The organism is Nonomuraea muscovyensis, from assembly GCF_014207745.1.
Classification (GTDB): domain Bacteria; phylum Actinomycetota; class Actinomycetes; order Streptosporangiales; family Streptosporangiaceae; genus Nonomuraea; species Nonomuraea muscovyensis.
In genome coordinates this window covers 389899-443673 of the sequence record NZ_JACHJB010000003.1, presented here as the reverse complement: position 1 = coordinate 443673, position 53775 = coordinate 389899, and the positions used below count along the sequence as shown (strand labels likewise).

Below are 53775 nucleotides of genomic sequence, written 5' to 3'. Positions count from 1 at the left end.
CTGGTCGACGCCACCTCCGGCGCCGGCGGCCTGCCCGTCTCCATCGAGGAGACCGACGTCTACTACTTCGCCCCGCAGAAGAGCTTCGCCTCCGACGGCGGCCTGTGGATCGCGCTCATGTCGCCGCGCGCCCTGGCCCGGGTCGAGGAGATCGCGGCCACCGACCGCTACGTGCCCGAGTTCTTCAGCCTGCCGGTAGCGATCGACAACTCCAGCAAGGACCAGACCTACAACACCCCGGCCGTGGCCACGCTGTTCCTGCTGGCCGACCAGCTCGACTGGATGAACGGCAACGGCGGCCTGGCCTGGACCACCGCCCGCACGGCCGACTCGGCCCAGCGCCTCTACTCGTGGGCCGAGAAGTCGTCCTACGCGACGCCGTTCGCCGCTCCGGAGTACCGCTCCCAGGTGGTCGGCACGATCGACTTCTCCGACGAGGTCGACGCGGCGGCCGTGGCCAAGGTGCTGCGCGCCAACGGCATCGTCGACACCGAGCCCTACCGCAAGCTCGGCCGCAACCAGCTGCGCATCGCGATGTTCCCGGCGGTCGACCCGGCCGACGTCGAGGCGCTGACGGTCTGCGTCGACCACGTGGTCGAGCGCCTCTAGCCGCGACACACATACGACAGCCCCGGGGTCTGCCCGGGGCTGTCGTGTTTCCGGCGGGGCTACGGCTGGTCGACGCCGATCCAGTTGACGTACCAGCCGTAGGTCACGGCGTCCTCCACTGTGAGGGGCTCGCCGTTGCTCCATCGGATGTAGACGCGGAAGCCCGTCGCGGTGGGCTGATAGACGGTGTTGGTGCCGGTCAGCTCGAACTGGTGGGCCGCGCCGGCCACGGACGCCGTGTAGATCGGGTCGCCGGTGAAGTGCGCGGCACTGGTGTCGATGTCGATGTAGAGGCCGGGCGAGTTGTTGACGTAGAGCTGCCAGCCTTCGCCCGGCGCCGTCCGGCCGGAGGCGATCCGCTGGGTGGTCTTGCCCGACGCCGCCATCGTCACCGCGCTCATGGCGGCGGGACGATGCTCGGCGTTCGCCGTGCTCGCTCCTGTCACCAACGTGCCGGCGAAGGCCAGGGCGGCGGACAGGGCGACGGTCGTGGACCTCACGATGGACATGCATTCTCCTTGGGTCGCGACCCTCGGCCGTCATGACCTCGGAGAGGCGCGGGCCGCACGCGGCCGGCGCCTGTCATGGCGTCTGAGGCAGTGATCGTCACTGATCGTAACCACAGGATCGCCGGTTGTCGGTGAACGCCGTGTGCCGATTCCGAAGCGCCGGATCAGGCCGGATCAGACGGCCCGTACGGCGTGGCGGGACGCTTGCGGCGCAGCAGCCAGGCCGCGACCACCCCGGCGAGCAGCCCGAACAGGTGCCCCTGCCAGGAGATGCCCTGCTGGTTGGGCAGCAGCCCCCACAGGATCGAGTAGTAGGCGATCCCCACGCCGACGGCGATGGCGATGTCGAGCAGGCGCCGGTCGAAAACCCCGCGGCCGACCACGTAGCCGAAGTAGCCGAACACCAGCCCGCTGGCCCCCACGGTGATCGTGTCGGGGCTGGTGAACCAGGTGCCGAACCCGCCGAGGACGACGATCACCGCGGTGGCGCCCAGGAACTTGCCGATGCCGCGCAGCGCCGCCAGGAACCCGAGCACGAGCAGCGGCAGCGAGTTGGCCATGAGGTGCCCGAAGCCCACGTGCAGGAACGGCGCGAAGAAGATGCCGAGCAGCCCGTCGGGCTCCCATCCGACGATGCCGAACTGCCGGTCGAGCGTGCCGTTGAGCATGTAGTCGACGATCTCGACGCCCCACATCACGCCCAGCAGCACCACCATGACGAACAGCGCGCCGAGCGCACTGGTCAGGAGGACGCCCGCGCCGCGCTTGGCGGACTCGAACGCGGACCTCGTGCTGTCGTTCATACGCCCTCCCGCTGTACGCTCCTCTTCTTTACCGTACGCAGAAGCGATTATGCGCGCGTAAGGAAAACCGGCCCCTCCCGTGGGGAAGGGCCGGGTGCCGCCTGGCGCGGGTTACTCGCCCGTCCAGCGAGGGGCGCGCTTCTCGGCGAAGGCCGCGGCGCCCTCCATGGCGTCCTTGGACATGAACACCGGGTTGATGATCGCGCCCTGCCGCTCGAACATCTCCTCCAGCGGCCAGTCCTGCGACTCGACGATCACCTTCTTGGTCGCGGCCAGCGCGAGCGGGGCGTTGGCCGCGATCTTTCGGGCCAGCTCCAGTGCTCCCTCCAGCGCCGCGCCCGGCTCGGTGAGCCGGTTGACCAGGCCCAGCTCGTACAGGCGGGCGGCCGGGTAGTGGTCGCCGGTCAGGGCGATCTCCATGGCGACGTGGTAGGGGATGCGGCGCGGCAGGCGCATGATGCCGCCCGCGCCCGCCACCAGGCCGCGCTTCGGCTCCGGCAGGCCGAACTTCGCCTCCGCCGAGGCCACGATGACGTCGCAGGCCAGCGCCAGCTCGAAGCCGCCCGCCAGCGCGTACCCCTCGACGGCCGCCACCAGGGGCTTGGCGGGCGGCGCCTCGGTCACCCCGCCGAAGCCGCGGCCCTCGACCACGGGCAGGTCACCGGTCAGGAACCCCTTGAGGTCCATGCCGGCGCTGAACGTGCCGCCCGCGCCGGTCAGGACGTAGGCGGAGATGTCGGGACGGGACTCCAGCGAGTCGAGCGCCTCCGCGATGCCCCGCGCCACCGCGCCGTTGATCGCGTTGCGCGCCTTGGGGCGGTTGATGGTCAGGACGGCGACGCCGTCCGACTCCTCGACGAGCACGTCGTCAGACACGTGACCTCACTTGGGCTGGAAGCGGATGCCGCCGTCGAAGCGGATGACCTCGGCGTTCATGTAGTCGTTCTGGACGAGCGAGAGCACGAGCCGGGCGAACTCGTCGGGGCGGCCCATGCGCTTGGGGAAGACCACCGGCGCGACGAGCTTGGCCTTGAACTCGTCGGCGTTGGCCGAGAAGCCGTAGATCGGCGTGTCGATGATGCCGGGGCAGATGGTGTTCACCCGGACGCCGACGGCCGCCAGGTCGCGCGCGGCGGGGACGGTCATGCCGACGATGCCGCCCTTGGAGGCCGAGTAGGCGAGCTGGCCGGTCTGGCCCTCCAGGGCCGCCACCGAGGCGGTGTTGATCACCACGCCGCGCTGGCCGTCGGCGTCCAGCGGCTCGGTCCTGGCGATCGCGGCGGCGGCGACGCTCATGAGGTTGAACGTGCCGATGAGGTTGACCTCGATGACCTTGCGGTAGCTGTCCGGGTTGTGCGGGTCGCCGTTGCGGTTGACCGTGCGCTCGGCCCAGCCGATGCCCGCGCTGTTGACCACCACGCGCAGCGGCTTGCCGGTGGCGACGGCGGCGTCCACGGCCGCTCGTACCTGTTCCCGGTCCGACACGTCGGTCCGCGCGAAGACGCCGCCCAGCTCGTCGGCGACGGCCTTGCCGCGCTCCTCGTTGAGGTCGGCGACGACGACCGTCGCGCCCTGGCGCGCCAGCTCCCGGGCGGTGGCCTCGCCGAGGCCGCTGGCGCCGCCGGAGATGATTGCTGCAGATCCGTTCACGTCCATAGCGGGACCCTAACCCGCCGACCGAATGAAGTTCTAGGCAGGGTGGCTCAAATCTCGCCCACGGCGCTGTCGACGTCGGAGTAGACCTTGATGCGCCGGTCGAGCCCGGTGGTGCGCAGGATCCGCGCCACGGGCGCCTGGGGGGCCGCCAGCGAGACGCCGCCGCCCTCGCCCGTGGCCAGCCGCCACGCCTCGATCAGCACCGACAGCCCACTGGAGTCCATGAACGACAGTTGCTGAAGGTCGAGCACGAGCCGGGCGCTGTCCTGCTTGATCGCATCACGTACCTCGTCGCGGAGGAACGGCGCGGTGAACAGGTCCAGCTCTCCCTCAACGGCCACCACCACGGCATCGCCGAGAGCGTGTCGCGCCAGCCGCAGCTTCATTCGGCCCCTCCTCGATGAGCCACTGTACTTCGACATCCCCGGATACCGGGCCCGCACAAACTACGATCATCCGTATGGAGCAGGATGAGACGGAACTCGGGGTACGCCTGCCGTCCCCGGCCCGGAGCCCGCTTGTGGCGGTCCTGCGCCGGATGGTCATCGCGCTGCTCATCCTGTTGGCGATGTACGCGCTGGTCCTGCTGGATCTCGAAGGCTATCGTGACAACGTCGACGGGCCGGTGTCCCCGCTGGACGCCCTCTACTACGTCACGGTCTCGCTTTCCACGACGGGTTACGGCGACATCACCCCGGTGACCACGCAGGCGCGGATCGTCAACATCGTGGCGGTCACCCCGCTGCGCATCGCCTTCCTCGTGGTGCTGGTGGGCACCACGCTGGAGGTGCTCACCAGGCGCACGCGCGACGCCATCAGGATCCAGCGATGGAGGGACAGGTTGCGAGACCACACCGTGGTCGTGGGCTACGGCACCAAGGGCCGGGCCGCCATCCGCACGCTGCTGGAGAGCGAGCGGTCCAAGGAGTCGATCGTGGTGGTCGACCCCAGCAGGTCCGCGATCGAGGAGGCGGCCCACGACGGCTTCGCCGGGGTCGTGGGCGACGGCACGCGCAGCGAGGTGCTCAGGCGCGCCCACCTGGCCACCGCCCGGGAGGTCGTCATCGCCACCCAGCGTGACGACACCACCGCCCTGGTGACGCTCACCGCGCGCAGCCTCAACAAGACGGCGACGATCGTGGCGGCCGTGCGCGAGGCCGAGAACGACCCTCTGGTCCGACAGAGCGGCGCCGACGTGGTGATCACCTCGTCCGACGCGGCCGGCCGCATGCTGGGCGTGGCCACGCAGAGCCCCGCGGTCAGCGCGCTGATCGAGGACTTCCTGGTGTACGGCAAGGGCCTCGACCTGTACGAGCGCGACGTCAGCGCGGCCGAGGTCGGCTCGACCCCCCGGGCCTCCGGCGAGATCGTGGTGGCCGTGGTGCGCGATGGCGAGGTCCTCACCTATGCGGATCCGCGCGCCGGCACCCTGCGGGCGGGCGACAGGATGGTGGTCATCCGCGTTCAGCGGCCGCCCGCCTAGCCGCGGGCGGGATGGCGAAGCCGTACGGCAGCTCCAGCCGGTGGGCGGCGAGCAGGTCGGCGTCGGCGAGCAGCTCCGGCGTGGGCCCGTCCGCGGCGATCACGCCGCCGGACAGGATGAGCGAACGCTCGCACAGCTCCAGCGCGTACGGCAGGTCGTGGGTGACCATGAGCACGGTCACGTCCAGCGAGCGCAGGATCTCGGCCAGCTCCCGGCGGGCGGCCGGGTCGAGGTTGGACGACGGCTCGTCCAGCACCAGGATCTCCGGCTCCATCGCGAGCACGGTCGCGACGGCCACCCGGCGGCGCTGGCCGAACGACAGGTGGTGCGGCGGCCGGTCGATGGCCTCCAGCATGCCGACCCGGCGGAGGGCGCCCGTGACGGCGCGGTCGAGCGCCTGCCCCGTCAGGCCCATGTTGGCCGGGCCGAAGGCGACGTCGTCGCGGACGGTCGGCATGAAGAGCTGATCGTCGGGATCCTGGAACACCAGGCCGACGCGCCGCCGGATCTCCTTGAGCGTGTCGGGCCGCACCGGGGTGCCGGCCACGGCGACCGTGCCGTGGCCGGGGGTGAGGATGCCGTTGAGGTGCATGACGAGCGTGGTCTTGCCGGCGCCGTTCGGGCCGAGCAGCGCCACCCGCTCGCCCCGCCCGATCGTGAGGTCCACGCCGAACAGGGCCTGTGTGCCGTCGGGGTAGGCGTAGGCCAGGCGGCTGACTTCCAGAGAGTTCACAGTGACAGTCCCAACACCGACAGTCCCAACACCGCCAGGGCGACGAGCGGCAGCGCGAGCGCGGCACTCCACTGCCGGGCGGACGCCGAGAGGTCGCCGGTGATCGGCATCTGCCCGGTGTAGCCGCGGCTCAGCATCGCCAGGTGCACCCGCTCGCCCCGCTCGTACGACCGGATGAACAGGGCACCCGCCGATCGCGCGATCACCGGGACGTGTCGCAGGTTGCGTGCCTCGAACCCGCGCGACTCCCGCGCCACCCGCATCCGCCGCATCTCGTCCACGATCACGTCGAGGTAGCGCAGCATGAACATCGCGATCTGCACCAGCAGGGCGGGCAACCGCAGCCGCTGCGCCCCGAGCAGCACGGCGCGCGGCTCGGTGGTGGCCGCCAGCAGGATCGAAGCGACCACTCCGAGCGTCGCCTTGGCCAGGATGTTCCACGCCGCCCACAGACCCGGCACGCTCAGCGACAGGCCGAGCACCGTGGTCCGCTCCCCCAGCCCGATGATCGGGATGAGGAAGGCGAACAGCACGAACGGCACCTCGATCGCCATCCGCCGCACGATGTGCGACGCGGGCACGCGGGCGGTCCACGCGACCGCCGCCAGCATCACTCCGTACAGGGCGAACGCCCAGAGGCTCTCGCGCGGCGTGGCCACCACCACGACGGCGAAGGCCAGCACGGCGAGCAGCTTGCACTGCGGCGGCAACCGGTGCACGACGGAGTCGCCCGGCAGGTAGAGCCGATGGTGATGCCCCGCACCCACCGCCGTTCACCGCCCTTCGTTCGCTCAGACCCCGGCCCGCTCGCGGTCCCGGGCGCGGCCACGCGCCGCGTAGGCGACGCCCCCGGCCAGGAGCAGCACGATGCCCACGCCGACGGCACCGGCGACGCCCACCGGGATGCCGCCCACCTCACCGTAGTCGGCCAGCGCCCAGGCGCCGAACAGGTGGTCGGTCGCCTGACCGAGGAAGCCCTTGTCCTCGGCGACCGACTCCAGCCCGTCGGGGCTGGAGGAGGCGAAGAACGACACCAGCCCGGCGAGCACGAGCGTCACGCCGAGGCCGCCGAGCAGGAACGGCCGGAGCCCGCGGCTCCCGGCCGCCACCGGCCGCTGGGGCTCGACCGTCGTGGTGCCGTCGGCGCCCCGCAGGAGCAGCGACGAGGCGAGCCCGCGCGCGCCGTGCACGAGGTCGGGCCGCACGGCCAGCACCGCGCCCACGGTCAGCGCGGTGATCACGCCCTCGCCGACGCCGATGAGCACGTGCACGCCGCCCATCGCGGCGGCCACCGTGCCCACCTCGATCGGCGCGGTGCCGCCGATCCAGAACAGCAGCGTGAAGACCAGCGCCGAGACGGGCACCGAGATCAGCGCCGCGAGGAAGGCGGCCGCCGTGATGGCGCCCTTGCTCCGGGCGACCCGCGTGACCAGCCGGAAGACGCCCCAGCCGACCAGCACGCCGACGATGCCCATGATCGTGATGTTCACGCCGAGGGCGGTCAGCCCGCCGTCGGCGAAGAACACGCTCTGCACGATCAGCACCACGGCCAGGCACAACACCCCGGTGTAGGGGCCGACGAGTATCGCGGCCAGCGCCCCGCCCATGAGGTGGCCGCTGGTGCCGGCGGCGATCGGGAAGTTCAGCATCTGGACGGCGAAGATGAAGGCGGCGACCAGCCCCGCCATGGGGGCCGTCCGGTCGTCGAGCTCGCGCCGGGCGCCGCGCAGGCACACCGCGACGCCGGCGGCCGCGACGGCCCCGGCGGAGACGGACACGGCCGCGTCGAAGAAACCATCGGGTACGTGCACGACACATCCTCCAGCTGCGGGGTAACAGCCCCACTTTAGGACATAGCCTTGCACCTGCAAATAGTTGGCAACTAGCGCAGCATCCGCCGCAGCAGGCTTCTCGCCGTCAGCTTCCGCACCACGGTGCTCAGCCGCCCCTTCCCCGGCGTCGCGTACGGCCGCACACTCCTCAGCACGATCCCGCCCCACGGCCGACGCGGCCCGGCCACGGCGGCGGCGTCGGTCTCCACCCGGAACCGCGCGGGCGGCCCGCCCAGCTCCACCTCCAGGTAGGCGTCCCACGTGCCCGGGGCGAACCGGCCGACCGGCGGCCTGGCCGCGAAACCGCCGCCGGGCAGCGCCACCACCCGGTCCGCGCGCTCGTCTCCCGTGCGCCGTTCGCGCCAGACGAGCCGGCGAATGGCCGACGCCGCCGGGACGCCCCCGCCGACCAGGACCTCGCCGTCGATGGCCAGCCGCTGCCCAAGCGCCCACCGGGTGCGCGTGATGCGCACGGTCCCCGGCACCGCGAGCAGGTGCCCGCCGACGTCGATGCTGAGGTTGCCGTTGTCCTTGGTGAAGTAGGGGATGGCGACCACGTCGCGGATCAGCCGCGGCGCCGGCCTGGTGACCTCGTCGTCGCGGTCGGCGCCCAGCCGGGCATGCCGCACCACCCCCTCCACCTCGATCGCGACCCGCAGGTCCCACACCCCCGAGCCGAGCGCGCCCGCGTCCACCCGAGCGGCGAACTCCGTGCCGTCGCAGCCGCTGCGAGCCGGGCCGTGGGCGGCCGGCACCACCACCTCACGCGCGGGCTCGGCGCGCGAGCGCAGCACCAGGCTGATGCCGTCGACCGCGCGGATGCCCTCAAGAGCGGCCGTGCCGGTGACCACCAGCCGATCGGCCTCCCAGCGCAGCCCGGTCAGCCGGCGCCGGACGGCCGCGCCCTCGATGCCGGCCAGCCGCGCCAGCCGGTCGACGTCGTCCAGGCAGGCGAGCCGCTGCCGGTCGATGCCGCTCAGCCGGGCGCGGACGCCCGAGGTGAGCCACTCGTCGCACAGGGCGGCCACCTCCTGCGCGATGTCCTTGCGGCGCACCTCGCCGGCCTCCAGGAACGGCACGCCGAGCTGGGCCAGCACGTCGAGCTTGAAGTGCCGCACGAGCAGGTGGTCGCGCAGCGGCCCGGGCGGGACGTGCTCGGCCATGAGCGCGATCGGCCCCCTGATCATGGTGAGCCAGCCGAGCGGGTCGCGGCTGCCGGCCTGCTGCATGATGCTGCTGCCGTCGGGCCGGGCCACGAGGTGGTAGCAGTCGTGGTCGGCGACCACGGAGATCACCTCGGCGTGGCAGAAGGCGTGGACGGTGAAGTGGATGTCCTCGCCGATCAGCACCCGCTCGGCGAACCTGATGCGGTGCCGTTCGAGCATCTCCCGGCGGAACAGCTTGAAGCAGCACAGGCTGTTGTAGACGGCGCTCTCGCCCAGCGGCGCCCGGTCGGTGTCGTGGTGGAACATCGAGGCCGGAGCGCGCCGGCCGTGACCGACGATCTTGCCGAGCACGATGTCGGAGCCGTTGCGGTCGGCCATGGCGACCATCCGCTCCAGCGCCTCCGGGCCGAGGTAGTCGTCGGCGTCGCAGAAGAACACGTAGCGGCCGGTGGCGTGTTCGAGGCCGATGTTGCGCGGCCGGCCGGCGCCTCCGGACGAGCCCTCCAGGCGCACCACCTTGACGCTGGTCCGGTGGTAGGCCGCGTAGAGGTCGAGGAGCTCGGCGCTGCCGTCGGTCGAGCCGTCGTCGACGACGACGATCTCCTTCTTCACCCGTTGGACCAGCGCCGAGGTCAGGCAGCGGTCGAGGTAGGGACGGCAGTCGCGGGCGGGGACCACCACGCTGACGTCCACCGCGTCCCCGCCACCGCCGTCGCCGTCAATGCCCGATGTCGTCATGGCCACGCCGCGCCCCTCAGTAGCTACTGTCCGCGTCCATCCCGCTTCAGTATGTGACGGGGACGGACGGCCGCGGGGCCGTATCGCGCACTTCGGTGTACGCAGTCCCCGTCCTCGCCGATAACGGTCTGGCGGCGATAATCCCAGCCATCACCAGCAAGCGGTCACAATCCGTCACGCCCGAACTACGTTCAGGAACGGTGTTTTCCTCCGCGGAGGAGAGAAGTTCTACACCGGTAGGAGTGCCTTACTCCGGCCGTCCGGCGGTGATCCGCCGGAGGCGCCCGCGCGTCTACGCTTAGGCAACCTTGACCGGGGAGGTGGCGGGAATGGCATCTGATCTCCGCAGGCACGGGCCGACGGGCTCGGCCGTGCGTGCCGCCGAGCTCATCGTCTCCTCGGCGCGGCTGGCCGAGCTCCATGAGTGCTCCGCACTGCTGCGCCGGACGAGGATGCGGGCCGAGGAGATCGTGGACGAGGCGCGCACGCTGCTCGCCGAAGCGGAGCTGCAGGGCGACCCGGTGCGGATCCTCGCTCTCGGCGCCCAGCTCGACGAGGCGCGCCAGGCCTACAGCAAGGTGCTGACCGGCTACGTGGCCATCTGCCGGCGCATCAACGCCGAGCGGCAGGCCATCATGCAGGCCCAGATGCAGGACGAGCGGCCCGCCGGGCTGTCGGGGGTCGCCTGACGGTTTCGGGGATGGCGGCCCTGCGGGATGGCGGCCCGGTGGAGTGGCGGCTCTTGGAGTGGCGGCTCTTTGGGGTGGTGACTCTTTGGGGTGGCGGGCTCGCCGCGTACGGGTCGGACCGATATGTGCGCGCGCGGTGAACCGTCGCGACCTGTGAGACGTCCTTCTTCACAGGGAGGCCACCATGCGCGTCCTTGACGCTCTCGCGGCGCCGGACCTGGAGGAGCTCCGCCTGGAGCTGCTCCTGACCGCGGCGCTGCACGAAGAGGCAGAACGGCTAGCCGCCGAATGAACGGGCTCCAGCTCCCCGGGCCGCACCCGGGGAGCTGGAGCAGGGGGCTCTCACCGGGCCCGGCCCCTGGCGCGGAACGCGGCCGTCTTGACCCGGTTCTGGCAGGCGGTCGAGCAGAAGCGGCGGGTGCCGTTGCGCGAGACGTCCACGTAGACCCGGTCGCAGTGCGGCGCGGTGCACACGCCCAGCCGGTCGCCGAACTCCCCGCCCAGCACGATCGCCAGCGAGGTGGCGCAACTGGCCGCCCAGTCGCCGGCCATGGTGCCGCCGGGGCCGTGGAAGTGCAGGTGCCAGGGTTCGCCGTCGTGCCGTTCGAGCATCGGCCGGGCGCGGGTCTCCTCCAGCAGGACGTTGATCCGGCGGGCCGCTCCGTCGACGTCCTGCGCCGCCATCGCCTCGAACACGGCCCGCAGCCGGGCCGCGACCTCGGCCAGTTCGGCCCCCTCGGCCTCGGTGACGTCGCGATGGCCCGGGTAGGCGTCGCGGAGGGCCTCGGTCGCCGCCGCGGCGGGATCGTCCGGGACCGGGGCGGGGCGGCCGCGCCGTTCCCCCGGCGTCAGGGCGTTCACCAGCGCCACGGTGACCCTGACCACCGCATCCGCGTGACTGTTGAAGTTCAATTGACCAGTTACACCTTTGTGCTCTAGTTTGTGACTGCCGAAAGTTCAAACGACAGTAACAAGGAGTCGACTGTGCTCACCCACGATGCCGCACAGGAATGGATCGCGCGCTGGGACCGCCAGCAGGAGGGCTACCTGCCCGACCGCGAGGAGCGCTTCACCGTGCTGATCGACGCCGTCGAGGCGCTCGGCCGCCCCGACCCGCTCGTCATCGACCTCGGCTGCGGCCCCGGCTCGCTGTCCGCCCGGCTGGTGGAGCGGCTGCCCCGGGCCACGGTCGTCTCGGTGGACGCCGACCCGCTGCTGCTCGGCCTCGGCCGGGCCGCGTACCCGCACCTGACGTTCCGCTCCCTCGACCTGCGCGAGCCCGGCTGGACCGCCTCCCTCGGCCTGGACCGGCCGGCCGACGCGGCGGTCAGCACGACCGCCCTGCACTGGATCTCCGAGCCGGAACTCCGGACGATGTACGCCGAACTGGCCACCGTGCTCCGGCAGGGCGGGGTGCTGCTCAACGGCGACCACCTCGACTCCGACGACGACACCCCGGCCATCGCCCGCCTGGAGCGGGCCGTGCACGACCGGGAGAGCGAGCGGGCCTTCGCCGCCGGACAGCCCGAGGACTGGCGCGCCTGGTGGGACGCCATCGCCGCCGACCCCGACCTCGCCGAGCTCAACACCGCCCGCACCACCGCCGGCGCCGGCCACCACGGCTCGGAGTCCCACCTGCTGTCGCAGCACGGCGAGGCCCTGCGCAAGGCCGGCTTCGCCGAGGTCGGCACGCTCTGGCAGCGCGGCAACAACCGCCTCCTCTGCGCCGTCCGCTAGCACCTCCTCGGGGCGATGGCGGTGACCGCGGGTCCGGTCTACGATCATGCCATCGGCCTCAGCGGAGGAGCAGCAGCGTGCCCACCACCCCCCGACGCCCTGTCCGCACGCTCACCTGGGTGCTCCTCGTGGCCGGCGTGGTCGCCGTGACCGCCGTCCTCGCCGTGTACCTGCCGCGCCAGGCCCCCGCCACGCAGGGCGCCCCCGGCGAATGCCTGAAGGGCGGCGTCAACGAAGTCGTGAACTGCACGGACCCGACGGCCACCTGGAGGATCACCCGCGCCTTCGGCAACATGACCATGGGCGGCTTCTCCGCCGCCATGGCCGACGGCGGAGACATCTGCTCGGCGGGCGAGACGACCACCGCATACTCCGACGGCGACGGCGACGGCGACGGCGACCGGGCGGTGGTCTACTGCCTGACCCCCATCGGCGCCACGCCCGCCGAAGCCCTCCAGAACGGGGAGCTGACCGCGTCCGTCGGCGACTGCCTCAAGGGCGACGGCGACACCGGCCACGCGGTCGTCCCCTGCGCGGACACCGCGGCCAGGTGGAAGGTCACGAAGAAGATGGCGGACATGACCCGGGCCGCGTTCGACTCCCCGGAGGGCGGCGGCGCTCTGTGCGCGTCAGGGGAGACCGCGGTCGCCCACTGGGAGGACGAGCGGGCCGACGCGTTCTGCCTCGCCCCCATTAATTGATCACGCGCAGCGGAAGATCGCACTAACGTCCACACATGAAGATCCGTCGCGCCACCGTCGAGGACGCGCCCCTCATCGCGGACCTGAATCGTCACGTCCACGCCCTGCACGTCGCGAACCGCCCCGACCTCTACCGGCAGGACCCGCCGCTCCAGGACCTGGCGGCCGGATACGCCGACCGGCTGGGGCGCGACGACGCCGTGGCGTTCGTGGCGGAGCTCGACGACGGGGACGCGGTCGGCTACGCCCTCGCGGTGATCGCGCACAAGGACGAGACCACGCTGTTCCGCCGGGACAGCGCCATCGGCCTGCGGCAGCTCGCCGTGGATCCCCGGGCCACGCGGTGTGGCGTGGCGACGGGGCTCCTGGACGCCGTACGGGATGCGGGTCGCGCGGCCGGCCGCCGCCGCTTCGTCACCGAGGTCTGGGACTTCAACGTCGAGGCGCGCGCCTTCTACGAGGCTGCCGGTTTCGTCCCGATGACGCACGCGCTGGAGCAGCCGCTGTGACCGCCCGGCGACCCTTCAGATCAGCAGCGGTTCGCGCCGTCGAAGTTCCTGGGGCCGCGCGGGACCTTGCTACTGATCGTGGCACCGGGCCGCGCGGTCTGGCAGGACCCGTCCACGCCGTGCGCCCAGACGATCTTCAGGTTCATCGTGTACCCGCAGTCGTTCCGGGCGTACCCGGTCTTGGTGACGGTGCCCGTCCGCTGCCAGACGGTGACGCACGACGGGGCGTTCCCGGCGGGGATCGCCGAGGTGGACGCCGCGGCCGGGAGGGCGAGCAGGCTCGTGGCGACGCCGAGACTGGCGGTGGTGATCACGGTGAGCAGAGTCGTCCGCATGGGTCGGGGTCCCTTTCCCGTTGGTGTGCAGGGGCAGGGTCACGATCTCAACCGCGCCGGCGGTTCCTCTACGGCGGCGCCCGACAAGGCGGCCGAGGCTCTTTGATGGCGCGCCGACCGTAACGCGCGACGGGCGCCGCAGGAAATGCACATGAGCCTGACATAGGAGAACAGGCGCCCCACCGTGATGGGGGCGAACCCCATCACGGCCGACCGTACGTGCTCGACTTCCGACCGGGCCGGTGCCGGTCCCGGGCACGACCAGACCGCGGATCCTGGCCCGGGAGGGGAACGACACCTTCCTGATCCATGAGGTCACCTGGCTCGGATGCCGCAGTCCTTCAGTCTTCGCCGTGATAGGCGCGCAGGTCGCGGCGTGCCCGGTGACGGCTGCGGCGGCGCTCCTCGCGTCGGAAGAGGTGCCACTCCCGGCCACCACCACTGCACCCGCCGCCGAACAGGTAGGAGTCGGTGGCGCGCCAGTGACAGCCGCTCGTGCGGCGGCTCAGGGACGCGCTGTCGGCGGTGATGTCGCCGGGCAGTGTGCACAGCCCGAACCGGTGGTCGTGAACGGGCACGCAGGTCGCCATCGGCGCGTCGGCCATCCGCACCCACCAGGGCCGGGTCTTGTCGGTCTTGCTCATTCGGTCACCTTTCGGCTCCGTGACGCCCGTGCTGGGGCTGTCATGAGACCGTCGGTCGACCGGTTGCGCGGCGCTCTCCTACGGGCTCCGGAGTCTCCGCAGCGCCTGCTCGGATGCCGAGCCCGGCTCGGCGGCGAACAGGTCCAGCCCGCAGCACGACGGCTCGTCGGGCAGCGCGACGAGCTCGCCGTGCAGGGTCAGCTCGCCCACGACCGGGTGGTGCAGCACGTACGCCCGGGACCGGACCTGCGCGACCGGGTGCTCCGCCCACATCCGCGCGAAGTCGGCGCTCAGATCCCGCATGTGGTCGATGTGCGCCGCGAGTCCGGGGTCCCCGCGATACCGCCCGAGCAGAACGCGTAGATGCGCCACGTGCTCGCGCGCCGCCCGCTCCCAGCCGGTTCGGTGCAGCTCGCGCAGGTAGGGTTCGGCGAACAGCAGGTGCGAGAGCGTGCGGCGGCTGTCCGGCAGCGCGGGGAAGTCGCCGAACACCGCCACGGCGAGCTGGTTCCAGCCGACGATCTGGGTGTGCCGGCCGACCACCAGCGCCGGCGTCATCACGAACGACTCCAGCAGGTGGCGCACGCTCGGCGGCACGTCCGACGGGGCCGCGACCCCCGCACACCGCCGGGGACGCCGTGCCATCCGGCGCAGGTAGGCCAGTTCGTCCGCGTCCAGGCGCAGCGCCGCGCCGACGGCGTCCAGGACCTCGTCCGAGACACCGTCGCCCCTGCCCTGTTCCAGACGCGTGTAGTGGGCGATGCTCACACCCGCCAGCCGGGCCAGTTCCTCGCGCCTCAGGCCCGTGACCCGGCGCGTCCGGCCGTAGTCGCGCAGCCCGACATGCTCCGGGCGCAGGCGGGCACGGCGTGACTTGAGGAACTCGCTCAGCTCGGTCCGGTCGTCCACGCGACAACCCTACGTCCGGGCGCGCCGCGGGTGATCACGCCGTGAGTACGCGGAACGCGGGCCTGGTCGGCCGGTCGCGGCGGCTCCAAGCTGTCAGGCGAGGCCACCACGCGCGACCGACGCGGCCCCGCCGCGCTCGCTCGCCGCCGGCTCTCATGGAGGCATCCACACGAACGAACGGAGCGAAGCCGTGTCCCGAACGCTCGGACTCATCGGCAGCGGAATGATCGGTTCTTCCGTTGCCCGCCTGGCCGTCGCCGCAGGTCTCGAGGTCGTCCTCAGCAATTCGCGCGGCCCTGAGACACTCGCTGATCTTGTCGCTGACCTGGGTGCGCGTGCCCGGGCGGCCACACCGGAGGAAGCAGCACGCGCCGGAGACCTGGTGGTGGCGGCCATCCCGCTGAAGGCCCACGAACAGCTCCCCGCCGAAGCTCTGGCCGGCAAGACGGTGCTGGACACGGCGAACTACTATCCCGAGCGGGACGGGCATCTGGCCGAACTGGATGCGGGCGAACTGACCTCCAGCGCTTTGACCCAGCGCCGCCTGCCGGGCTCCCGGGTGGTCAAGGCGTTCAACAACATCACCCCGCACCAGCTGTTCTGCCTGGCCCGGCCCGCGGGCGCGCCGGACCGCAGCGCCCTGCCCATCGCCGGCGACGACGTGGCGGCCAAGGCGGAGGCCACCCGGCTGTTGGACGTGCTCGGTTATGACGCGGTGGACATCGGCCCGCTTGCCGCAAGCTGGCGCAGTGAACCGAACACACCGGTGTACGTCCGGCCCTATCTCGGCGAAACGCCCGCCATGAGCGTCGAGGCCTTCTTCCGCTGGACTCTCCGGACCCCCGGCATCGTCGTTCCCGCAGCGCAGGTCGGCAAGCTCGTCGAGACCGCGGTTCGCCAACCGGCAGGCGAGGCCAGGATCCCGAACGACGACGAGGAGGCTCAGTCGGTGTAGTCCTCGAACTCCCCATAACCGATGCGGCCGATCTTCTCCGCCAGTTCCCTCCAGCTCGGAGCCTCCAGCGCGGCGATCCGATCGCTCACCCACTCGGTCACCCTGTCGGGCTGGAGCTCGGCGACGAAAAGCCAGTGCCGGCCGATGAGGAAGGGATGGTGCCGGAGTTGCTCCGCGAGGGCCGACGGCGTGCAGACGGTGAGCTGGAACAGCTCACCACCCGCCTCGCCCTGCGGACCGACATACATCTCCAGGAGCTCGCAGGCATCGGCCGGATCATCCACCCCTCGCCCATCTCGAAGATCGACCCAGCGGAACCCTTCCACTCGCGCACGCATCACCCCATGATCGCGCATCGACGACCATGCTCGTCGGTGAGGTCTCCACGTGCCATGGCGACGGGCCCTCCGGCGCGCGCACGTGGTGGATCACCGCGTTCGGATGTTCCATCGAGAGCCTCATACTCCGCCGGCGGCCGGGCCGGCTCAGAGCGGTCCACGTGGCCGCACCGTCCGGCGACGTGTGACGCCGATGACCGGGAGCACGAGGATCGCGAGTCCGCCGCCGATCCACAGCACGCTCGCCGTTGAGACGGCGTCGACCGCCAGGCCGCCGACGAGGGCGCCCAGGGCGATGGACAGGTTGAACATCGACACGTACAGGGAGGACGCGGCCTCGGTGGCCGTCGGTGCGGCGTTCAGGATCCAGGTCTGGAAGGTGACCGGGACGGCTCCGTAGCCCAAGCCCCAGACGATGAGGATCACGACCGCCGAGAAGCTGCCGTGATCGGTCACGGCGAGGGCGGCCATGGCCGCGGTGAGGAGCGCGGAGATGCCGCACACGGTCTGCCGGAGACGCTTGGCGATCAGCGCGCCGGCGATGAAGTTGCCGCAGATGCCGGCGACACCGAAGGTCAGCAGCAGCACACTGATCATCCCTTCGGCCACGCCGTCGTCCTGGAGGATCGGCCGGACGAAGGTGTAGGCGGTGAAGTGCCCGGTGATGACCAGAAAGGTCATGGCGATGCCGATGCGCACGGCGGCGTGCGTCCGGAACACCTGCGGCAGGTCCGCGAACGTCATCACCCGCTGCGGCGCCAGCCTCGGCATCACGACGACCATGCAGGCCAGCGAGATCAGGCCGAGAACGCCCACGGCCGCGAACGCGAGGCGCCAGCCGATGAGGTCGCCGACCAGGGTGCCCGCGGGCACCCCCAGCACGGAGGCGGTCTCGACGCCGCCGAAGATGACGGCGGTGGCGCGCGCGACATGGTGCTCCGGGACCAGCCGCAGGGCGATACCTCCGGCCAGCGACCAGAAGCCGCCGACGCTGATGCCGATCAGGAAGCGGGCGAGGAGGACGACGGCGAAGCTCGTGGCGAGGGCGGAGGCGAGGTTGGCCGCGCCCACCATCCCGATCAGCAGGGCCAGCACCAGCCGGCGGTCGATCCTGCCGGTGGCCACGGTGACCAGCGGCGCCGCGACGGCGGCGACCAGTCCGGGCACGGTGACCATGAGGGCGGTGGTGCCCTCGGAGACGTTCAGCCCGGCGCCGATCGGGGTGAGCAGCCCGACGGGCAGCAGTTCGGAGGTCATCAGGGCGAAGATTCCCAAGGTCACGGCGAGGACCGCGAGCCAGCCCCGGACCGGTGATCGGCTCATGTTCTGTGGCGCGTGCGGTGCCGAGGCGTCGACGGATGTCACGGTGTCGGCCTTTCCGAGAAGTCATGCGAAGGGCGGTGTCCGCGGGACACGGCCACCGCCCGGAGTCGGGGAGAACGGAGGCGGAGGTCCGGTTACTCGGTTCCGGGGGTCTTGCGCGTGGTCACGTTCATGCGGTTCCAGGCGTTGACCGTGAGGATCAGCGCGATGAGCTGGGCGAGTTCCCGGTCGTCGAAGTGCCGCGCCGCCTCGTCGTACACCACGTCCGAGACCCCCTGAGGAAGCAGGGTCATCGCCTCGGTCAGGGCGAGGGCCGCGCGCTCCCTGGCGGTGAAGAGGCTGGACTCGTGCCATGCGCTCAGCTGGTAGATGCGCGTTTCCGTCTCACCTGACCGGCGGGCATCGCCGGTGTGATAGTCGATGCAGTACGCACACCGGTTGATCTGGGAGGCCCGGATCTGCACCAGTTCGAGCAGAACCGGGTCCAAACCTTCACGGGCCGCGGCGTCCAGGGCCAGTACGGCCTTGAAGACCTTGGGAGCGACAGCCGAAAAGTTCATGCGCGGGGCAATGGCGACGTTCGTCATGCTCATGAACCTAAGACCGCAAATGACCCAGAGTATGGTGCATTCTCATGGACGATTCGTGGGTCAATCCTCCGCACACCGACCGCCCGAGCCGGCGCAGGGCGGGGCGATGAGCCCCGGCTCGGAAAGCGGCAGCGACCTCCACCTGGAGCTCACCGGCGACGGCGGCGCGCGAGCACGGCTGATGCGGGCCCTGCGCGAGGCGATCCACTCGGGACGCCTGACGCCCGGTACCCGGCTTCCGCCCTACCGCGCCCTCGCCCTCGACCTCGGCATCGCCCGCAACACCGTCGCCGCCGCGTACTCCGAACTCGTCGAGGAAGGCTGGCTGACGGCCCGTCAGGGTTCCGGCACCCACGTCGCGCACCGCGCCGCGCTCCTGGAACCCGACCGCCGGCACTCCCCCGAGCGGCCGCCCCGCCGCCGGATCACGTACGACCTGATGCCCAGTTCCCCTGATGCCGCCGCCTTCCCGCGCTCGTCCTGGATCGCCTCGGCCCGGCGCGCGCTGGCCACCGCGCCCAACGACGCCTTCGGGGTCGGCGACCCGCGCGGTCGGCCGGAACTACGCCAGGCGCTGGCGGAGTACCTGGCGCGTACCAGAGGCGTGCGGACCGAAGCGGACCGCATCGTGATCTGCTCGGGCTTCGCACACGGGCTACGACTGGCCTGCCACGTGCTGCGCGGTCCCGTCGCAGTCGAGTCGTACGGACTCGGCTTCCACCGCTCCATCCTCACCGAGGCGGGACTGACGACCGTGCCGCTCACCGTGGACGCCCACGGCGCACGGACCGAGGAGCTTCCGGCCACCGGTGCGCAAGCCGTCCTGCTGACGCCTGCACACCAGTACCCCACCGGCGGCGCACTGCACCCACAGCGTCGGGCCGCGGTCATCGACTGGGCACGCGCCACCGGCGGCCTGCTGCTCGAAGACGACTACGACGGGGAGTTCCGCTACGACCGCGAACCGGTCGGCGCCGTCCAGGGCCTCGATCCCGACCGCGTCATCTACTTCGGATCGACGAGCAAGAGCCTGTCGCCCGCGCTCCGGCTCGGCTGGATGGCACTACCCGGCCGGCTGGTGGATGACATCGTCGCCGCCAAGGGCCCGCGCGAGCTGTGGTCGGGTGTGATGGACCAGCTGACGCTCGCCGACTTCATCGTCGGCGGCGCCTACGACCGCCAGCTACGCCGGATGCGCGGAACCTACCGGCGCCGCCGTGACCTGCTCACAGCCGTGCTCGCCGACCGCGCCCCACATATCACGGTCAGCGGCATCGCCGCGGGCCTGCACGCCGTTCTCGAGCTTCCTGCCGGCACCGAGCAGGCCACCCTCCGCGCCGCACGCCGCCTCGGCCTCAGTCTGGACGGCTTGAGCTCTCATCTGCACCCCGACAGCGCGATGCCGCCACGCGACGGTCTGGTCATCGGATACGGCACACCCCCCGGGCACGCGATCGCAGCCGCTCTGGAGACCTTGTGCCTCGCCCTGCCCGACCCGCCGTAGACCCAACTGGCGCGGTGCGTGCGGGTCATGCCGCCAGGAGCGGTCCGGTGCCCGCACATCATCCGGGCGACGTCAGCGGGCTTGTGGGCCCCCAGACATCGCAGATCCGGTTGGCCAGGACATGGACGAGGTTCACCGTGAGGATCGCAGGGGCGATCACCGCCACGAACCCGGGGAAGTCCCGTTCGAAGCTCAGAGCGAGGATCACAGCGGTGATCCCGTTCTGCTGGGCCAGCCCCAGGTGGATACGATCCGCCACCGGCAGCCCGTGGGTGAGCACCAGCGCGGCGAGCATCTGGGCGGCGAACGCGGTCAACCCGAGGAGCACACCCATCATCAAATTCGTGCCGTCGACCAGCAGGAGTCCCATCATGAACGCCGACACGACGAACGCCCCCGTCACCACCCGCGCGAGCCACCGCGGGTCGGGCATCCGCAGGTACAGTCCGGCCGTGGCCAGGCCGAGCATGAGAGAGCTCCACGCCGCGGAGACCACCGCCACACCCGCGGCGAGGTAGCTGAGCAGCGGCGGCGCCTTGCTGATCACTCGCCACACTCCGTAGGCGACGGCCGCGAAGAGCGCGTTCAGTCCCAGATCCGCCAGGTAGCCCACCGTCAGGCCACCCTCGGGGGGCCTGACGAATGACACGGCGTAGAAGGCCAGCAGGACCGTCACCGGGTCGTCGAAGGACGACCATGCGCCGAGGATCGTCCTGGCGCGGTCCGACAGCCGGCCGTCGGCCATGACCGAGGCCACGGAGAGCGGGTCGATCTGCGCCATGGTGACCGCCAGGATCACCGCGCGGGGATCTCCGGAGACGTGGTAGACCACGCCCGCGATGAACGTCGCCTTCAGCAGCACCCCGACGGTCACCGCGAGCAGGATCAGCCGGGTGTGCTGCCGGGCCTCGGACCGGTCGATGCCGTGCGTGCTGCCGTACAGCCCCACCGCCAGTAGCAGGCTGCTGAGCAGCAGGTAGGTGCCGGAGTACTCCAGCCCGGAGATGTGCCCCACGTCCGCGGCGAGCCAGCCGAGGCCGACGACGAGGATCAGGAACCCGATTCGGACCACTGCTCACCTCCCGGCAGGGGACGCAGATGCCCTTTCGATTTCGGGGCCTTCTCGCGCTGGTTGATCGGAGGCAGTGTGAAGTGCCCACGGATGATGTCCACGAGTTGGGCCATCTTGTCGTCGGCCACGTCGACTTTGCGTTGGTCCAGCGTCACGCCGAGGAGATAGCGGCCGGAATCGATCCAGTAGAAGTAGAGGGCACCGCGTTCCACGTCGAGCACGGTCCTGATCAGAACCCCGCTCTCGATCTCGGTGAACTGCCGGTCGAGCCGCGTGTTCAGCCACTGCAGCTGCTTGCCGGCCCGCAGGTACAGCTCTCTGCGCTGCTCCTGCGTGGTGTCATGGAAGAAATGGGCCAGATCGGCGTCATCGAGGACGTCGGCGTAGAACCGGCACCGCTCGCTGGTGAAGTAGCCGACGAAGTGCAGGTCGTTCTGGTCGAGCATCGCCACGCACACGTCGAGCGCCTTCTCCAGCGACGCGCCCTCGCCGGGCACGGTCCTGATCAGGATCTCCGACTCGCCGATGACCTTCCGCTTGGTGGCCGTCGGCGCCGGCCCGTACGGGGAGACAAGGTGCGGCAGGTAGAGCCCCTTGCCGTACAGAAGCATCAGGTAGACACCCGTCGCCACGGTGAACGCGCTCACCCCGGCGGTGGTGAGGCCGAGCAACTCCGCCCTGAGACCGCCCTGCCACCAGACCGGGCCGAAGGCGGCGACGAACCCCAGGACACCTTCGGCCACCGCGGTCATGGTCATCGCCGCGACGAGGAGGACCGGCAGGCGAGCCCGGATCCGGCCGAGGACCAGGGCCAGCGCCGCCAGCGCGGTGATCACGCCGATGACGGTGATCGCACGGGAGACGCTGTAGTCCTCCCGCTCGATGTACCAGGAGATCATCTCCAGAATGATGGGTAACAGCACGAGGGACGCGATGACTACGGCGAACCTGCCATAACGGTCGCTATCCACACACACCCTTTCGATGAGACGAACACCAGGCTCCAGCACCATAAACGATCACGTCAATGCCCCCTGAGGGCACTATGTGTATTCGGCGGAGGCCCACGTATCCGCCGGCATCACCCTCGGCACCCCCGTATGACGCCCGCGCGACCAGCGAGGCAGCCGCCCCTCCTGGAGCACTCACCGCAGCTCCTACATGGGGGTGCTGTGCTGGGCAGCCCATCTGTCCCAGCCGTTTCCTGAACCCACCGTTGCCGGATGTCGCCCCCGGGCCCTGATGACATCACGCAGCCAGACTGGAGCTGGCGTCGATCAGCATGACGGGTGGCGGCGGCGCCGTCGCCAGGGCGCAGTCGTCCCCCGGCACCCGTGGCGCCCGAAGCCGGGGCGGGAGAGGCCCAGCAGGACGCTCAGGGCGTATGCCGCGACAGGCGCACAGGGCCAATTCGACTGCGGGTGTCGCCCGCACCCAAAGCATGAGTTCTTCGTGTTTACGCGCCAGGACGACTTTGCATGAAAGGGTCTCGCGGCAAGGTTGAGCCGCGGATACGCTCGCGGGATCATGGTCGTCATGCCAGGGTTCATCGATCCAACGACCGGGTTGCGGAAGTCGTTTCTAGCAGCGGTGGCTGAGTTTCGGGCCGACCGTGACTACCCGGCTCCTTGGTTCGTCGACGACGTCGATCCGCAAGCTCTGGCAGACGCATGGAACTTCGAGGCATATGTCGCGCGTGTGCTCGGCGAGCGGACCCAAACGGGCGTACGAAGCGGTTTCGTGCCGATGACCACGCTGTGGTGGGTCGACGGCGAGCAATTTCTGGGCAGACTGGCCATCCGTCATCGGCTCACCCCGGCGTTGATGGAGATCGGTGGTCATATCGGTTATGACGTGCGCCCCAGCGCACGTCGTCAGGGGCACGCGACGGCGATGCTCGCGGCGGCGCTGCCGATCGCGCGATTGTTGGGCATCTCTCGGGCGCTGGTGATGTGTGACCGGACGAATACCGCTTCCCAGCGGGTTATCGAAGCCAACGGTGGCGAGCTTCTCGACATCACCGCGCAGAAGCGTCGCTACTGGGTGCCCACGACGGAAGGGGACACGGGTCTCAGGTAGCCGCTGGGCATGAGGCGTAGCTGCACTGCTGGCTGCACGCCCACGACGTTCCCAGAGCCGCTCCCCGTATCGCGGCGTACGCCAATGGATGAGTTCTTCGCGGGTCGCAGGAACGCCAGGACCATGCGCGGGCGGATGACCGAGGTACACGCCGCATCGACGACGGCACCTGAAAGAGGTTCTCGTCGGACGACCCAGCGGTCAAAAGATCCAGTTCGAGTCGTTCCGGACCGTTCACCGCAGGTCAACGCCTGTGTGCGGTCCATGCTGAACGGCGCCGGCCCGCCTCGCGGGCTCTCTTGATCACGTCATGCATGGTGCATGACCATGGAAGGCATGCCGAGTCCCCCGCAGGACCACAGCAGCGACCCACAGCGACCGGCGACGGCGACGGGAAGACGGCGTTGGCGGCGCTCGGCGCTGATCGCAGTACCGTTCGTCTTGCTGTTCGTGCTGGTCATGGCGCCTCAGTGGACCCACGATCGCCAGCTCGACGGCCTCGTCGGCCGCGTTCTGAGCCATCCCCTCCCATCGGAGACCCGGTTCTCCGACGACGAGGTGGACGCGTCAGTGGCCCTGCGAGGCAACAGCAACCACTGCGACTACCGTGTCAGGTTCAACCTGCAGACGAAGCGGTCAGTGGACGAGGTCGTACGTCACTACGAGGCCGCGAGAATCGGCATCGCAGGGGGAGGTGTTTCTGTCGTCGTCTGGACACCTTCGAAAAACCCATCCAATACTCTGACTTTTGATGACAAGTTGATCATTGTTGAGCTGCAGGACAACTTCCACGACCCGAGCTGGGATCTTCGCTGCCATTGATCGTGGATGAACCGCCTCCCCTCACGGACTCGCTGTGCGCAGGTGGCGCGACCGGCGTCAAAGGGTCCGCGATGCTCGCCCAGAAGGCGGCGAAGTCTGGCAGCTGGCGAAAGAGCCGGCCACGGCTGCGACCGCAGGCGCCCCACCTGTGCGCCACTCCCCGGAGCGAGGGAGCCGCATCCCTCCTGCGGGGGAGCACCCCGGACCGCGAACCAGAGAAGCTGGCAACCATGAGCACCACATCCGCGGCCTCCCCACCTGCATTGTCCGCACCCCCGAGTCGGCTCACCATCTGGGCCGGCCGCACCATGATCCTGATCGCCGTGGCGCACACCGCCGCGTTCGCCAGCCTCGCACCCTGGTCCAGTTGGCTGGCCGGGGACCTGCGCAACCGCGCCGCGGACAGCGACTCGGTGGCGACGTTCTGGGCGCTGCCCGGTGGGTTCGTCGTGGTGCTGGTGCTGCTGGGGCTACTGGTGGCGCGAGCGGGACGGCAGGGACAACACGTTCCCGGGTATGTCGGCGGGGCGCTCCTCGCCTGGGGAGCACTGGCCGTCAGCCTGATCGGGCCGAGCGGTTTCCTTCTCACAGCCATCCCTGCCGGGCTGCTCATTACGGCGAACATCGCCGCCAGGCGACACCCCCGCGGTCGTTCCTGAGCAAGTCACGTCGCCCGAAACCCCGGCAGAGGGCGGCGAGGTCTGGGTGACCACCAGGCTCAGCGATGGCGAAGCGGAGCTGTCCGTGGCCAACACCGGCCCGGTCGTGCCCGCGTACGACCTGGAAGCGATCTTCGAGCCATTCCGCCGCCTGCGGACCGACCGGGTGCGCTCCGACCGCGGCACCGGGCTGGGCCTGTCCATCGTGCGCGCCACGGCCCAAGCCCACAAGGGCACGGTGCTGGCCGAACCGCGCGAGGAAGGCGGACTGACGGTGACCGTGCGCCTGCCCCCATCGGCCTCGTCGCCCCCGCTGTGACGCTGTTGCCGACATGCTCGACGGCGCCCGCTACCTGCGGGACGTGGCCGGGGCCGAGGATCGGCTGTGCCGCTGGTGGCGTACCACTCGTGCGCGGACAACGAGGCGCGGAAGCTGTTCCACGTCCTGGCGGCCGAGTTCGACACCGAGCGGCCCGACCTAGCGTGGGCGCGGGCGTACTGCGACATGACCACCGACCCTGATGGCCGGCACCTGGACGTCCGGGACCGGCTGGCCGAGATCCACTCCCGCTACGGCCGCGAGCACCTCGTCTCCCGTTCGATCACCGCGGCGACGCCGTGCATCCTCGCCGCGGTCGAGGCTGTGACGACTGCCTTGGAGCGTCGGCGTCAGCCGGTCTTGCCGCCCAGCAGGAACACTCTCGGGAAGCCGCGCGTCGTGTCCTGATCCCCAGGGAAGATCAGGCGGGCGGTCTCGATGATGTCCCGCTCGCGGAGCATGGCGGAGATCATGTCGGTGGACCACCGGTAGGCCAGCGAGACGGCGTGGTCGTACGGCTCGGCCAATTGCGACGGGTCGTCGGTCGCCGAGAAGGAGAGCAGCACGTGCCCGCCGGGCGCGAGGACGCGGGTGAACTCGTCGAACAGCTCGTGCACCCGCTCGGGCGGGGTGTGGATGATCGAGTAGTGGCTGAAGACGCCACCGACGCCGGCGTCCGCCAGGTCCAGCGCGAACATGGAGCCGACCTCGAACCGGAGGCCGGGATGCTCCTGGCGGGCCTGTTCGATCATCCCCGGCGACAGGTCGATCCCGAACACGGGGAGCCCCCGCGCCTGGAGGTAGGCCGTGTAGTGTCCCGGACCGCACCCCAGGTCGGCGATCGGCCCGGCGCCCGTCGCCTTCACCAGGTCGGCGAAGGTGTCGATGAGGGCTCGGTCCAGCGGCTGGTCCGCGAGAAAATCGCGGAACAGCTCGCTGTACTCGGCCGCCCTCGCGGTGTAGGCGTCGCGGGTCGTTTCGAGGAAGCCGGCTGCGGTCATAGTGGATCAAAATAGCCGACCCGGGATGGGGTTCAGCCGATGTGCGGCAGGCCGGTGCCGGAGAGGTAGTGCTCGATGCGCAGCCGCATCGAGGTGGCCATGGGCAGGGACAGGACCTCGTTGCGGGGCACCCATCTGACCTCGCGGGACTCCGTGCTCGAAGTGGGCGTGCCGGAGGTGGGGCGGGCGGTGAGGTGCAGCACGGGGGCGTTTCCGGCGCGGGTGCCGTACATGCGGGTGTTGATCAGATACTCGTCGTCGGCGCGGTAGATCGAGTTGTACAGGATCGTGTCGTGCAGCCTGAGCTCGACGTTCTCCACGCCCGTGATCGGACGGTAGAGGACCAGGGCGCTGCGGATCTGCGCGGCCATGCCGTCGCCGACCTGGACAGCCCCGTCCCGCTCACCTGTTCACCGCTCTCCGCAGGACTCAACGCGGACCCGTCGGGGGACGTCGTCGAGCAGCTGCCGATGGAGCAAGTGCGCCTCACGCGCCACCTCATCAACAATCGAGCTTGACCTCCGTCGACCATGGCGAGGGAAAGATCATCGCGGGAAGGGGCGGCAGAAGCCGGAGAGGGTTGTAGGAAGCTGCTGTCGGAGATCAACAAAGGCCCTCCAGGATCACCCTGAAGGGCCTTTGAACTGCAGAGCCGACGAGGGGAATCGAACCCCTGACCTTCTGTTTACAAGGTCCCCAAACGATGTCCACGACTGTTCAGGATCGTTCGCAGCGCTGGTTGCCAGGACGCTAGGCGTTCAGCGTCGTCCGGCTGAGTTCATGATCGTCCGCACGGGTGGCTCCCAAGGTGGCTCCCCGAAGCTGTCACTCGCGGCCCAGGATGGGGAATCGCTCCTCAACAGCAACAAGCGCGTCCACGAGCGGCGGGATGTCTGTCTGGTCCAAGCCTTCGATCACGAAGTCAAGAGTGTTCCTCATCCCGGGATCATCAGCCAAAGTCCCGGAGATGGACAGAGAACCGGTGGGATGGCATTCGGCGGTGAGCTCTATCCAATGCTCCATGGAGGACAGGGTGGCGCTTCCTTTGACCTCTGCGTAGACGCGTTCCAAGGCCACTCGGAAGTCGCGGAGCTCATCGACCCGAAGGCCCGCGTTGATTCTGGCCGTGAACCCACCGACCCGCACATGGATGGGAGAGGTCAGCCAGTTTCCATCCCAGAAGTCGGTAGAGCCAGGGTGCATACGACTGCGAACCTGGATGAGTACATGATCGGACTCCCTGCCTCGGCCGACGACAATCTCCGCAGGATTCATGCGATCATCCCCTCCGAGAAACATCCGGGCCTTTCGACAGAACACCTTGCGTTCCGGCTCATCACCAGCCCCTCCCATGCGGATGCGGCGCGTACGACCTGACTGCTCGCCTCAGCGATCAGGCCGCATGTCTGCAATTACGGGCCTGCGCATCGCAGCCGGCTGGCGTATGGCTCCGTTTGGAGACGGACCGCGACTACGTTGCTCGGTGAGCCGTGCTGAGGAACGAAGCACGGATCGTCGATCGCCCCCAGCAATCTACGGCGACCGACCACGCAGTGGCGATCGTAGGGCTGCATCTGTGCGGCGGCGTGGCAACCCCGGTCGGTGCGTTCGGTCAGTACGGCGGGGCTGGCGTGCGGTGCCCGGCCCGGTGTCCCGCCGCCGTCCGGGACCGGCCCCCAGGCCGCACGCCCGGACGGCGGGCGGGCGGAGGGCCGGGGGTACGGCGGCGCGCCGCGCCGCCGCTTGATCACCTATGAGAACAATTCGGCAAGTCCCTCGGGCACTATGAGCCCTGGCCCCCGAGCAGATGTGTGTTGGCGGCACGCGCGGCATCGGCAAGTTCCGGGAGTGTGATGACCGTGACGCCTGCGGCGGTCAGGGCTTCGGTGCCGTTGGCGTCGATGACGAAGGTCGGCGGTTCTTTCCAGGCTGTGACTACGCGGGGGATGCCTGCGCCGAGGATGAGTTGTGTGCAGGTTCTCGGGCGTGATCGGCGTTGGGTGCAGGGCTCCAGGGAGCTGTAGATGGTGGCTGTCTTGAGGCGGGAGTCGTCTGCAGAGACCTTGGCTAGAGCTGACTCCTCCGCGTGGACGTGGTCGTCCGTCTCACGCGAGTAGCCGCGGCTGATCTCGTTGCCGTGCTCGTCGACGATGACCGCGCCGACTGAGAAAGCCGTTTGCGATGGTGGGCACTGGTGGGAGAGGTCGATCGCGGTGAGCAGCCATCGGCGGTCTTGTTCGGTGCTGGTGCCGGTCATGAGGTCTTACTACCCGAGGATTCTTTCGGCAGATAGCGCAGGAGCACGACATCGTCCACAGCCCGTACTTCGGCAAGTGCCATGCGGTGGCCGGAACCTCCTGGGAAGTCGCCGGGGTTGACGAAGCGGGGCGCGTTGCCGTCGCCGACGAAGATGGGGGCGATGGCGAGGTGGATCTCGTCCGCCAGCCCTTGCGTGAGGAACTGGGTGTGGATGGTGCCGCCGCCCTCCACCATGAGCTGGCGGATACCGCGCTGGCCGAGGTCGTCGAGCATGCGGCCGAGGTCCACGGTGGGGCCGAGGCTGACCACGCGGGCGAGGTCGCCCAGGGCTTCGCGGAGCTTTGTCGCGGCGGAGTCGGGACAGTAGACGATCTTCTCGCCGCCGTGGTGCCAGAACTTCAGGTCGGGGTCGAGGTCTCCGCTGTTGGTGATGGTGACCTTGAGCGGGTACGGGGGAAGGCCCCGGGCGGCACGTTCGGCTCGGCGGGATTCGGAGTTGACTAGGAGGCGAGGGTTGTCACGCCGCATGGTGGTTGCGCCGATGAGGATGGCGTCGCTCTCGGCCCGGACCTGGTCCACGCGGTCGAAGTCCTGGACGTTGGACAGCAGGAGCCGTTCGGGTGTCGTGTCGTCGATGTAGCCGTCCACGGACATGGCGCAGCTCAGCAGGACGTAGGGGCGCATGGGACCTTCCGGAGGAGGAGAACCGATCAAGTCGTGATCATGCTTGCTTCACCACGGTACTCCTCAAGGCCGTGTGGAGCTCGGCGACCAGAGGCGTGCTGCGCCATTGATAGAGCTGCTTGTCCAGCTTGAGGAGTTCGTTCATGATGCGGGCGGATCCGGTCTCCTCCGCGATGTAGAGGGCGGACATGGCGACGCCTGCGGCTTGTTCGGGTTCTTCGGCGCCGGCGTGTGCGAGGGCCTGACGGGACAGGTAAACGCCACGGTCGCGCCGGAAGGAGTGGGGGACGGCGGTGATCGCTTGCTGGAAGCCTTCGACGGCTTCGTCGAACCGGCCGAGTGCGGCGTTGCTGCGGGCTCGTTGTGCCTGAACGTACGGCTCGTCCAGCCACACGGCCCATGGAGAGCCGGGGTCCTCGGCGATGTCGAGGAGTAGTTCGTGAGCGCGGTCCAGCTCGCTTCTGGCTGCGTCGTCGTCGCGGTAGAGGGCGTGGCCGTATCCGGCATAGGTGGGCGCGAGCGCCTGGAGACGACTGCCTGGGCGAGCGAGGTTACCGGCTGCCTCGGCCATGTCGATGGCGGTGACCGCGTCTCCGATGTCGCCGGCGAGCTGGCTCTTGCGCGCCATGATGTACGCGGTCATGTCTCGGTCGGCGACGGCATGTGAGAGTTCGAGAGCGCGGTCTGTCCAGTACTGGGCGGTGCGGAAGTCGCCGGCGTCGTGGTAGAGCCACCCGCAGAACTCGCTGTACTCGGCCTGGAGTCTGACAAGCTGGTGTCGATCAGCGCCGCGCGTCTCCTGGCGGAGTTGCTGGATGGCGGTGATCTGCTGTTGAACCGCGGGGATCGCGTTCAACGGCCCCAAGAGGTTGTCATTGTCGATCAAGACCTGTCGTACCTGATACAGGTGCTCGATCGGGTTGGCGTCGCCAATGGTCGAGACCAGGCGTCGGGCGGACGGAATATGAGGCGTTCGACTCTGTGACGGCGTGATTCCCGCAAGGCCGATGCCCAGCCCCTGAAGGAATGTGCGACGGGATACAGACAAGAAGACGATCCTCCCATCGGGCGCGCGACCCGGCACGACAAGGGTCTCCTCGTCGGCCGTTGATGGCAATTGTAGCTCTAGCTCCCGTTTGTCCCGAAGGTGTGAGAAATTGGGGCCAGACTGCCACAAAGGGAAATCGTGGGCGGATTGTGCGGAGGTCGTTTCGTCGGCGGCCTCGTCAGCGGGAACGATCCTGACGCGACTGCGCCTTATCGGAACGAACCCCAAGTCCTCCGGGTTCAGGCGCGTGATTTCCGCCAGCGCCAGCCGGTACTCCTCGCGCGGCCAGGAGACCTCTCCCGCCTCCCAGCGCCGGATGCGTTCCTCGTCGCACGTCAGCGAGTGCTTCACGCCCGACTCGCTGAGATTGACCATTTTCGCCATTTCGGCCCGGGTCAAACCGGCCCTCTGGCGCCAGTCGCGAAGGCGGACATTAGCTCCCGATTTGGGCATATCCGACCTTCTTTCTAGTGGGCGACTGGAAAGGGGCTATGAGGGGGCCTTCTTGGGGGGTCCCCTCATTCTGCTTTGCCGGTGGACTTGCCATCAATCAACAACGTAAGTGAATCGGACTCCCGCCGCAGGGAGTACCGGACGACTCGCGAGGAGATGGCGACGGTGACCCGGCCAGACGAGAACAGCGAGGCAAGGCCCTGCCGTGCGTGTCGGGGACGCGGTTACAAGCTCAAGAGCTCGCGCCGCTCTCTCCTGATCGACGCCGACGGGGAGGAGGCGGAACGGAATGAGGAGCGCAAGTGTCTCGACTGCCTCGGCGACGGCCAGGGCGAAGGGAGCGGGAGATGAACTCGGTCATGCTGGCGGCCGTGGCCGGCCTCGGGCAGCAGGACGAGGCGAACGCCTTGATCCGGCTGCGTGACCGGCTCGCGAGCCGCGGTGTCAACGCCGAACTGCGCGACAACAACAGCGCACTGATGGTGCACCGGCCAGAGCCGGGGCTGCCGGTGTGGGTGTTCGTCGGGTACGGCGGGGCCTACTACTCCTGGCAGAACGCCGAAAGGCGTCACCCGGTGGATGACGTGGAGGGGGCAGCGGACGTCTTGGCGGAGTGTGTCGCCAAGTAGCAGGCGGCGCGGCGGGGAGGTGGCGGCTCCCGTTTCTGGAGGGGGACGGGTGGATCTTCCCCTTCCTCGTCGCGCCTCATCTGCCCGGCGGGCGGTCGAGTCCACGCCCAAGGAGGGATGCCCCCGTACCCTCCGTCGACCGTCTGTCGGGCTTTCTTCCCCTCTGCGTTCTCTGGAGGGCGTGGACAGACGGCGCTCGACCAGGATACGCTAAACTTGGTAAAACAACCTGTCGGGTGTTGGACGGTCAAAATGTCGCTTGAGTCCGTGCCGCCGAAGTATGCGCAGCTTGTGCAGGCCCTTCAACGGCGTATCGAATCGGGAACCTACCCGCCCGGCTCCATGCTCCCCAGCGAGCACCAGCTCATCCAAGAGTTCAGCGTCTCCCGGCCCACCGTCGTGGCAGCGCTGCGGGTGCTGCGCGAACAGGGCTGGATCGAGTCCCAGCAGGGCAAGGGCCGCTTCGTGCGCGGCCGACCCGCCATGGCGACGGTGGAGTCCAACCGCCCCGGACAGGCATACCTGACCAGCCCGGAGACCGACGCCCCTGGTGAGCTGATCGAGGCCGGCGCAGTGGCGCTGCCCAACCGGATGGCGGCGCTGCTGGACGCGCGGCCCCACAGTAAGGCGTTCCTGCGTCGGCGGCTGCTCGCGCGCGAAGGCGAGCCGAGCGAACTCGTTTCGCTGTGGCTGCCGCTGGAACTGTCGGAGGGCACCGACCTGACCAGCGGCGAGCCATTGCCGCAGGGCATCCGGCAGCATCTCCAGTCGCGCAAGGGCATCCGTTTCGATCACATCGTGGAGCAGATCACCGCCCGTATGCCCACCGCCCAGGAGGCCAAGCAACTCGGCATGCCGAAGAACGTGCCGCTGCTGGCCGTCTTCGGTGCCGTCCGGGATGCCTCTGGCCGGCCGTTGGTGGCGGTGGAAGTGCTGCTTCCGGCGGATCGTCACGAGTTGGAAGACGCCTACCCGGTCAGCTGACCCTAGTGACAACAAAGATCAGCAAGGCCAGTGAGATCAGCCCGTAGATCAGTGCAGCCACTCGCCTCCTCCAGATCAGCGAAAGCAGGCATGCAAGAGGCGGGACCCCGAGGCCGAGAAACACCATGGCGTCACCTGCCACTTGGGAGAGTTCCTTGTTCTTGGCCGGTGCGCCGATGAGGGCGAAGCCGTAGCTGAACCAGATCACCCCGAGAACGGGCGTGCCCACAAGCCACAGCATCGTCAGCGACAGAAGTGCCCCGTCACCTTTGGCGTGCGGACGCTCTGGCTCCTTGATCGGATCCGTCACGACAGTCTGACGACGAGGACGACAATCGAGTTCGACGGCTGGCCTGTCCGAGCCAGGTCCGTTATGGGCGATGGATACATGATCGCGTCTGGTTGAGTTGCGGGATCGGCATGTGATCTGGCTGGTGGAGTAGCTGGGATTCCAGCTTTCATGCGAAGGCACTTGACCTGGCAAGTTTGAGCAGCCTACTCTCGGAGCATCACTTGATAAGACAAGTGACAGTCATTCAAGAAAGGAGAGCCGTCATGGCTCTGCAAGGTCCCATCCCCGTCACCTTCGCCATGGTCTTCCCGCACGGCTGCTACGTCGTCGGCGAGGTCGAGCCCGTCAAGGACTTCGACGCCTCCGCCGGCGGCCGGTTCGTGCAGGCCCGCGACAAGCAGACCGGTGAGCTGGTCTGGCAGGTCGCGGTCATGGACGGTGACCCAACCCTCAAGCCCGCCCAGAAGACGGTCGCGGTCAAGATCCTGGCCCCGGTGCAGCCGGTCCCACCCGCGCCCATGCCGGGACTGCCGTTCACACCGGTCGAGTTCGACGGCCTCACGGTCACGCCGTACGTCAACGCCGCCGGCCGTCTCGCCTACTCGATCAAGGTCCGCGAGATGCACGCACCCCGCACCACCGCCCCGACCACGCAGACCGCGAGCAAGGCTCCGGCCGGAAAGGATGCCGCCTGATGACCCGTCGCCGTACCCCGCGCGTGAGCGTGATCCGGCTGACCACCGGACACACCGCCCGCACCCTGCACCACCCCTACAGCCGGGAACCGATGCTGACGCTCGACTTCGGCGCCACCTCGCTCCTGATCACCACCGCCGGTCCGGCGACCAACAGGGATGTGGAGTTCGCCCGCCAGCTCGCCCGCGAGGCCACCCGCTTCGCCCGCACCCTGGAGCGCACTTTCCACGCCCTGCCCCACGATCAGCGGACGGCTGCATGACCATGCGTCCCTACACCTACCTCACCTTGTCGATGACGCCGGACTCAGCCCCGCGGCTGGCCGTGTCCTTCCACACGGCCGACCTGCGGGTCCACGCAGGGGTGCTCGACAAGCCGCGGCCGTACCTGGAGTTCGCCACGCCCGAGGCGGTCGTGTCGATCTCCACCAGCGGCGCCGGGCCGGTCACCGACGCCGACCTGAACACCGCCCGCGACATCTTCAACGCCGCCGCTCGCTACCTGGCCGACTGCGAGCGTCTGCACTCCGAGCAGTCGGCCCCCGGCAAGGCCACCGACCAGACGGCGGCCTGACAGGCAAGGGCGGGGCCGCCAGAAGCGCCAACTTCCGGCGGCCCCCGATCTTCTCCCTGATCTCACTCACGAGAGGTTCCAAGCTTATGTTCAAGCGGCTGCCTGGTGACGAGGCGCGCAACCTCGTCACCACCACGCCCGACACGGCCGTCGTCTTCCGCCCGGCCGTCGTCACCACACCCGCCATCATCACCATCGTCATCTACACCTGGCGGCTGCTCGCCGGGCTCGTCCGCGCGATCTGGCGGCACCCCGTCGCGGTCACCACCGCGAGCACCCCCGCCACTCTCGCCCTGCTGTACGACTGGCAGACCGCGCTGCTCCTCAGCACGCCCGTCCCTGCCGGCCTGGCCGCTTGGGCGCTGACCGACCGAGCGAGCTTCGCCCGCTGGGTGGGTTACCGGCTGCTGGCCTGGTGGCGGCTCGTCTGGGTCTACCGGCGTCACTGGCACCCCGTCATGACCGTCTCCGGCCTCGGCCGGCACCTGAGAGGCCGCGACTACCTGCCTCGGCTCGACAAGGTCACCTGCACCTCCTGGGCCGACACCGTCACCGTCCGCATGCTCGACGGACAAGCCCTCAAGGACTGGACGGACCGCACCGACCACCTCGCCCACGGCTTCGGCGCCCCCTCCTGCCGCGTCACCGTCGCCAGAGCCGGCCGGCTCACCCTCACCTTCCCCCGACGCGACCCCCTGGCCACCCCCTTGCCAGCACTCCCGATCCCAGCGGCACCCACCATGGGGCCGATCGAGATCGGCAAACAGGAGGACGGCCAGCCGTGGCAGCTCAAGGTGCACGGCACTCACGTCCTGGTCGCGGGCGCCACCGGGGCCGGCAAGGGCTCGATCATCTGGTCCACCATCCGCGCCCTCCTCCCGGCCGTGCGGGCGGGCCTGGTGGAAGTGTGGGCGCTCGATCCCAAGCTGATGGAACTGTCCTTCGGCCGCCCCCTGTTCGGCGACCGGTACGCCGCCACACCCCAGGAGTGCGCCGACCTGCTCGACCAGGCCGTCACGGTCATGCAGTCCCGCGCGGCCCGGTTCGCCGGCCTCCAGCGCTCCCACACCGCGACCGTGGAGGACCCGTTCGTCCTGGTGGTCGTCGACGAGGTGGCGTTCCTGACCGCCTACCAGGCCGACCGGCAACTCAAGCAGCGCATCTCCGCCGCGCTGGCCACGCTCACCACCCAAGGGCGAGCGGTCGGCATCGGCGTCATGGCCGCCCTCCAGGACCCACGCAAGGAGGTCATGAACATCCGCAACCTGTTCCCCGACAAGATCGCCCTCCGCCTGGACGAGTCCGAGCAGGTGGACATGGTCCTCGGCGACGGCGCACGCGACCGGGGAGCCCTGGCCGACCACATCTCACCCGTCCCCGAACTCGGCGCCGGTGTCGGCTATGTCCGGCTGGAGACCTCGCCCGACCCGATCCGGGTCCGCGCCGCCTACGTCTCCGACGACGACATCCGCGACATGGCCGGCGGTCACGAACCCGGCCACCACATGCCCGCCGACGGCGGGAGGGCTGCATGACCGATCGCTCCCTACCCCGCGCCATCCGGCAGGCCATGCCACAGGCCCGCGAAGTGGCCGTGGAAGTCGCCAAACAGTACGGCGTCTGCATCCGCCCCGTCCCGCTCAAGCGGCTCGACGTCCACACCGGCCGCTGGGAAGTCGTGGACGTCCCGTGCGGGGCCACCCTCGACGCCAAGTGCCCGTCGTGCGCCAAGCGCAACCGGCAGCTCCGCATGGCACAGTGCCGTGAAGGCTGGCACCTCGACCACGAACCGGCCATCACCCCCGACGAGCCCACCGACGAACAGCGGTGGCTGGTCAAGTTCCGCGCCGACCTCCAGGCCCGCCGCGACCAGGCCGTATCGCTCGGTGAGGACACCGCCGACTGGGACGCCGCCATCGAGGGTGTTGACGCCGAGATCCACGAGGCGGGCATGCGCGGCAACGTGCTCGGCCATACCGTGCCGAAGCGCACCCGCTCGACCAGGCGGCGGCAGGACGCGCCGAACCTGCCCAAGCGCCGGATGGCGCCGACCACGCTCGGACGGACGTTCACCAGCTCGGACGGCAAGGTCTACCGACCCTCCCTCTTCGTCACGCTCACGCTGCCCTCCTACGGCAAGGTGCACGACGGCGTCCCGGTCGATCCGGAGAGCTACGACTACAGGCGCGCGGCTCGCGACGCGCTGCACTTCTCCAAGCTCGTGGACCGGTTCGTGCAGAACCTCCGCCGGGTCGCTGGCTATGACGTGCAGTACTTCGCCACCGTGGAGCCACAGAAGCGACTCGCCCCGCACCTGCACATGGCCATCCGCGGCACCCTCCCCAGGGCGGAGGTCAAGCAGATCGCGGCGGCCACCTACCACCAGGTGTGGTGGCCACCGGCCGACACGGTGCGCTTCGACGGCGACCACCTGCCTGTCTGGCAGGACGGGGCCGGCTACCTCGACCCGGCAACCGGCGAGGTCCTGCCCACCTGGCACGAAGCGCTCGACCAGCTTGACACCGACCACGACGCCCAACCCCTGCACGTGATCCGCTTCGGCGACCAGATCGACGTCAAGGGCGTCCTCGCCGGCACCTCGGACGCCGACCAATGCATCCGCTACCTGTCCAAGTACCTCACCAAGAGCCTCGCCGACAGCCTCGACACCGACAACCCCGCCCAGCGACAGCACGCCGCCCGGATGGTCGAGGCGCTGCGGTTCGAACCCTGCTCCCCGAGGTGCCCGAACTGGCTGCGCTACGGCGTACAACCCAAGGACGCCAAACCCGGCATGCTCCCCGGCCACTGCCGGAGCAAGGCCCACAAGCCCGACCACCTCGGGTACGCCGGGCGTCGCGTCCTGGTCTCCCGCAAGTGGTCCAACAAGACCCTCGCCGAACACCGGCAGGACCGCCGCACCTGGGTCCTGGAAGCCCTCGGCCAACCCGGCGAACCCGCCGACCCACACCGCTACATCTGGAAGCCGCTCCCCGCCGGAGATGCCAACGTGCCACCGCTCGCCATGCGCCTCCTCCGCTCGGTCGCCGAACGCCAACGCTGGCGCGCCCACATGGCGCAGCTACGAGCCGAAGCAGACGGCCAAGATCTCTCGGCAACTGAGGGGAGGGTGGCATGAGCGCTGGGATCAGCCCTGTTCTTCTCCGGCCAGAAGAAGCCGCAGAGTGCCTCGGCATCGGACGGACCAAGATCTACGAACTGATCCGCTCGGGTGCCCTCCGCTTCGTCCGCATCGGCACCCTTCGCCGAGTCCCGGCATCCGCACTCACCGAGTTCGTCGCCCATCTTGAGGAGGAAGCAGCATGAGCACCAAGAAGCGCGGCCAGAACGAGGACTCGATCTACAAGGATGGCGACCGCTGGCGCGGTGCTGTCTCCCTCGGTTACGGACCGGACGGGAAGCGCCTCCGTAAGAAGGTCTCCGGCAAGACCCGCGCCGAAGTGGTCGAGAAGATCCGCAAGCTCAAGGAGACCCTGGCCAAGGGCGCTCCGGTTCCGGATGACCGGATGACGGTCGGCGCGTTCCTCGATCGCTGGCTACAGCACCTACCAGGCCACATCTCGGACGGGACCTTGGACGACTACGAGGACACCGTGCGCCTGCACCTCAAGCCCGGACTCGGCCGTCACAGGCTGACGAAGCTCACCGTAGCCCAGGTAGATGCCCTGTGGCAGGCCAAGCGCACGGCTGGCTACAAGGCGAACAGCATCCGCAACATGCGCGCCGTACTACGGAAAGCCCTGGGCCAGGCAGAACGGGAAGGCTTGGTCGTGCGAAACGTCGCGGCGCTGTCGATGCCTCCACGCGTGCCCGTCGAGGAAGGCCGGACGCTGACCGTTGAGGAAGGCAAGATGCTTCTCGGCACAGCCGCCGATCATCGCATGGGTGTCCTCATCCTCCTGGCCCTCGTCTTCGGCCTGCGTCGTGGCGAAGCACTCGGCCTGATGTGGAACGCTTTCGACCCGGACGCTCGTACCCTCCGCGTCACCCACTCCGTCAAGCGGCTCAAGAATCGCGACCCGAACGCCACGGCCAAGACCCGAATCGTGATCAGTGAACTCAAGACCAAGCGTTCACGCCGTGTTCTCTGCCTCACCCCTGAGCTGGTCGAGGCGATCAGGCGCCATAAGGCCGCCCACAACCATGAACGCCTCAAGGCAGGCGAGAACTGGATGGAGCACGGTCTGATGTTCCCTACGGCTTTCGGCAACCCGTCCGACCCGGACACCTTCTCGCACCTGTTCTCCCGGCTGGCAAGGAAAGCCGGGCTCGGTCACTGGCATCCGCACGAGCTGCGCCACTCCGGCGCGTCGCTCATGCTCGCTCAGGGCACCCCGCTGCACGTCGTGTCCGAAGTCCTCGGCCACGCCAGCATCTCGATCACGAAGGACGTCTACGGCCACCTGCTGGAGGGCGACCGGCGCGCGGCCACGGAGGCCATCTCCAGCGCTCTCCTGGGCAAACAGGCCCCGGTGGCTCCCAAGGTGGCTCCCGAAGACGCCGAAGACACCGGTTGAAGATGGGAAAGCAGAAGGCCCCTGACGGCATCATGCCTGTTCAGGGGCCTTTCCGGTGCAGAGCCGACGAGGGGAATCGAACCCCTGACCTTCTGTTTACAAGACAGATGCTCTGCCGATTGAGCTACGTCGGCGCGGCCTATCAGTGTAGACGCTAGCGGCGTCTGTGACGAGCGACCTCGTAGAGTGCGACCCCGGCGGCCACGCCCGCGTTGAGTGACTCGGCGGCCGTGCTCATCGGGATGCGGGCCACCACGTCGCAGTGCTCGCGCACCAGGCGGGACAGGCCCTTGCCCTCGGATCCCACGACGATCACCAGGGGCTCCGACAGGAGGCCGACGTCGCCGATGTCGGTGCGGCCCTCGCCGTCGAGGCCGATGACGAACAGGCCGGCGTCGCGGTATTCGCGCAGGGCGGCCGTGAGGTTGGCGGAGCGGGCGACGCGGAGGTTGGCGAGGGTGCCGGCGGAGGTCTTCCAGGCGCCGCCGGTGACGCCGGCCGAGCGCCGGGAGGGGATCATCAGGCCGTGGGCGCCGAAGGCGGTGGCGGAGCGGGCGATGGCGCCGAGGTTGCGGGGGTCGGTGACGCCGTCGAGGGCCACGATGAGGGGCACCTCGGCCGCGTCGTGGGCGATCTCCACGAGCTCCGACGGGTGGGCGTAGTCGTAGGGCGGGATCTGCAGCGCGATGCCCTGGTGGACGGACTGCTCGGTGAGGCGGTCGAGCTTGTCGCGGGTGGCCTCCAGCAGCGCGATGCCACGCTCGGTCGCGATCTTGATGGCGTTGCGGACGCGGTCGTCGTTGTCGATGCGCTGGGCGACGTAGAGGGCGTTGGCCGGGACTCCCGCGAGCAGCGCCTCCAGGACGGGGTTGCGGCCGCCGATGTATTCGGGGGCGTCGTCGGAGCGGCGCTGCCGGGGTGCGGCGGGACGGCGCTGGCCGCCGCGCTCCTCGCGGGCGATGCGCTCGGTGCGCGCCTTGTCCTTGTACCAGTGACGCATCTCGGCGGGCGGGGTCGCGCCCCTGCCTTCGAGGCCGCGGCGCCCCTGCCCTCCGGCGCCCTTGGACGGGCCCTTCTTCTTCGCGGGCCTGCCCGACGACCTACCCCCAGCTGCCATGGCATCAAGGGTACTCGGACCGGCAGGCGTCTCATCCCGCGCGAATGTCCCCAGGACGGGCCCCTCAAGCCCGCCGTATCGCCGGTACGGCCGGGTTTCGGCGTTTTCGCTGGTCAGGGAACTGCAGGCGTTTGCCCTCGTACATACTAGTAGGTACAGTTGGTGTGGTGGGAACGGCGGAACGACTCATCGCGAGCACGCAGCAGCTCCTGTGGGAGCGCGGATACGTGGGCACCAGCCCCAAGATGATCCAGCAGCACGCCGGGGCCGGCCAAGGAAGCATGTACCACCACTTCGCCGGCAAGCCCGACCTGGCGCTCCAGGCCATTCGCCGGAGTGCGGAGGAGCTGCGGTCCCAGGCGGAGGAGAAGTTCCGCGAGCCCGGCCCCGCGTACGCGCGGATCGCCGCCTACATGCTGCGTGAGCGCGAGGCGCTGCGCGGCTGCCGCGTCGGGCGCCTGGCGCACGATCCGGAGGTGGTGGCGAGCCCGATCCTCCGGGAGCCACTGGCCGAGACGTTCGCCTATCTGCGCCGCCGGATCGAGGAGTTGCTCGTCGAAGGCCGCGAACGGGGCGAGTTCGCCGAGGCGATGGTCGCCGCCGAGGTGGCCGCCGCGCTCGTGGCGGTGGTGCAGGGCGCCTACGTGCTGGCCCAGTCGGCGGGATCGGTGGAGGTGTTCGAGCAGGCGGTTCGTGGAGGGCTGCACCTGCTCGCCGCCTACACGGCCTGACCTGACGGCCCCCACCCTGGACACCAGGAGAAGAGGACAGCAATGACGAAGTCGGAAGGAACCGATGGCGTGAGCGTGGCTCGACGCCTCCCGGGTGATCCTTATCCTGACCTCACCAGCGCGCGGATCGTCCACCGGGCGTGGCGCCACGACCTCGCGAGACTGGCCGACCTGGCCACGACGCTGGAGGCCGAAGCCGCCGCGCGAGCACCCCAGGACGACAATGCGGCGTCCGGTGACGCCATCTCGCGGCGCCGGGCCGCCGCCGTCCGCGACTACGTCACCGTGCTCTGCCACGAGCTGGCCCGGCAGGGCAAGGGCGAGGCGCGGATCGTGTGGCCCCTCGTGGACACCTCGGCCGGCGCGGCCATCGACATGGCCCCCTACCGTGCGGAGCGCAGGCGGCTGGCCCCGCTGGTCGAGAACCTGTGCACCACCGTCGGCGACTTCGCCCGCGCGCCCTCGGCCCGCGTGGCCGACCTCGCCGCGGCCCTGCGCGAGACGCGCGACGCGCTCGAGGAGCATTTCAGCTACCTGGAGCAGGACATCCTGCCCATGATCCACAGCTACGTCACCATGGACCACTACGAGGCCGCGGAGCGGCGCATGTGGCGGTCGCTGGGGCTGGTCCGGCTCGCCAGGGTGCTGCCATGGCTGGCGCGGGTCGCGACGCCCGAGGAGACGCGCCACCTGAAGCGCAGGAACGGGCTCGTCGGCCGGGTCATCCTGACGGTGCTCGGCCCGGTGTACGCGAACCTGGAGCGCCGGGTGTTCGGCTCCCCGGCGCCCGACGACGTCAGCGGCTGAGCTCCCAGCGGGCACCGTGCGGGGTGTCCTCCACGGTGACGCCGGCCGCGGCCAGCTGGTCGCGGATGGCGTCGGCCGCGGCGTAGTCCTTGCGGGCCCTGGCGGCCTGGCGCTGCTCCAGCGCCACCTTCACCAGCGCGTCGACCACCGGCTTGAGGTCGGACCCGGCCGAGCGCCACTGCGCCGAGCGCGGGTCGAGGCCGAGGACGTCCAGCATGTTCTGCGTCTCGGCGAGCAGGCGGGCGACCGCCTCCTTGTCGCCGTGGGCGAGCGCCACGTTGCCCTCGCGCACCACCTCGTGCACCACGGCGAGCGCCTGCGGAGTGCCCAGGTCGTCGTTCAGCGCCTCGACGAACGCCTGGGGCAGCGGCGCGTCGGCGTCGACGTCGTGGATGACCTCGGCGGCCCGCGTCACGAAGCCCTCGATGCGCTGGTAGGCGGCAGCCGCCTCCTGCAGCGCCTCCTCCGAGTATTCGATCGAGGAGCGGTAGTGCGGCGCCGCGAGGTAGTAGCGCAGCTCGACCGGCCGCACCTTCTGCACCATCTCGGGGATGAGCAGGGAGTTGCCCAGCGACTTGCTCATCTTCTCGGCACCGATCTTGAGCATGCCGTTGTGCATCCAGTAGCGGGCGAACCCGTCGCCCGCCGCCTGCGACTGGGCGATCTCGTTCTCGTGGTGCGGGAAGATCAGGTCGATCCCGCCGCCATGGATGTCGAACGTCGGCCCCAGGTATTTGGTGGCCATGGCCGAGCACTCCAGGTGCCAGCCCGGACGCCCGGGGCCCCACGGGGTGGGCCAGGTCGGCTCGCCGGGCTTGGCGCCCTTCCACAGGGCGAAGTCGCGCGGGTCGCGCTTGCACGACTCGTCGTCGGTGTCGGCGGCCGCCCGCATGTTCTCCGGCTTCTGGTTGGAGAGCTTGCCGTAGTGGTCGGCGTAGGACATGACGTCGAAGTAGACGTCGCCACCGGAGGCGTAGGCGTGGCCGCGCTCGATCAGCCGCTCCATCAGCACGATCATCTCGGGCACGTGGCCCGTGGCGCGCGGCTCGGCGGTGGGCGGCAGGCAGCCGAGCGTGTCGTAGGCCCAGGTGAAGGCCCGCTGGTTGCGCTCGGCCACCACGAACCAGGGCACGCCGCCCTCGGCCGACACTCTGATGATCTTGTCGTCGATGTCGGTGACGTTGCGGCAGAACGTCACCTCGTAGCCGGAACGCATGAGCCAGCGCCGCAGCACGTCGAAGTTCACGCCCGAGCGGATGTGCCCGATGTGCGGCGGCGCCTGCACGGTCGCCCCACACAGGTAGATCGACGCCCGGCCGGCTTCGACCGGAACGAACTCGCGGACGGCTCGTGCGCTGGTGTCGTACAGGTGCAGGCTCACGAAGGCAAGGCTAACGCCTCGGAGGCGCTCACATGCCTGATAATCACCCTCGCAGGACGACCCTTTCCGGTGTGACCCTGACGATCAGCCGCTGAACCCCCGGCGCGTCCTCCCACGGCTTGCCCGTGTACTTGCGGGACAACTCCTGGATGAGGGTCCCTTCCGGGTCGTCCTCCATGGTCACGCGCCCGCGCACCTCGGCGTACCGGTAGGGGTTGGCGGGGTCGATGACGAGCAGGCTGGTGCGCGGATCGCGCGCGAAGTTGCGCGGCTTCTGCCGGCCGGCGACGGTCGAGAACAGCACGTCGTCCCCGTCGGTGCGCACCCACACCACCGTGCTCTGCGGCGCGCCATCGGGATTGAGGCTGGTCACCGTCGCATAGTTGGGTGCGTCGAACAGCGCGCGCACGCCTTCAGGCAGCTCCGCCATGTGTGTCTCCTTGATCGGTCGTCGACACCATTGTTCTGTAGGCTCGAACCCGCCATGGACGTGACTCCCCCCTCCACGCTCCGCCGGCTGGGCATCGCCCTGGCCGGCGTCGCGGTCGCAGCCCTGACCGGCGCCGCGTGCGCGCTCTCCTTCGACGACCTGCGGGCGCTGGCCGTCCGGGGTGAGGCCCGGCCGGACCTCTCCTACCTCTATCCGGCGGGCTTCGACGCGCTGCTGGCGGTGGCGCTGATCAGCGTGCTGCTGCTGCGTGCGGCCCGCTTGCTCGTACGCGTCCAGGCGGCGCTCGTGCTGGTCCTGCTCATCGTGGCCGCCGCCGCCGCGAACGTGACGACGGCACTGCGGCTCGACGTCGACGTACGGGCGGCGACGGTGGGCGTCGCGGTCGCGCCGTGGGTCATGCTGGCGGTGGGCCTGTGGCTGTGGCTGCTCCTCATCAAGCACGTCCAGCATCGCCGTGCCTCCACCGGTGACGGCGCGGGTCGCGGGGAGGACGCCGCCGAGGACGACCTCGTGCCCTTCCGCCGGGGCCGGACCGCGGAGGCGCCGCCGCTGGAGCCGCCCGCGCAGCCCGTCCTGGAGCCCACGCCCGTGGTCGGGCCCACTCCGGCGCCGGAGACCCCGCCCGTCGGCGCTGTTCCCGACACGGTCCCGCAGCCGGCCCCCGCACCCGTCTCCCCTGTGCCCGTCTCCCCTCGGCCCGTCTCCGAGCCGTCGCGCCCCCGCGAGGACGAGCCGGTGACCTACAAGGCGCCGCCCGCCCGTCCCGTACGGCCGGAGCCTGCCGTGGCCACCGCCGTGAGCGCGGAGACCGCGCCGCGCGTGGACGGCGGGCGCGCCGCTGAGCGTCAGCGCACCGGCGACGGGGAGCGCCCCGTCGAGGCCGCCCGCCCCGGAGAGGCGAAACGCGCTGTGGAGGGTGAACGAGCGGTGGAGTCGGAACGCGCCGTGGAGGGTGAGCGAACTGTGGACGCGGAACGCGCCGAGGCTGCCGAGCGCCGTCCGGTCCGCTGGGGGGACCGGGTGAAGCCGGCCGACGTCCTGGTGCACCCGCGGCCGGTCAGCGAGAAGGACGCCGACACGCAGCCCGTGCGCGTGTTCACCGACCGGCCCGCTGCCCCCGCCGAGCCGGACGCCGACCCGGACCCCGGCCACGGCCCGGAGGCCGCCGACACCACCGACACCACCGAGGCGGCGCCCAAACGCGACACCCGCCGCAGGGGAGACGTCCGCGTCGCAGGCAGGTCCAAGAAGCCCGTGGGCGAGGAGAAGCCCGTACGGGAGGAACCCTTAGGCGACCAGCAGGTAAGTGACGAGGCCGCCGGACGAGAAGGCGACCGCGAGGCGGCCCTGGAAGACACCCTGGAAGACACCGCACCCCACCCCGTGATCCACGACGACGCCCCCGCACGCCGCCTCCGCAGCACGCCGCTCCCCCCTGAGGAGTGACGGCCTGAGGGAGGAGTGAGGCTGGACGCCACGGGCATGACGGAGACCCGCTCGGAGTCACCGAGCGGGTCTTCCCGCATGTCTCATGCGCCGTCGCGTCGCGCGCGCACCGCCGCTAGATGCTCCGGCGGGTGCTACCGCGCTTCAGTCCCGCGACGAGTCCGACACCCACGATCGCCAGGACGACCTGCATCACCAGCTCGATCCAGTCGATGCCCGGGGTCGTCTCGACGCCGAGAACCTGAGCGAGCAGCGTGCCGACCAGGGCGGCGACGATGCCGACGACGACGGTGAGAATCCACCCGATGGCCTGCCTGCCGGGAAGCAGCAGACGGCCGACTGCGCCGATCACGGCGCCGATGACGATCGCGCCAAGGATGGACTGGACTGTCATGGTACGAACCTCCCGATGAGGGTGCCGTTCACTCTCACGGTTAGGTCAGTACCCTTTGCCTGGCGATTATGCGCAGTGATCGTAAAACCGCAGGTCAGGCGTGTGTCGTCCCGGTGCCTCCGGTTCTTCCCGGACGTAGCCGGGTGACCAGGAGCACCCCCACCACCGCCAGCGCGAGCTGGAGGATGTGCAGGAGCCAGTCGATGCCCCGCGTGTCGGTCAGGCCGAGCATGGAGCCGATCAGCGTGCCGATAAGGGCGGCCACGATGCCGACGACCAGCGTCAGACCGATGGACATGTTCTGCTTGCCGGGAACGATCAGTCGTGCCAGCGCACCGATGATGGCGCCGATGACGATCGCGGACACGATCGCGCCGATCATATGGACTCCCCCCGAAGTGTTCATATGCCACAAGGGGACTTACCCGGCGAAACACGACATTACCCACTAAAGAAAGGCGACGGCCCGTACCGCGCCAGTGACGGGCCGTCGCCTTCGTGGCATGACGGGCTGGGGGCCGCCCGCCGGGATGCCCTCAAGACATCCCGACAGAGGACGTCTCAGGCCCCGGGAAGGTTGACCACGAGTGCGGTGGCGATCGCCGCGACACCCTCGCCGCGCCCGGTGAGCCCGAGCCCGTCGGTGGTGGTCGCGCTGACGCTCACGGGGGCCCCGATGGCGGCGCTCAGGGTCTTTTCGGCCTCGGCGCGCCGCGGCGCCAGCTTCGGCCGGTTTCCGATCACCTGGAGCGCCACGTTGCCGATCTCGTAGCCGGCGGCGCGCACCTGGCGCGCGGTCTCTTCCAGCAGTGCGACACCGGACGCCCCCGCCCAACGCGGGTCGGCGGTGCCGAACAGGCCGCCCAGATCACCCAGACCGGCGGCCGAGAGCAGGGCGTCGCACGCCGCGTGGGCGGCGGCGTCACCGTCGGAATGGCCCGCGAGGCCGGTCTCGCCGGGCCAGTGCAGGCCCGCGAGGTTGAGCTCGCGACCGGAAGCGAACGGGTGAACGTCGACGCCGACGCCCACCCGCGGAATGCTGGTATTCAGGAGTTGAGAACCTCGTCGAGCAGGGCCTCGGCCTTGTCCTCATTGGTCTTCTCGGCGAGGGCGAGCTCGCTCACGAGGATCTGACGGGCCTTGGCGAGCATACGCTTCTCGCCCGCGGAAAGGCCGCGCTCGCGGTCCCTCCGCCACAGGTCGCGAACGACCTCGGCGACCTTGTTGACGTCCCCCGACGCGAGCTTCTCCAGATTGGCCTTGTAACGGCGAGACCAGTTGGTCGGCTCCTCCGTGTGCGGCATCCGAAGGACATCGAAAACCCGCTCAAGGCCTTCCTGACCCACGACATCGCGCACGCCGACGAGTTCTGCGTTTTCGGCTGGCACCTGGACGGTAAGGTCGCCCTTGTCGACCTTGAGCACCAGGTAGGTCTTTTCCTCACCCTTGATGGATCGCTTCGTGATTGCCTCGATCCGAGCAGCCCCATGGTGGGGGTAGACGACAGTGTCGCCGACCTGGAAAGTCATGTGACAAGTACCCCTTCCGCTGTACTCCAGAGTACCACGCATCCACAGGCTCCCGGAACAGTGAAATCACCATAACTGCAGGTCAAAGGCGCATATTAGGGGTTGACATGCGGTCGACTCTATGAATCGCATATGCGGACACGGCTAATGACCTGCGGGGGTGTGGAAATGACCATGGAATCAGGTCGATAAGGTAGGCGCTGCCCAACACCGCTCGCGCGATACCAAGGAGAACCCGCCCGTGACCAGCCGTCGCTGGATTGCCGCCGCCGCGGCGCTCCTGGCCGCTCCTGTCCTTGCCGGCTGTGCCGCTGGATTCGACGCCACCACCAACAAGCCGTACGCCCCCGTGGAGGGCGCCGCCCTCATCGAGAACGGCCGCTACGGCTCGCGCGGCGTCCAGATCCCCCAGGCTTTCATCCTCGGCCCCGACTCGGGCGCCCAGCTCGCCTGGCGCGGCTCGGCCCCGATCTACCTGTCGATCATCAACACCGCGGGCGCGCCCGACACGCTCCAGCAGGTCTCCGCCGGCTCGCTCGGCACCGTCAAGGTCACGGCGCCGATCCAGCTCCCCAGCCAGCAGCTCGTCAACACGGGCAAGCCGACACCCCAGATCATGCTGGAGGGCCTCTCCAAGGCCCTCAGGGGCGGCGAGAGCGTCAAGTTGGACCTCACCTTCGCCAACGCCGGCGTCGTGTCCCTGGACGTGCCTGTGGTCACGCGCAGCCGCGAGTTCAAGGAGTACCCGCCCGCTCCCGGCGCCACGGCCGCCCCGACCCCCACGCCCTCGGCGACCCCGTCCGACGAGCACGCCACCGAGTCCGGCCACTGACCCATCCCGGCGGGCCCCGCGCGTTCGCGCCGGGGCCCTTCCGGTGTCCCCCGCTCAGCGCGCCGCGCGCCCAAGCGGGGTGCGGCGGCGCGAGGCGGCACGAAGCCGGGCTCGGGGCCTCTGGGACGCTCAAGGCGCGTCGGGCGACCAAGCGGGCGTCGGGGCTCAGGCGCATCGGACGGGTTCCGCGACGCTCCTCCACCGCGCCGCCTCGTAAGCGGGGCCCGGCTCCATCGCGGTGTCACCGTCGCGGCACGACCGAGCGTGGACCCGCCGGGCTTGGAAGGGCCGGGCTCGCAACGGTTCGGGCTTGGAACAGCCGCGCTTGGACCCGCCAGGCTTGGAACAGCCGGGCTCGCAACGGCTGGGCATGAGCGGCCGGGATCGGGCAACCGCCGAGGCGCAAGGGGCCTGGAGCACCCTCGCCCGGCCGTCGGCGTCGTGCGGGTGGACGTGGGCAGGACGGCGACATCGCGTCAGCCGTTCCCCAGGGCGGGCCTCGCCACGCGCCGAGGCGGCGCACCGCACGTGAGCGAGTCAGGTGTGTCGCGACCCGTCCCGCCCCGCCGAAGGCGGTCCTGCCACGCGGCGCGGGTCAGGGACACCGGGCACGCCACGCGTGAGCCGGTCACGTACGTCGCGACGGCTCGGCCCGCCGAAAGCTGCCGTGCCACGCGGGAGCGGACGAGTACGTCGCGACCGCACCCACTGAAAGCGGACGCGCCACGCAGGAGCCCGTCACGTACGTCGCGACCGCACCCACTGAAAGCGGACGCGCCACGCGGGAACGGACGGGTACGTCGCGACCGTACCCGCCCCGGGGCAGCGCGCCGGGCGGGTCAGGACTCCGTGGCGTCGAACTTGTAGCCCAGGCCACGGACCGTGAGGATGCAGCGCGGGTTGGACGGGTCGGCCTCGATCTTGGCGCGCAGCCGCTTGACGTGGACGTCGAGGGTCTTGGTGTCGCCGACGTAGTCGGCCCCCCACACCCGGTCGATGAGCTGCCCGCGGGTCAGGACGCGCCCCGCGTTGCGCAGCAGCACCTCCAGCAGCTCGAACTCCTTCAGCGGCAGCTGCACCTGCGCGCCCCGTACGGCCACCACGTGCCGGTCGACGTCCATCCGCACCGGCCCCACCGCCAGCACAGAGGTCTCCAGCTCCTCCACCAGGTCACCCTGGCGGCGCAGGACCGCGCGGATGCGGGCGACCAGCTCGCGCGAGGAGAACGGCTTGGTCACGTAGTCGTCGGCGCCCAGCTCCAGACCGACGACCTTGTCGATCTCGCTGTCCTTGGCGGTCAGCATGATGACCGGCACCTTGGACTTCTGGCGCAGCGACCGGCACACCTCGGTGCCGGGCAGGCCGGGCAGCATCAGGTCGAGCAGCACCAGGTCGGCGCCGGTGCGGTCGAACGTGTCGAGCGCCTCCGGGCCGGTGGCCGCGACCGAGACCTCGAAGCCCTCCTTGCGCAGCATGTAGGAGAGGGCGTCGGAGAACGACTCCTCGTCCTCCACCACGAGAACTCGGGTCATTTGGCTGCCTCCAGGGGGCTCGTGCTGGGTACGGCTACCGCGGTGCCGCCGAAGGCGGGCAGCCGCAGGGTGAACGTGGAGCCGGAACCTTCCTTGCTCCACACGGAGACCTCGCCGGCGTGGGCCGCGGCGACGTGCTTGACGATGGCGAGCCCGAGGCCGGTGCCGCCGGTGGCGCGCGACCTGGCGGCGTCGACCCGGAAGAAGCGCTCGAAGATGCGCTCCAGCGACTCCTCGGGGATGCCGATGCCCTGGTCGCTGACGCTGATCTCGACGGAGTCGCCCGCCGGCCTGACGCTGACCACGACGCGGGTGTGCTCGGGACTGTAGGCGATGGCGTTGTCGATGAGGTTGCGCAGCGCGGTGACGAGCAGCTCGTCGTCGCCCCAGATGCGCAGGCCCTCGGCCCCGCCGGTGACGAGGGTGATGTCCTTGGCCCCGGCCCGGGTGTTGCAGTGGTCGATGGCGTCGTGGACGGCCTCGTCGATCTCGACCTGCGCCGGTGTGGGGATGGGTTCGGCGCCCTGGATGCGGCTCAGCGTGATCAGGTCCTTGACGAGGTAGGTGAGCCGGGCGGCCTCGTGCTGCATACGGCCCGCGAAGCGGGTGACCGCCTCGGGGTCGTCGGCGGCGTCCTGGATGGTCTCGGCGAGCAGGCTGAGCGCGCCGACGGGGGTCTTGAGCTCGTGGCTGACGTTGGCCACGAAGTCGCGGCGGACGGCCTCGACGCGGCGTCGCTCGGTCTGGTCCTCGGCGAGCACCAGCACCTGCCCGTGGGAGCCGAGGGGCGCCACGCGGACGGCGAAGTTGGTGATCTCCTGGCCGAACTTGTGGCCGGCGACGTCGATCTCCGTCTCGCGGATCTCACCGTCGCGGCGTACCTGCCTGGCGAGGGCCAGCAGCTCGGCGGCCATCAGCCGGTCGCCCTTGACCAGCCCGAACGCCCGGGCGGCCGAGCTGGCGCGCAGCACACGGTCCTGCGCGTCGAGCACCACGGCCGAGGACGGCAGCACGGCGAGCACGGAGGCCACTCCGTGCGGCAGCGAGCCCGTGTCGGCGTCGCCGGCCGGCTGTGTGCGGTGTGGCGCCTCGATCTGGTTGCGGTAGAACAGCACCGCGAGGGCCCCCACCATGAAGCCGGCCAGGGCGGCGAGGCTCATGGCCATCTCACTCATGACTTCGATGGTAGGCGTCGGCCATCGGGTACCAGACCCCCTACCTGGGGGTGAACGCCTCCTTTCCCGGAAAGTTCACTTTCGCGTCGGGGTTCGTTCATCCACGCGCGCGTACGGTGGCGGCATGCGCGACGCCTACCACGAGGAACTCGACTCGCTGACGGACAAGCTGGTCGAGATGACCCGGCTGGTCCGTTCGGGGATCTCCCGTGCCACCACGGCTCTACTGGACTCCGACCTGCAGCTCGCGGAGAGCGTGATCTCCCGCGACGAGGAGGTGAACGCGCTCTTCAACGACATCGAGACCTCCATCCTGGAGCTGATGGCCAGGCAGCAGCCGGTGGCCGTGGACCTGCGGATGATCATCACGGCGCTGCGCATGGGCACCGACCTGGAGCGCATGGGCGACCTGGCGGTGCACGTGGCCAAGGTCGCGCGGCTGCGTCACCCCGACTCGGCGATCCCGCCGGAGCTGCGTTCCACGATCGTGGAGATGGGGCAGATCGCCGAGAACCTGGTCACCAAGGCGGGCAGTTGCGTGGCCACCCGCGACGTGGACTCGGCGCTGGAGCTGCAGCACGACGACGACGCCATGGACAGGCTGCACCGCAAGCTGTTCAGGAGCATCCTGGCCAAGGACTGGCAGCACGGCGTGGAGCCGGCCATCGACATCACGCTGATCGGGCGTTACTACGAGCGGTACGCCGACCACGCGGTGCGGGTGGCGCAGGCCGTCGTCTACCTCGTGACGGGGTCACGGCCGAGCTGAGGGGCGCGGCCGGAGCGGGGGCCGGCCGGGGCCCCCGGCTCCTGGATTCGGAGGCGGATCAGCGGCCCTGGTTGGCCACGGCCTCGATGGCGGCCTTGGCGGCGTCGGGGTCGAGGTACTCGCCGCCCCGCACCAGCGGCCTGAACGCGTCGTCGAGCTCGTAGCGCAGCGGGATGCCGGTGGGGATGTTGAGCCCGGCGATCTCCGCGTCGCCGATGCCGTCGAGGTGCTTGACCAGGGCGCGCAGGGAGTTGCCGTGCGCGGCCACGAGCACCGTGCGGCCGGCGGCGAGGTCGGGGACGATCTCGTCGTACCAGTAGGGCAGCATGCGCTCCACGACGTCCTTGAGGCACTCGGTGCGCGGCATGAGCTCCGGCGGCAGCAGCGCGTAGCGCGGGTCGCCGGCCTGGGAGTATTCGTCGCCGTCGGCGATCGGGGGCGGCGGCACGTCGTAGGAGCGCCGCCAGAGCGTGAACTGCTCCTCGCCGAACTCCTCGCGCGTCTGCGCCTTGTTCTTGCCCTGCAGGGCGCCGTAGTGGCGCTCGTTGAGCCGCCAGGAGCGCCGCACCGGCAGCCACGGCAGGCCGGCCTCGCCGAGGGCGAGCTGGGCGGTCTGGATGGCCCTGGTGAGCAGGCTCGTGTGCACCACGTCGGGGCGCACCCCGGCCTCGACGAGGAGCCTGCCTCCCCGGCCGGCCTCGTCCTCGCCCTTGGCCGACAGGCTCACGTCCACCCAGCCGGTGAACAGGCCCTTCGCGTTCCAGTCACTCTCGCCATGCCGCAGCAGCACCAAAGTCGCCATGCGGCCAATCCTATGGTTCGCCCGGAGGGGCGGGGCAGGCGGTCAGTCGCGCGAGCGGGCCGGGTCCGCGAAGCGGGCGAACGCCTGCAGGTTGGCCAGCGACTCGCCCCGCTTGGCCCGCCACTCCCACTCGCGCCTGATCGACGAGGCGAAGCCCAGCTCCAGCGCCCGGTCGAACCAGTCGTCGGAGTAGGTCAGCACGCAGCCGAGCAGCCGGTCCACCTCCTCCTCGGTGACCGCCGCGAGCGGCACGCGGCCGACGAGGTGGACGTCGCCCACGGAGTCGACGGAGAAGTGCACGCCGTACGTGGCGCCGTTCTTGCCGAGCAGCCACCGGTAGAACTCGGCGTGGTTCTCGTCGGGCTTGCGGCAGAAGAACGCCTCGACGTGCAGTGCCTGCTCGCCGACGATGAGCCAGGTCATGGTGGCCAGCTTGTGCTGGCCGGGGAGCTTGACCAGGAACGCGCCCGGCCGCGGCTCGTCGTAGGAGACCTCCGCCGCGTCGAGCGCGGCTCGGACGACATCGCGCATGCCGTTCACCCTACGAGACACTCTACGAGGCGCCGTACGAGACGCCGCAGGAGGCGACGGGCACGCTGTGCAGGTGGGCGACGGCTCCCGAGTAGACCTCCATGAGGTGCGAGGCGGTGGCCTGCCAGCCGAAGGCGGCGGCGTGCCGGCGGGCGCCCTCCGACAGGTCGGCGCGCCAGCGCGGCGAGGTGACGAAGCGGCGCAGCGTGCGTGCCCACTCGTGCGGGTCGTGGCCGTCCACGAGCACGCCGGACACCCCGTCCCGTACGGCGGTGCGCAGCCCGCCGACGGCCGCGGCGGCGACGGGCGTGCCGCACGCCTGGGACTCCAGGGCGACGAGGCCGAACGACTCGCTGTAGGAGGGGACGACGGTCACGTCGGCGGCGCGGTACCAGTCGGCCAGCTCGTCCTGGGGCGCGGGTGGCACGAGGCGCACGACGTCGGAGATGCCCAGCTCGGCGGCCAGTTCGGTGAGGTGCGACGGCCGGGCCAGGCCGTTGCCCGAGGGGCCGCCGACGCAGGCGACGACCAGGTGCTCGCGCAGCGACGGGTCCTCGATGAGCATGCGGGAGGCGGCGCGCAGCAGCACGTCGGGGGCCTTGAGCGGCTGGATCCGGCCGACGAACAGCAGCACGCGGGCGTCCTGCGGCAGGCCCAGGCGGCGCCGGGCGGCGCCCTGGGAGGCGGGCTGGAAGACGGTGAGGTTGACGCCGGGGTTCACGACGGCGACGCGGTCCTCCTGGGCGCCGTACAACTCCATCAGCTCGCCGGCCTCGTCGTCGGTGTTGGCGACGAGCCGGTCGGCGATCTCCACGACCTGCTGTTCGCCGAGGACGCGGGCCTGCGGCTCGGGCCGGTCGCCGGCGGCGAGGAGCTGATTCTTGACCTTGGCCATGGTGTGCATGGTGTGCACGAGCGGCACGCCCCAGCGTTCCTTGGCCAGCCAGCCGACCTGGCCGGACAGCCAGTAGTGGGAGTGGATGACGTCGTAGCGGCCGGGGTCGTACATGGCCTCGGTGCGCAGCACGCCGGACAGGAAGGCGCAGAGCTGGCCGGGCATGTCGGCGCGGTCCAGCTCCTCGTACGGGCCGGCGGTGAGATGGCGGACGAGGACTCCGGGAGCGAGCTCGGCCACGGGCGGCAGGTCTCTCGCGGTGGCCCGGGTGAAGATCTCCACCTCCACCCCGAGCTGGGCGAGCCGTCTGGCCGATTCGACGATGTACACGTTCATGCCGCCGGCGTCGCCCGTGCCAGGCTGGTCCAGCGGTGACGTGTGCATGCTGATGGTCGCGACCCGGTTGACCCGTCGTCGCCTCACCCGACATCACCTCCAAACGATTGGTAACTGCCCGAATCTTCCCGGCATTCCCGACAAAGGGTGGCAGCGGGGTAGGCCGGAACATGCCTGGCAGGATGTGGGCCATGAAGAAGACGGCTGTGGTGACGGGCGCGAGCAGCGGGATCGGCGAGGCGACGGCCAGGCGGCTGGCCGCCGAGGGCTACGACGTGGTGGCGGGCGCCAGACGGCGCGAACGGCTGGACGCGCTGGCCGCCGAGGTGCCCTCGATCACGCCGTTCACCCTCGACGTCACCTCGCAGGAGTCCGTGGACGCGCTGGCCGCCTCGCTGGAGCGCTGCGACGTGCTCGTCAACAACGCCGGGGGCGCGCTCGGGACGGAGAGCGTGGCTGAGGGGCGGCCGGACGAGTGGCAGCGGATGTACGACACGAACGTGCTCGGCACCCTGCGCATGACGCAGGCGCTCCTGCCCCGGCTCGTCGAGTCGGGTGACGGGGTGCTGGTGCTGCTGACGTCCACGGCGGGGCTGGTGCCGTACGAGGGCGGCGGCGGGTACGTGGCGGCCAAGCACGCCCAGTCCTCCATGGCCGGCACGCTCCGCCTGGAGCTCGTCGGACAGCCGGTCCGGGTCGTGGAGATCGCTCCGGGCATGGTGCGCAGCGAGGGCTTCGCGGTCACCCGGTTCCGCGGCGACGAGGCGGCGGCCGCGCGCGTCTACGAGGGGGTGCCCGACCCGCTGACCTCCGACGACGTGGCCGACGCGATCGCCTGGTCCGTCACCCGTCCCGCCCACGTGAACATCGACCGCATCGTCATCCGCCCCCGCGCCCAGGCCGCCCAGCACAAGGTGCACCGGGTCGGTGGCTAGGCCGGTCGGCTCCATCACCAGGGGCACGACGGCGCACAACCGGCTCCGGCGGGCCGACCGCTGGATCGCCGCGGTGCACGGCGGGCTGCTCCGCGCCGCCGAACGGCCCCTGGTGGTGGATCTCGGCTACGGCGCCTCGCACGCCACCACGCTGGAGCTGTTCGACCGGCTGCGCCGGATCAGGCCCGACGTGGAGGTGACGGGCATCGAGATCGACCCGGCCCGGGTCGCGCTGGCCAAG

The 53775-nt window shown here is 70.1% G+C and carries 66 protein-coding genes and 1 tRNA gene (2 of these 67 cut by a window edge); 29 read left to right on the top strand and 38 right to left on the bottom strand.

Annotated features, from left to right (window positions below):
- Positions 1-609, top strand: partial view of a phosphoserine transaminase gene (serC, locus tag FHU36_RS33830; protein WP_185088149.1) — the 3' portion only. It extends 501 nt beyond the left edge of the window; the window shows 609 of its 1110 coding nt (coding positions 502-1110); its start codon lies off the left edge, out of view; its stop codon occupies positions 607-609.
- A gap of 59 nt (positions 610-668) precedes the next feature.
- Here the strand turns inward: serC and FHU36_RS33825 are convergent, their stop codons facing one another.
- The 5 genes from FHU36_RS33825 to FHU36_RS33805 form a co-directional block, all read right to left on the bottom strand.
- The gene (locus FHU36_RS33825; protein ID WP_185088148.1) at positions 669-1118 is read right to left on the bottom strand and encodes a hypothetical protein; all 450 of its coding nucleotides are present in this window, start codon (positions 1116-1118) and stop codon (positions 669-671) included.
- Positions 1119-1282: 164 nt separating this feature from the next.
- A complete protein-coding gene (locus FHU36_RS33820) occupies positions 1283-1921 on the bottom strand; it encodes a rhomboid family intramembrane serine protease (protein WP_185088147.1) in 639 nt (212 codons plus the stop codon).
- 111 nt (positions 1922-2032) lie between these two features.
- A complete protein-coding gene (locus FHU36_RS33815) occupies positions 2033-2797 on the bottom strand; it encodes a crotonase/enoyl-CoA hydratase family protein (protein WP_185088146.1) in 765 nt (254 codons plus the stop codon).
- Positions 2798-2803: 6 nt separating this feature from the next.
- A complete protein-coding gene (locus FHU36_RS33810; RefSeq protein ID WP_185088145.1) occupies positions 2804-3577 on the bottom strand; it encodes an SDR family oxidoreductase in 774 nt (257 codons plus the stop codon).
- A gap of 47 nt (positions 3578-3624) precedes the next feature.
- Positions 3625-3963 (bottom strand): STAS domain-containing protein, encoded by a 339-nt coding sequence (locus tag FHU36_RS33805; RefSeq protein ID WP_101785558.1) that lies wholly within the window; start codon positions 3961-3963, stop codon positions 3625-3627.
- A 74-nt stretch (positions 3964-4037) separates the two neighbouring features.
- Here FHU36_RS33805 and FHU36_RS33800 point away from each other — a divergent pair, with 74 nt between their 5' ends.
- Complete coding sequence (locus FHU36_RS33800) at positions 4038-5060, top strand: potassium channel family protein (RefSeq protein WP_185088144.1); 1023 nt, start codon at positions 4038-4040, stop codon at positions 5058-5060.
- Here the strand turns inward: FHU36_RS33800 and FHU36_RS33795 are convergent.
- From FHU36_RS33795 to FHU36_RS33780, 4 genes are all read right to left on the bottom strand, one after another.
- Entirely contained in the window at positions 5032-5793 is a 762-nt protein-coding gene (locus tag FHU36_RS33795) for an energy-coupling factor ABC transporter ATP-binding protein (protein WP_185088143.1), read from the bottom strand. The genes FHU36_RS33800 and FHU36_RS33795 overlap by 29 nt on opposite strands.
- A complete protein-coding gene (cbiQ, locus tag FHU36_RS33790; protein ID WP_185088142.1) occupies positions 5790-6560 on the bottom strand; it encodes a cobalt ECF transporter T component CbiQ in 771 nt (256 codons plus the stop codon). The genes FHU36_RS33795 and cbiQ overlap by 4 nt, the downstream gene beginning before the upstream one ends.
- A 24-nt stretch (positions 6561-6584) precedes the next feature.
- A complete protein-coding gene (locus tag FHU36_RS33785) occupies positions 6585-7604 on the bottom strand; it encodes an energy-coupling factor ABC transporter permease (RefSeq protein WP_185088141.1) in 1020 nt (339 codons plus the stop codon).
- 71 nt (positions 7605-7675) lie between these two features.
- Positions 7676-9529 carry a glycosyltransferase family 2 protein gene (locus FHU36_RS33780; RefSeq protein ID WP_246503127.1) on the bottom strand — a complete coding sequence of 618 codons (1854 nt, stop codon included), beginning with the start codon at positions 9527-9529 and terminating at the stop codon, positions 7676-7678.
- A 329-nt stretch (positions 9530-9858) separates the two neighbouring features.
- On the opposite strand from FHU36_RS33780, the gene FHU36_RS33775 reads away from it, so the two are divergent.
- Positions 9859-10218 (top strand): hypothetical protein, encoded by a 360-nt coding sequence (locus FHU36_RS33775; RefSeq protein WP_185088139.1) that lies wholly within the window; start codon positions 9859-9861, stop codon positions 10216-10218.
- A gap of 342 nt (positions 10219-10560) precedes the next feature.
- On the opposite strand, the gene FHU36_RS33770 is transcribed toward FHU36_RS33775, so the two are convergent.
- A complete protein-coding gene (locus FHU36_RS33770) occupies positions 10561-11130 on the bottom strand; it encodes a CGNR zinc finger domain-containing protein (protein ID WP_185088138.1) in 570 nt (189 codons plus the stop codon).
- Positions 11131-11202: 72 nt separating this feature from the next.
- Between FHU36_RS33770 and FHU36_RS33765 the strand changes: the two genes are divergently transcribed.
- From FHU36_RS33765 to FHU36_RS33755, 3 genes are all read left to right on the top strand, one after another.
- Entirely contained in the window at positions 11203-11955 is a 753-nt protein-coding gene (locus FHU36_RS33765; RefSeq protein WP_185088137.1) for a class I SAM-dependent methyltransferase, read from the top strand.
- A 77-nt stretch (positions 11956-12032) separates the two neighbouring features.
- Positions 12033-12656, top strand: a complete 624-nt coding sequence (locus FHU36_RS33760; RefSeq protein ID WP_185088136.1) for an LppU/SCO3897 family protein — start codon at positions 12033-12035, stop codon at positions 12654-12656.
- 35 nt (positions 12657-12691) lie between these two features.
- A complete protein-coding gene (locus tag FHU36_RS33755) occupies positions 12692-13165 on the top strand; it encodes a GNAT family N-acetyltransferase (RefSeq protein WP_185088135.1) in 474 nt (157 codons plus the stop codon).
- 20 nt (positions 13166-13185) lie between these two features.
- Here FHU36_RS33755 and FHU36_RS33750 read toward each other — a convergent pair whose 3' ends face one another.
- The 3 genes from FHU36_RS33750 to FHU36_RS33740 all read right to left on the bottom strand — a co-directional run bounded on the left by FHU36_RS33750 (position 13186) and on the right by FHU36_RS33740 (position 15053).
- Positions 13186-13500, bottom strand: coding sequence for an alpha-amylase inhibitor (locus tag FHU36_RS33750; protein ID WP_185088134.1), 315 nt, complete (start codon positions 13498-13500; stop codon positions 13186-13188).
- A 341-nt stretch (positions 13501-13841) separates the two neighbouring features.
- Positions 13842-14144 carry a hypothetical protein gene (locus FHU36_RS33745; RefSeq protein ID WP_185088133.1) on the bottom strand — a complete coding sequence of 101 codons (303 nt, stop codon included), beginning with the start codon at positions 14142-14144 and terminating at the stop codon, positions 13842-13844.
- Positions 14145-14222: 78 nt separating this feature from the next.
- On the bottom strand, positions 14223-15053 hold the full coding sequence (locus FHU36_RS33740; RefSeq protein ID WP_185088132.1) for a helix-turn-helix domain-containing protein: 831 nt from the start codon (positions 15051-15053) through the stop codon (positions 14223-14225).
- A 190-nt stretch (positions 15054-15243) separates the two neighbouring features.
- Here FHU36_RS33740 and FHU36_RS33735 point away from each other — a divergent pair, with 190 nt between their 5' ends.
- The gene (locus FHU36_RS33735) at positions 15244-16008 is read left to right on the top strand and encodes an NADPH-dependent F420 reductase (RefSeq protein ID WP_185088131.1); all 765 of its coding nucleotides are present in this window, start codon (positions 15244-15246) and stop codon (positions 16006-16008) included.
- On the opposite strand, the gene FHU36_RS33730 is transcribed toward FHU36_RS33735, so the two are convergent.
- The 3 genes from FHU36_RS33730 to FHU36_RS33720 all read right to left on the bottom strand — a co-directional run bounded on the left by FHU36_RS33730 (position 15996) and on the right by FHU36_RS33720 (position 18256).
- Complete coding sequence (locus FHU36_RS33730; protein WP_312892026.1) at positions 15996-16292, bottom strand: Imm8 family immunity protein; 297 nt, start codon at positions 16290-16292, stop codon at positions 15996-15998. The genes FHU36_RS33735 and FHU36_RS33730 overlap by 13 nt on opposite strands.
- Positions 16293-16493: 201 nt before the next feature.
- Positions 16494-17669: an MFS transporter gene (locus tag FHU36_RS33725; RefSeq protein ID WP_185088130.1), complete on the bottom strand. Its 1176-nt coding sequence runs from the start codon at positions 17667-17669 to the stop codon at positions 16494-16496.
- A gap of 134 nt (positions 17670-17803) precedes the next feature.
- The gene (locus tag FHU36_RS33720; protein WP_221497075.1) at positions 17804-18256 is read right to left on the bottom strand and encodes a carboxymuconolactone decarboxylase family protein; all 453 of its coding nucleotides are present in this window, start codon (positions 18254-18256) and stop codon (positions 17804-17806) included.
- A 109-nt stretch (positions 18257-18365) separates the two neighbouring features.
- Here FHU36_RS33720 and pdxR point away from each other — a divergent pair, with 109 nt between their 5' ends.
- Positions 18366-19763, top strand: coding sequence for a MocR-like pyridoxine biosynthesis transcription factor PdxR (gene pdxR, locus FHU36_RS33715; RefSeq protein ID WP_185088129.1), 1398 nt, complete (start codon positions 18366-18368; stop codon positions 19761-19763).
- A 58-nt stretch (positions 19764-19821) separates the two neighbouring features.
- Here pdxR and FHU36_RS33710 read toward each other — a convergent pair whose 3' ends face one another.
- Both FHU36_RS33710 and FHU36_RS33705 read right to left on the bottom strand, forming a co-directional pair.
- Positions 19822-20835 (bottom strand): hypothetical protein, encoded by a 1014-nt coding sequence (locus tag FHU36_RS33710; protein WP_185088128.1) that lies wholly within the window; start codon positions 20833-20835, stop codon positions 19822-19824.
- Positions 20814-21734, bottom strand: a complete 921-nt coding sequence (locus FHU36_RS33705) for a hypothetical protein (RefSeq protein WP_185088127.1) — start codon at positions 21732-21734, stop codon at positions 20814-20816. Before FHU36_RS33705 ends, FHU36_RS33710 begins: the two co-directional genes overlap by 22 nt.
- Before the next feature lie 637 nt (positions 21735-22371).
- Here FHU36_RS33705 and FHU36_RS33700 point away from each other — a divergent pair.
- The 5 genes from FHU36_RS33700 (at position 22372) to FHU36_RS33680 (ending at position 25122) form a co-directional block, all read left to right on the top strand.
- Complete coding sequence (locus FHU36_RS33700) at positions 22372-22914, top strand: GNAT family N-acetyltransferase (RefSeq protein WP_185088126.1); 543 nt, start codon at positions 22372-22374, stop codon at positions 22912-22914.
- A gap of 327 nt (positions 22915-23241) precedes the next feature.
- Complete coding sequence (locus FHU36_RS33695; protein WP_185088125.1) at positions 23242-23736, top strand: hypothetical protein; 495 nt, start codon at positions 23242-23244, stop codon at positions 23734-23736.
- Positions 23737-23966: 230 nt separating this feature from the next.
- On the top strand, positions 23967-24395 hold the full coding sequence (locus FHU36_RS33690) for a DUF6463 family protein (RefSeq protein ID WP_221497074.1): 429 nt from the start codon (positions 23967-23969) through the stop codon (positions 24393-24395).
- Positions 24334-24714, top strand: a complete 381-nt coding sequence (locus FHU36_RS45960) for a sensor histidine kinase (protein WP_185088878.1) — start codon at positions 24334-24336, stop codon at positions 24712-24714. Before FHU36_RS33690 ends, FHU36_RS45960 begins: the two co-directional genes overlap by 62 nt.
- A 66-nt stretch (positions 24715-24780) precedes the next feature.
- Complete coding sequence (locus FHU36_RS33680) at positions 24781-25122, top strand: hypothetical protein (RefSeq protein ID WP_185088124.1); 342 nt, start codon at positions 24781-24783, stop codon at positions 25120-25122.
- Here FHU36_RS33680 and FHU36_RS33675 read toward each other — a convergent pair.
- From FHU36_RS33675 to FHU36_RS33650, 6 genes are all read right to left on the bottom strand, one after another.
- Positions 25065-25715, bottom strand: coding sequence for a class I SAM-dependent methyltransferase (locus FHU36_RS33675; protein ID WP_185088123.1), 651 nt, complete (start codon positions 25713-25715; stop codon positions 25065-25067). The genes FHU36_RS33680 and FHU36_RS33675 overlap by 58 nt on opposite strands.
- Before the next feature lie 32 nt (positions 25716-25747).
- Positions 25748-26086: an NUDIX hydrolase gene (locus FHU36_RS33670; RefSeq protein ID WP_185088122.1), complete on the bottom strand. Its 339-nt coding sequence runs from the start codon at positions 26084-26086 to the stop codon at positions 25748-25750.
- Between the two features lie 454 nt (positions 26087-26540).
- On the bottom strand, positions 26541-26990 hold the full coding sequence (locus FHU36_RS33665; protein ID WP_185088121.1) for a WapI family immunity protein: 450 nt from the start codon (positions 26988-26990) through the stop codon (positions 26541-26543).
- A 508-nt stretch (positions 26991-27498) separates the two neighbouring features.
- Positions 27499-27972 (bottom strand): cytidine/deoxycytidylate deaminase family protein, encoded by a 474-nt coding sequence (locus tag FHU36_RS33660; RefSeq protein ID WP_185088120.1) that lies wholly within the window; start codon positions 27970-27972, stop codon positions 27499-27501.
- On the bottom strand, positions 27969-28658 hold the full coding sequence (locus FHU36_RS33655) for a RibD family protein (protein WP_185088119.1): 690 nt from the start codon (positions 28656-28658) through the stop codon (positions 27969-27971). Before FHU36_RS33655 ends, FHU36_RS33660 begins: the two co-directional genes overlap by 4 nt.
- 37 nt (positions 28659-28695) lie before the next feature.
- A complete protein-coding gene (locus FHU36_RS33650) occupies positions 28696-30081 on the bottom strand; it encodes an NsdA family TPR-like regulatory protein (protein ID WP_246503036.1) in 1386 nt (461 codons plus the stop codon).
- 425 nt (positions 30082-30506) lie between these two features.
- On the opposite strand from FHU36_RS33650, the gene FHU36_RS33645 reads away from it, so the two are divergent.
- Positions 30507-30788: a hypothetical protein gene (locus FHU36_RS33645; protein ID WP_185088117.1), complete on the top strand. Its 282-nt coding sequence runs from the start codon at positions 30507-30509 to the stop codon at positions 30786-30788.
- A gap of 252 nt (positions 30789-31040) precedes the next feature.
- Entirely contained in the window at positions 31041-31772 is a 732-nt protein-coding gene (locus FHU36_RS33640) for a GntR family transcriptional regulator (protein WP_185088116.1), read from the top strand.
- On the opposite strand, the gene FHU36_RS33635 is transcribed toward FHU36_RS33640, so the two are convergent.
- Entirely contained in the window at positions 31765-32082 is a 318-nt protein-coding gene (locus tag FHU36_RS33635; protein WP_185088115.1) for a hypothetical protein, read from the bottom strand. The two genes, FHU36_RS33640 and FHU36_RS33635, sit on opposite strands and share 8 nt — an antisense overlap.
- Positions 32083-32327: 245 nt before the next feature.
- On the opposite strand from FHU36_RS33635, the gene FHU36_RS33630 reads away from it, so the two are divergent.
- From FHU36_RS33630 to FHU36_RS33600, 7 genes are all read left to right on the top strand, one after another.
- Positions 32328-32759, top strand: coding sequence for a plasmid replication, integration and excision activator (locus tag FHU36_RS33630; protein WP_185088114.1), 432 nt, complete (start codon positions 32328-32330; stop codon positions 32757-32759).
- A complete protein-coding gene (locus FHU36_RS33625) occupies positions 32759-33022 on the top strand; it encodes a hypothetical protein (protein ID WP_185088113.1) in 264 nt (87 codons plus the stop codon). The genes FHU36_RS33630 and FHU36_RS33625 overlap by 1 nt, the downstream gene beginning before the upstream one ends.
- Complete coding sequence (locus FHU36_RS33620) at positions 33019-33333, top strand: hypothetical protein (protein ID WP_185088112.1); 315 nt, start codon at positions 33019-33021, stop codon at positions 33331-33333. Before FHU36_RS33625 ends, FHU36_RS33620 begins: the two co-directional genes overlap by 4 nt.
- An 86-nt stretch (positions 33334-33419) precedes the next feature.
- Complete coding sequence (locus FHU36_RS33615) at positions 33420-34868, top strand: FtsK/SpoIIIE domain-containing protein (RefSeq protein ID WP_185088111.1); 1449 nt, start codon at positions 33420-33422, stop codon at positions 34866-34868.
- Entirely contained in the window at positions 34865-36472 is a 1608-nt protein-coding gene (locus tag FHU36_RS33610) for a replication initiator (RefSeq protein WP_185088110.1), read from the top strand. Before FHU36_RS33615 ends, FHU36_RS33610 begins: the two co-directional genes overlap by 4 nt.
- Positions 36469-36660, top strand: a complete 192-nt coding sequence (locus FHU36_RS33605) for a helix-turn-helix domain-containing protein (RefSeq protein WP_185088109.1) — start codon at positions 36469-36471, stop codon at positions 36658-36660. Before FHU36_RS33610 ends, FHU36_RS33605 begins: the two co-directional genes overlap by 4 nt.
- Positions 36657-37871 carry a tyrosine-type recombinase/integrase gene (locus tag FHU36_RS33600; protein WP_185088108.1) on the top strand — a complete coding sequence of 405 codons (1215 nt, stop codon included), beginning with the start codon at positions 36657-36659 and terminating at the stop codon, positions 37869-37871. The genes FHU36_RS33605 and FHU36_RS33600 overlap by 4 nt, the downstream gene beginning before the upstream one ends.
- 61 nt (positions 37872-37932) lie before the next feature.
- Here FHU36_RS33600 and FHU36_RS33595 read toward each other — a convergent pair.
- A tRNA-Thr gene (locus tag FHU36_RS33595) sits at positions 37933-38005 on the bottom strand.
- A 20-nt stretch (positions 38006-38025) separates the two neighbouring features.
- Positions 38026-38988: a 23S rRNA (guanosine(2251)-2'-O)-methyltransferase RlmB gene (gene rlmB / locus FHU36_RS33590; RefSeq protein ID WP_185088107.1), complete on the bottom strand. Its 963-nt coding sequence runs from the start codon at positions 38986-38988 to the stop codon at positions 38026-38028.
- A 167-nt stretch (positions 38989-39155) separates the two neighbouring features.
- Here rlmB and FHU36_RS33585 point away from each other — a divergent pair, with 167 nt between their 5' ends.
- Together FHU36_RS33585 and FHU36_RS33580 are read left to right on the top strand one after the other, a co-directional pair.
- Positions 39156-39719 (top strand): TetR/AcrR family transcriptional regulator, encoded by a 564-nt coding sequence (locus tag FHU36_RS33585; protein WP_185088106.1) that lies wholly within the window; start codon positions 39156-39158, stop codon positions 39717-39719.
- Between the two features lie 69 nt (positions 39720-39788).
- Entirely contained in the window at positions 39789-40526 is a 738-nt protein-coding gene (locus FHU36_RS33580; RefSeq protein WP_185088105.1) for a hemerythrin domain-containing protein, read from the top strand.
- On the opposite strand, the gene cysS is transcribed toward FHU36_RS33580, so the two are convergent.
- Positions 40516-41907: a cysteine--tRNA ligase gene (gene cysS, locus FHU36_RS33575; protein WP_185088104.1), complete on the bottom strand. Its 1392-nt coding sequence runs from the start codon at positions 41905-41907 to the stop codon at positions 40516-40518. The two genes, FHU36_RS33580 and cysS, sit on opposite strands and share 11 nt — an antisense overlap.
- A gap of 43 nt (positions 41908-41950) precedes the next feature.
- On the bottom strand, positions 41951-42337 hold the full coding sequence (locus tag FHU36_RS33570; RefSeq protein WP_185088103.1) for a PPOX class F420-dependent oxidoreductase: 387 nt from the start codon (positions 42335-42337) through the stop codon (positions 41951-41953).
- A 54-nt stretch (positions 42338-42391) separates the two neighbouring features.
- Between FHU36_RS33570 and FHU36_RS33565 the strand changes: the two genes are divergently transcribed.
- The gene (locus FHU36_RS33565) at positions 42392-43804 is read left to right on the top strand and encodes a DUF2637 domain-containing protein (protein WP_185088102.1); all 1413 of its coding nucleotides are present in this window, start codon (positions 42392-42394) and stop codon (positions 43802-43804) included.
- A gap of 115 nt (positions 43805-43919) precedes the next feature.
- On the opposite strand, the gene FHU36_RS33560 is transcribed toward FHU36_RS33565, so the two are convergent.
- From FHU36_RS33560 to FHU36_RS33545, 4 genes are all read right to left on the bottom strand, one after another.
- On the bottom strand, positions 43920-44198 hold the full coding sequence (locus FHU36_RS33560) for a GlsB/YeaQ/YmgE family stress response membrane protein (protein ID WP_185088101.1): 279 nt from the start codon (positions 44196-44198) through the stop codon (positions 43920-43922).
- Positions 44199-44292: 94 nt separating this feature from the next.
- Complete coding sequence (locus FHU36_RS33555; RefSeq protein ID WP_185088100.1) at positions 44293-44580, bottom strand: GlsB/YeaQ/YmgE family stress response membrane protein; 288 nt, start codon at positions 44578-44580, stop codon at positions 44293-44295.
- 179 nt (positions 44581-44759) lie between these two features.
- Complete coding sequence (gene ispF / locus FHU36_RS33550; RefSeq protein ID WP_185088099.1) at positions 44760-45227, bottom strand: 2-C-methyl-D-erythritol 2,4-cyclodiphosphate synthase; 468 nt, start codon at positions 45225-45227, stop codon at positions 44760-44762.
- A 17-nt stretch (positions 45228-45244) separates the two neighbouring features.
- Positions 45245-45727, bottom strand: a complete 483-nt coding sequence (locus tag FHU36_RS33545) for a CarD family transcriptional regulator (RefSeq protein WP_043624891.1) — start codon at positions 45725-45727, stop codon at positions 45245-45247.
- Positions 45728-45968: 241 nt separating this feature from the next.
- Here FHU36_RS33545 and FHU36_RS33540 point away from each other — a divergent pair, with 241 nt between their 5' ends.
- Positions 45969-46559, top strand: coding sequence for a copper chaperone PCu(A)C domain-containing protein (locus FHU36_RS33540; RefSeq protein ID WP_312892022.1), 591 nt, complete (start codon positions 45969-45971; stop codon positions 46557-46559).
- Positions 46560-47398: 839 nt separating this feature from the next.
- On the opposite strand, the gene FHU36_RS33535 is transcribed toward FHU36_RS33540, so the two are convergent.
- Together FHU36_RS33535 and FHU36_RS33530 are read right to left on the bottom strand one after the other, a co-directional pair.
- A complete protein-coding gene (locus FHU36_RS33535; RefSeq protein ID WP_185088098.1) occupies positions 47399-48091 on the bottom strand; it encodes a winged helix-turn-helix domain-containing protein in 693 nt (230 codons plus the stop codon).
- Positions 48088-49266 (bottom strand): sensor histidine kinase, encoded by a 1179-nt coding sequence (locus FHU36_RS33530; protein WP_246503033.1) that lies wholly within the window; start codon positions 49264-49266, stop codon positions 48088-48090. The genes FHU36_RS33535 and FHU36_RS33530 overlap by 4 nt, the downstream gene beginning before the upstream one ends.
- 124 nt (positions 49267-49390) lie before the next feature.
- Here FHU36_RS33530 and phoU point away from each other — a divergent pair, with 124 nt between their 5' ends.
- A complete protein-coding gene (gene phoU, locus FHU36_RS33525) occupies positions 49391-50035 on the top strand; it encodes a phosphate signaling complex protein PhoU (RefSeq protein WP_185088097.1) in 645 nt (214 codons plus the stop codon).
- Positions 50036-50093: 58 nt separating this feature from the next.
- Here phoU and FHU36_RS33520 read toward each other — a convergent pair whose 3' ends face one another.
- The 3 genes from FHU36_RS33520 to mshA are packed head-to-tail and all read right to left on the bottom strand — an operon-like array spanning position 50094 to position 52686.
- Entirely contained in the window at positions 50094-50837 is a 744-nt protein-coding gene (locus FHU36_RS33520; protein WP_185088096.1) for a phosphoglyceromutase, read from the bottom strand.
- 42 nt (positions 50838-50879) lie between these two features.
- The gene (locus FHU36_RS33515) at positions 50880-51368 is read right to left on the bottom strand and encodes a type III secretion system chaperone family protein (RefSeq protein WP_185088095.1); all 489 of its coding nucleotides are present in this window, start codon (positions 51366-51368) and stop codon (positions 50880-50882) included.
- A gap of 22 nt (positions 51369-51390) precedes the next feature.
- On the bottom strand, positions 51391-52686 hold the full coding sequence (mshA, locus tag FHU36_RS33510) for a D-inositol-3-phosphate glycosyltransferase (protein ID WP_376774182.1): 1296 nt from the start codon (positions 52684-52686) through the stop codon (positions 51391-51393).
- A 104-nt stretch (positions 52687-52790) separates the two neighbouring features.
- On the opposite strand from mshA, the gene FHU36_RS33505 reads away from it, so the two are divergent.
- The gene (locus FHU36_RS33505; protein WP_185088094.1) at positions 52791-53534 is read left to right on the top strand and encodes an SDR family NAD(P)-dependent oxidoreductase; all 744 of its coding nucleotides are present in this window, start codon (positions 52791-52793) and stop codon (positions 53532-53534) included.
- Positions 53527-53775, top strand: the beginning of a protein-coding gene (locus FHU36_RS33500; RefSeq protein WP_185088093.1) for a class I SAM-dependent methyltransferase. The gene runs 540 nt beyond the window's last position; only the first 249 of its 789 coding nucleotides appear in the window; the start codon lies at positions 53527-53529; its stop codon lies beyond the right edge, outside the window. Before FHU36_RS33505 ends, FHU36_RS33500 begins: the two co-directional genes overlap by 8 nt.

Excerpts from the sequence above, each read along its gene's own strand:
- FHU36_RS33660 (WP_185088120.1), bottom strand. The coding sequence starts at position 27,972 with ATGACCGGCACCAGCACCGAACAAGACCGCCGATGGCTGCTCACCGCG.
- FHU36_RS33720 (WP_221497075.1), bottom strand. The coding sequence starts at position 18,256 with ATGACGAACGTCGCCATTGCCCCGCGCATGAACTTTTCGGCTGTCGCT.
- FHU36_RS33565 (WP_185088102.1), top strand. The coding sequence starts at position 42,392 with ATGGACGTGACTCCCCCCTCCACGCTCCGCCGGCTGGGCATCGCCCTG.
- FHU36_RS33625 (WP_185088113.1), top strand. The coding sequence starts at position 32,759 with ATGACCCGTCGCCGTACCCCGCGCGTGAGCGTGATCCGGCTGACCACC.
- FHU36_RS33675 (WP_185088123.1), bottom strand. The coding sequence starts at position 25,715 with ATGACCGCAGCCGGCTTCCTCGAAACGACCCGCGACGCCTACACCGCG.
- FHU36_RS33800 (WP_185088144.1), top strand. The coding sequence starts at position 4,038 with ATGGAGCAGGATGAGACGGAACTCGGGGTACGCCTGCCGTCCCCGGCC.
- FHU36_RS33640 (WP_185088116.1), top strand. The coding sequence starts at position 31,041 with ATGTCGCTTGAGTCCGTGCCGCCGAAGTATGCGCAGCTTGTGCAGGCC.
- FHU36_RS33665 (WP_185088121.1), bottom strand. The coding sequence starts at position 26,990 with ATGAATCCTGCGGAGATTGTCGTCGGCCGAGGCAGGGAGTCCGATCAT.
- FHU36_RS33535 (WP_185088098.1), bottom strand. The coding sequence starts at position 48,091 with ATGACCCGAGTTCTCGTGGTGGAGGACGAGGAGTCGTTCTCCGACGCC.
- phoU (WP_185088097.1), top strand. The coding sequence starts at position 49,391 with ATGCGCGACGCCTACCACGAGGAACTCGACTCGCTGACGGACAAGCTG.
- FHU36_RS33560 (WP_185088101.1), bottom strand. The coding sequence starts at position 44,198 with ATGACAGTCCAGTCCATCCTTGGCGCGATCGTCATCGGCGCCGTGATC.
- FHU36_RS33695 (WP_185088125.1), top strand. The coding sequence starts at position 23,242 with ATGGAAGGCATGCCGAGTCCCCCGCAGGACCACAGCAGCGACCCACAG.
- FHU36_RS33705 (WP_185088127.1), bottom strand. The coding sequence starts at position 21,734 with ATGATCTCCTGGTACATCGAGCGGGAGGACTACAGCGTCTCCCGTGCG.
- FHU36_RS33650 (WP_246503036.1), bottom strand. The coding sequence starts at position 30,081 with ATGGTCAATCTCAGCGAGTCGGGCGTGAAGCACTCGCTGACGTGCGAC.
- FHU36_RS33610 (WP_185088110.1), top strand. The coding sequence starts at position 34,865 with ATGACCGATCGCTCCCTACCCCGCGCCATCCGGCAGGCCATGCCACAG.
- FHU36_RS33515 (WP_185088095.1), bottom strand. The coding sequence starts at position 51,368 with ATGCGCGATGTCGTCCGAGCCGCGCTCGACGCGGCGGAGGTCTCCTAC.
- FHU36_RS33775 (WP_185088139.1), top strand. The coding sequence starts at position 9,859 with ATGGCATCTGATCTCCGCAGGCACGGGCCGACGGGCTCGGCCGTGCGT.
- rlmB (WP_185088107.1), bottom strand. The coding sequence starts at position 38,988 with ATGGCAGCTGGGGGTAGGTCGTCGGGCAGGCCCGCGAAGAAGAAGGGC.
- FHU36_RS33570 (WP_185088103.1), bottom strand. The coding sequence starts at position 42,337 with ATGGCGGAGCTGCCTGAAGGCGTGCGCGCGCTGTTCGACGCACCCAAC.
- FHU36_RS33820 (WP_185088147.1), bottom strand. The coding sequence starts at position 1,921 with ATGAACGACAGCACGAGGTCCGCGTTCGAGTCCGCCAAGCGCGGCGCG.
- FHU36_RS33520 (WP_185088096.1), bottom strand. The coding sequence starts at position 50,837 with ATGGCGACTTTGGTGCTGCTGCGGCATGGCGAGAGTGACTGGAACGCG.
- FHU36_RS33530 (WP_246503033.1), bottom strand. The coding sequence starts at position 49,266 with ATGAGTGAGATGGCCATGAGCCTCGCCGCCCTGGCCGGCTTCATGGTG.
- FHU36_RS33825 (WP_185088148.1), bottom strand. The coding sequence starts at position 1,118 with ATGTCCATCGTGAGGTCCACGACCGTCGCCCTGTCCGCCGCCCTGGCC.
- FHU36_RS33615 (WP_185088111.1), top strand. The coding sequence starts at position 33,420 with ATGTTCAAGCGGCTGCCTGGTGACGAGGCGCGCAACCTCGTCACCACC.
- FHU36_RS33655 (WP_185088119.1), bottom strand. The coding sequence starts at position 28,658 with ATGCGCCCCTACGTCCTGCTGAGCTGCGCCATGTCCGTGGACGGCTAC.
- FHU36_RS33505 (WP_185088094.1), top strand. The coding sequence starts at position 52,791 with ATGAAGAAGACGGCTGTGGTGACGGGCGCGAGCAGCGGGATCGGCGAG.
- FHU36_RS33805 (WP_101785558.1), bottom strand. The coding sequence starts at position 3,963 with ATGAAGCTGCGGCTGGCGCGACACGCTCTCGGCGATGCCGTGGTGGTG.
- FHU36_RS33545 (WP_043624891.1), bottom strand. The coding sequence starts at position 45,727 with ATGACTTTCCAGGTCGGCGACACTGTCGTCTACCCCCACCATGGGGCT.
- FHU36_RS33670 (WP_185088122.1), bottom strand. The coding sequence starts at position 26,086 with ATGGCCGCGCAGATCCGCAGCGCCCTGGTCCTCTACCGTCCGATCACG.
- pdxR (WP_185088129.1), top strand. The coding sequence starts at position 18,366 with ATGAGCCCCGGCTCGGAAAGCGGCAGCGACCTCCACCTGGAGCTCACC.
- FHU36_RS33725 (WP_185088130.1), bottom strand. The coding sequence starts at position 17,669 with ATGAGCCGATCACCGGTCCGGGGCTGGCTCGCGGTCCTCGCCGTGACC.
- FHU36_RS33750 (WP_185088134.1), bottom strand. The coding sequence starts at position 13,500 with ATGCGGACGACTCTGCTCACCGTGATCACCACCGCCAGTCTCGGCGTC.
- FHU36_RS33645 (WP_185088117.1), top strand. The coding sequence starts at position 30,507 with ATGAACTCGGTCATGCTGGCGGCCGTGGCCGGCCTCGGGCAGCAGGAC.
- FHU36_RS33605 (WP_185088109.1), top strand. The coding sequence starts at position 36,469 with ATGAGCGCTGGGATCAGCCCTGTTCTTCTCCGGCCAGAAGAAGCCGCA.
- FHU36_RS33690 (WP_221497074.1), top strand. The coding sequence starts at position 23,967 with ATGAGCACCACATCCGCGGCCTCCCCACCTGCATTGTCCGCACCCCCG.
- FHU36_RS33555 (WP_185088100.1), bottom strand. The coding sequence starts at position 44,580 with ATGATCGGCGCGATCGTGTCCGCGATCGTCATCGGCGCCATCATCGGT.
- FHU36_RS33620 (WP_185088112.1), top strand. The coding sequence starts at position 33,019 with ATGACCATGCGTCCCTACACCTACCTCACCTTGTCGATGACGCCGGAC.
- FHU36_RS33600 (WP_185088108.1), top strand. The coding sequence starts at position 36,657 with ATGAGCACCAAGAAGCGCGGCCAGAACGAGGACTCGATCTACAAGGAT.
- FHU36_RS33700 (WP_185088126.1), top strand. The coding sequence starts at position 22,372 with ATGCCAGGGTTCATCGATCCAACGACCGGGTTGCGGAAGTCGTTTCTA.
- FHU36_RS33745 (WP_185088133.1), bottom strand. The coding sequence starts at position 14,144 with ATGAGCAAGACCGACAAGACCCGGCCCTGGTGGGTGCGGATGGCCGAC.
- FHU36_RS33755 (WP_185088135.1), top strand. The coding sequence starts at position 12,692 with ATGAAGATCCGTCGCGCCACCGTCGAGGACGCGCCCCTCATCGCGGAC.
- FHU36_RS33810 (WP_185088145.1), bottom strand. The coding sequence starts at position 3,577 with ATGGACGTGAACGGATCTGCAGCAATCATCTCCGGCGGCGCCAGCGGC.
- FHU36_RS33630 (WP_185088114.1), top strand. The coding sequence starts at position 32,328 with ATGGCTCTGCAAGGTCCCATCCCCGTCACCTTCGCCATGGTCTTCCCG.
- FHU36_RS33780 (WP_246503127.1), bottom strand. The coding sequence starts at position 9,529 with ATGACGACATCGGGCATTGACGGCGACGGCGGTGGCGGGGACGCGGTG.